At 68.5% G+C, this 56196-nt stretch carries 51 protein-coding genes, 2 tRNA genes and 2 pseudogenes (2 of these 55 only partly in view); 28 read left to right on the plus strand and 27 right to left on the minus strand.

All coding sequences use genetic code 11. The annotated features are described in order from the left end of the window. The 7 genes from ACFY1J_RS00765 to ACFY1J_RS00795 form a co-directional block, all read right to left on the minus strand. Window positions 1-452 carry the 5' portion of a DUF5753 domain-containing protein gene (locus ACFY1J_RS00765; RefSeq protein WP_390706979.1) on the minus strand. 160 nt of this gene lie to the left of the window's left edge, so only the first 452 of its 612 coding nucleotides appear in the window; the start codon lies at window positions 450-452; the stop codon falls past the left edge of the window. Between the two features lie 5 nt (window positions 453-457). Next, a complete protein-coding gene (locus ACFY1J_RS00770) occupies window positions 458-940 on the minus strand; it encodes a hypothetical protein (protein WP_390706824.1) in 483 nt (160 codons plus the stop codon). Between the two features lie 93 nt (window positions 941-1033). After that, a complete protein-coding gene (locus ACFY1J_RS00775) occupies window positions 1034-1258 on the minus strand; it encodes a DUF397 domain-containing protein (RefSeq protein ID WP_390706823.1) in 225 nt (74 codons plus the stop codon). A 560-nt stretch (window positions 1259-1818) separates the two neighbouring features. Beyond that, window positions 1819-2649 (minus strand): helix-turn-helix domain-containing protein, encoded by an 831-nt coding sequence (locus tag ACFY1J_RS00780; RefSeq protein ID WP_390730334.1) that lies wholly within the window; start codon window positions 2647-2649, stop codon window positions 1819-1821. Then, a complete protein-coding gene (locus ACFY1J_RS00785; protein ID WP_390730335.1) occupies window positions 2639-3157 on the minus strand; it encodes a DUF6879 family protein in 519 nt (172 codons plus the stop codon). The genes ACFY1J_RS00780 and ACFY1J_RS00785 overlap by 11 nt, the downstream gene beginning before the upstream one ends. Then, window positions 3141-3347 carry a hypothetical protein gene (locus tag ACFY1J_RS00790; RefSeq protein WP_390730336.1) on the minus strand — a complete coding sequence of 69 codons (207 nt, stop codon included), beginning with the start codon at window positions 3345-3347 and terminating at the stop codon, window positions 3141-3143. Before ACFY1J_RS00790 ends, ACFY1J_RS00785 begins: the two co-directional genes overlap by 17 nt. Window positions 3348-4096: 749 nt before the next feature. Further along, window positions 4097-7258, minus strand: a complete 3162-nt coding sequence (locus tag ACFY1J_RS00795) for a DUF3427 domain-containing protein (protein ID WP_390730337.1) — start codon at window positions 7256-7258, stop codon at window positions 4097-4099. Window positions 7259-7380: 122 nt separating this feature from the next. Here ACFY1J_RS00795 and ACFY1J_RS00800 point away from each other — a divergent pair, with 122 nt between their 5' ends. Next, complete coding sequence (locus ACFY1J_RS00800; protein WP_390730338.1) at window positions 7381-8226, plus strand: DUF6602 domain-containing protein; 846 nt, start codon at window positions 7381-7383, stop codon at window positions 8224-8226. On the opposite strand, the gene ACFY1J_RS00805 is transcribed toward ACFY1J_RS00800, so the two are convergent. The 4 genes from ACFY1J_RS00805 to ACFY1J_RS00820 form a co-directional block, all read right to left on the minus strand. Then, complete coding sequence (locus ACFY1J_RS00805) at window positions 8204-9352, minus strand: hypothetical protein (protein ID WP_390730339.1); 1149 nt, start codon at window positions 9350-9352, stop codon at window positions 8204-8206. The two genes, ACFY1J_RS00800 and ACFY1J_RS00805, sit on opposite strands and share 23 nt — an antisense overlap. Window positions 9353-9654: 302 nt before the next feature. Next, window positions 9655-10521, minus strand: coding sequence for a hypothetical protein (locus tag ACFY1J_RS00810; RefSeq protein ID WP_390730340.1), 867 nt, complete (start codon window positions 10519-10521; stop codon window positions 9655-9657). Between the two features lie 207 nt (window positions 10522-10728). Beyond that, window positions 10729-11745, minus strand: a complete 1017-nt coding sequence (locus tag ACFY1J_RS00815; protein ID WP_390730341.1) for an SEC-C domain-containing protein — start codon at window positions 11743-11745, stop codon at window positions 10729-10731. A 118-nt stretch (window positions 11746-11863) separates the two neighbouring features. Continuing rightward, window positions 11864-13339, minus strand: coding sequence for a beta-1,6-galactanase (locus ACFY1J_RS00820; RefSeq protein ID WP_390730342.1), 1476 nt, complete (start codon window positions 13337-13339; stop codon window positions 11864-11866). Between the two features lie 307 nt (window positions 13340-13646). On the opposite strand from ACFY1J_RS00820, the gene ACFY1J_RS00825 reads away from it, so the two are divergent. The 5 genes from ACFY1J_RS00825 (at window position 13647) to ACFY1J_RS00845 (ending at window position 21090) form a co-directional block, all read left to right on the plus strand. Then, complete coding sequence (locus tag ACFY1J_RS00825; RefSeq protein WP_390730343.1) at window positions 13647-14459, plus strand: class E sortase; 813 nt, start codon at window positions 13647-13649, stop codon at window positions 14457-14459. Window positions 14460-14586: 127 nt separating this feature from the next. Beyond that, on the plus strand, window positions 14587-14898 hold the full coding sequence (locus ACFY1J_RS00830) for a hypothetical protein (RefSeq protein ID WP_390730344.1): 312 nt from the start codon (window positions 14587-14589) through the stop codon (window positions 14896-14898). A gap of 13 nt (window positions 14899-14911) precedes the next feature. Next, window positions 14912-19450 carry a DUF6531 domain-containing protein gene (locus tag ACFY1J_RS00835; protein WP_390706805.1) on the plus strand — a complete coding sequence of 1513 codons (4539 nt, stop codon included), beginning with the start codon at window positions 14912-14914 and terminating at the stop codon, window positions 19448-19450. 15 nt (window positions 19451-19465) lie between these two features. Next, complete coding sequence (locus ACFY1J_RS00840) at window positions 19466-20470, plus strand: hypothetical protein (protein ID WP_390706804.1); 1005 nt, start codon at window positions 19466-19468, stop codon at window positions 20468-20470. A 125-nt stretch (window positions 20471-20595) separates the two neighbouring features. Continuing rightward, window positions 20596-21090, plus strand: a complete 495-nt coding sequence (locus tag ACFY1J_RS00845) for a hypothetical protein (protein ID WP_390706803.1) — start codon at window positions 20596-20598, stop codon at window positions 21088-21090. Window positions 21091-21141: 51 nt separating this feature from the next. Here the strand turns inward: ACFY1J_RS00845 and ACFY1J_RS00850 are convergent, their stop codons facing one another. After that, a complete protein-coding gene (locus ACFY1J_RS00850; RefSeq protein WP_390706802.1) occupies window positions 21142-22581 on the minus strand; it encodes an MFS transporter in 1440 nt (479 codons plus the stop codon). A gap of 68 nt (window positions 22582-22649) precedes the next feature. On the opposite strand from ACFY1J_RS00850, the gene ACFY1J_RS00855 reads away from it, so the two are divergent. The 4 genes from ACFY1J_RS00855 (at window position 22650) to ACFY1J_RS00870 (ending at window position 25354) form a co-directional block, all read left to right on the plus strand. After that, entirely contained in the window at window positions 22650-23177 is a 528-nt protein-coding gene (locus ACFY1J_RS00855) for a winged helix-turn-helix transcriptional regulator (protein ID WP_390706801.1), read from the plus strand. Between the two features lie 52 nt (window positions 23178-23229). Next, window positions 23230-23541: a DUF6412 domain-containing protein gene (locus tag ACFY1J_RS00860; RefSeq protein ID WP_363295370.1), complete on the plus strand. Its 312-nt coding sequence runs from the start codon at window positions 23230-23232 to the stop codon at window positions 23539-23541. A gap of 106 nt (window positions 23542-23647) precedes the next feature. Beyond that, window positions 23648-24370, plus strand: a complete 723-nt coding sequence (locus ACFY1J_RS00865) for a YidC/Oxa1 family membrane protein insertase (protein WP_390730345.1) — start codon at window positions 23648-23650, stop codon at window positions 24368-24370. A 126-nt stretch (window positions 24371-24496) separates the two neighbouring features. Then, window positions 24497-25354, plus strand: a complete 858-nt coding sequence (locus ACFY1J_RS00870; RefSeq protein ID WP_390706799.1) for a fumarylacetoacetate hydrolase family protein — start codon at window positions 24497-24499, stop codon at window positions 25352-25354. Between the two features lie 110 nt (window positions 25355-25464). Here ACFY1J_RS00870 and ACFY1J_RS00875 read toward each other — a convergent pair whose 3' ends face one another. The 3 genes from ACFY1J_RS00875 to ACFY1J_RS00885 form a co-directional block, all read right to left on the minus strand. Beyond that, window positions 25465-26331 (minus strand): LLM class F420-dependent oxidoreductase, encoded by an 867-nt coding sequence (locus ACFY1J_RS00875; protein WP_390706798.1) that lies wholly within the window; start codon window positions 26329-26331, stop codon window positions 25465-25467. A gap of 76 nt (window positions 26332-26407) precedes the next feature. Next, window positions 26408-26917 (minus strand): heme-degrading domain-containing protein, encoded by a 510-nt coding sequence (locus ACFY1J_RS00880; protein WP_390706797.1) that lies wholly within the window; start codon window positions 26915-26917, stop codon window positions 26408-26410. Next, window positions 26917-27987, minus strand: a complete 1071-nt coding sequence (locus ACFY1J_RS00885; RefSeq protein ID WP_390706796.1) for a Gfo/Idh/MocA family oxidoreductase — start codon at window positions 27985-27987, stop codon at window positions 26917-26919. The genes ACFY1J_RS00880 and ACFY1J_RS00885 overlap by 1 nt, the downstream gene beginning before the upstream one ends. A gap of 48 nt (window positions 27988-28035) precedes the next feature. On the opposite strand from ACFY1J_RS00885, the gene ACFY1J_RS00890 reads away from it, so the two are divergent. From ACFY1J_RS00890 to ACFY1J_RS00935, 10 genes and pseudogenes are all read left to right on the plus strand, one after another. Next, window positions 28036-29142: an ROK family protein gene (locus ACFY1J_RS00890; protein ID WP_390730346.1), complete on the plus strand. Its 1107-nt coding sequence runs from the start codon at window positions 28036-28038 to the stop codon at window positions 29140-29142. Between the two features lie 265 nt (window positions 29143-29407). Beyond that, window positions 29408-30406, plus strand: a complete 999-nt coding sequence (locus ACFY1J_RS00895) for a hypothetical protein (RefSeq protein ID WP_390706794.1) — start codon at window positions 29408-29410, stop codon at window positions 30404-30406. 61 nt (window positions 30407-30467) lie between these two features. After that, window positions 30468-31223 (plus strand): GntR family transcriptional regulator, encoded by a 756-nt coding sequence (locus ACFY1J_RS00900; protein ID WP_390706793.1) that lies wholly within the window; start codon window positions 30468-30470, stop codon window positions 31221-31223. A gap of 132 nt (window positions 31224-31355) precedes the next feature. Next, on the plus strand, window positions 31356-32480 hold the full coding sequence (locus ACFY1J_RS00905; protein ID WP_390730347.1) for a TIGR03364 family FAD-dependent oxidoreductase: 1125 nt from the start codon (window positions 31356-31358) through the stop codon (window positions 32478-32480). A gap of 5 nt (window positions 32481-32485) precedes the next feature. Beyond that, window positions 32486-33169: a phosphonatase-like hydrolase gene (locus ACFY1J_RS00910; RefSeq protein ID WP_390706791.1), complete on the plus strand. Its 684-nt coding sequence runs from the start codon at window positions 32486-32488 to the stop codon at window positions 33167-33169. Next, window positions 33166-33539 (plus strand): annotated as a pseudogene (locus ACFY1J_RS00915) (ABC transporter ATP-binding protein); the annotation flags it as partial. The gene ACFY1J_RS00910 and the pseudogene ACFY1J_RS00915, both read left to right, overlap by 4 nt. Before the next feature lie 100 nt (window positions 33540-33639). After that, window positions 33640-33996 (plus strand): hypothetical protein, encoded by a 357-nt coding sequence (locus ACFY1J_RS00920; RefSeq protein WP_390730568.1) that lies wholly within the window; start codon window positions 33640-33642, stop codon window positions 33994-33996. Between the two features lie 143 nt (window positions 33997-34139). Then, window positions 34140-34919 (plus strand): HAD-IIA family hydrolase, encoded by a 780-nt coding sequence (locus ACFY1J_RS00925; protein WP_363295359.1) that lies wholly within the window; start codon window positions 34140-34142, stop codon window positions 34917-34919. Window positions 34920-35026: 107 nt separating this feature from the next. Then, on the plus strand, window positions 35027-35575 hold the full coding sequence (locus tag ACFY1J_RS00930) for a hypothetical protein (protein ID WP_390706790.1): 549 nt from the start codon (window positions 35027-35029) through the stop codon (window positions 35573-35575). 14 nt (window positions 35576-35589) lie between these two features. Continuing rightward, on the plus strand, window positions 35590-36255 hold the full coding sequence (locus ACFY1J_RS00935; protein ID WP_390730348.1) for a class F sortase: 666 nt from the start codon (window positions 35590-35592) through the stop codon (window positions 36253-36255). A gap of 244 nt (window positions 36256-36499) precedes the next feature. Here the strand turns inward: ACFY1J_RS00935 and ACFY1J_RS00940 are convergent, their stop codons facing one another. Beyond that, window positions 36500-36739 carry a hypothetical protein gene (locus ACFY1J_RS00940; protein WP_390706788.1) on the minus strand — a complete coding sequence of 80 codons (240 nt, stop codon included), beginning with the start codon at window positions 36737-36739 and terminating at the stop codon, window positions 36500-36502. A gap of 71 nt (window positions 36740-36810) precedes the next feature. On the opposite strand from ACFY1J_RS00940, the gene ACFY1J_RS00945 reads away from it, so the two are divergent. Continuing rightward, window positions 36811-37809, plus strand: coding sequence for a glycoside hydrolase family 6 protein (locus ACFY1J_RS00945; protein ID WP_390706787.1), 999 nt, complete (start codon window positions 36811-36813; stop codon window positions 37807-37809). An 80-nt stretch (window positions 37810-37889) separates the two neighbouring features. On the opposite strand, the gene ACFY1J_RS00950 is transcribed toward ACFY1J_RS00945, so the two are convergent. From ACFY1J_RS00950 to ACFY1J_RS00965, 4 genes are all read right to left on the minus strand, one after another. Then, window positions 37890-39827, minus strand: a complete 1938-nt coding sequence (locus ACFY1J_RS00950; RefSeq protein WP_390730349.1) for a galactose oxidase-like domain-containing protein — start codon at window positions 39825-39827, stop codon at window positions 37890-37892. Next, window positions 39824-41788, minus strand: a complete 1965-nt coding sequence (locus ACFY1J_RS00955; protein WP_390706785.1) for a glycosyltransferase family 2 protein — start codon at window positions 41786-41788, stop codon at window positions 39824-39826. The genes ACFY1J_RS00950 and ACFY1J_RS00955 overlap by 4 nt, the downstream gene beginning before the upstream one ends. A gap of 304 nt (window positions 41789-42092) precedes the next feature. Continuing rightward, on the minus strand, window positions 42093-42815 hold the full coding sequence (locus tag ACFY1J_RS00960; protein WP_390706784.1) for a FadR/GntR family transcriptional regulator: 723 nt from the start codon (window positions 42813-42815) through the stop codon (window positions 42093-42095). 121 nt (window positions 42816-42936) lie between these two features. Beyond that, window positions 42937-43010, minus strand: a tRNA-Lys gene (locus tag ACFY1J_RS00965). Window positions 43011-43217: 207 nt separating this feature from the next. Between ACFY1J_RS00965 and ACFY1J_RS00970 the strand changes: the two genes are divergently transcribed. The 5 genes and pseudogenes from ACFY1J_RS00970 (at window position 43218) to ACFY1J_RS00990 (ending at window position 48938) form a co-directional block, all read left to right on the plus strand. Then, window positions 43218-44576 carry a peptidoglycan-binding protein gene (locus ACFY1J_RS00970; RefSeq protein WP_390706783.1) on the plus strand — a complete coding sequence of 453 codons (1359 nt, stop codon included), beginning with the start codon at window positions 43218-43220 and terminating at the stop codon, window positions 44574-44576. 200 nt (window positions 44577-44776) lie between these two features. Next, complete coding sequence (locus ACFY1J_RS00975) at window positions 44777-45898, plus strand: SPFH domain-containing protein (protein WP_390706782.1); 1122 nt, start codon at window positions 44777-44779, stop codon at window positions 45896-45898. Window positions 45899-45995: 97 nt separating this feature from the next. Continuing rightward, the gene (locus ACFY1J_RS00980) at window positions 45996-46601 is read left to right on the plus strand and encodes a lytic polysaccharide monooxygenase (RefSeq protein ID WP_363295350.1); all 606 of its coding nucleotides are present in this window, start codon (window positions 45996-45998) and stop codon (window positions 46599-46601) included. 172 nt (window positions 46602-46773) lie between these two features. Beyond that, complete coding sequence (locus ACFY1J_RS00985; protein WP_390706781.1) at window positions 46774-47238, plus strand: DUF3592 domain-containing protein; 465 nt, start codon at window positions 46774-46776, stop codon at window positions 47236-47238. Window positions 47239-47281: 43 nt separating this feature from the next. Then, a pseudogene (locus ACFY1J_RS00990) lies at window positions 47282-48938 on the plus strand (AMP-binding protein). On the opposite strand, the gene ACFY1J_RS00995 reads toward ACFY1J_RS00990, so the two are convergent. The 7 genes from ACFY1J_RS00995 to ACFY1J_RS01025 form a co-directional block, all read right to left on the minus strand. Beyond that, a tRNA-Lys gene (locus ACFY1J_RS00995) sits at window positions 48904-48977 on the minus strand. The pseudogene ACFY1J_RS00990 and the gene ACFY1J_RS00995 overlap by 35 nt on opposite strands. Window positions 48978-49064: 87 nt before the next feature. Continuing rightward, window positions 49065-49823 carry an IclR family transcriptional regulator gene (locus ACFY1J_RS01000; RefSeq protein ID WP_390706780.1) on the minus strand — a complete coding sequence of 253 codons (759 nt, stop codon included), beginning with the start codon at window positions 49821-49823 and terminating at the stop codon, window positions 49065-49067. 196 nt (window positions 49824-50019) lie between these two features. Next, on the minus strand, window positions 50020-50802 hold the full coding sequence (gene ehuA, locus ACFY1J_RS01005; protein ID WP_390706779.1) for an ectoine/hydroxyectoine ABC transporter ATP-binding protein EhuA: 783 nt from the start codon (window positions 50800-50802) through the stop codon (window positions 50020-50022). Continuing rightward, window positions 50792-51442: an ectoine/hydroxyectoine ABC transporter permease subunit EhuD gene (ehuD, locus tag ACFY1J_RS01010; RefSeq protein WP_390706778.1), complete on the minus strand. Its 651-nt coding sequence runs from the start codon at window positions 51440-51442 to the stop codon at window positions 50792-50794. Before ehuD ends, ehuA begins: the two co-directional genes overlap by 11 nt. After that, window positions 51439-52167: an ectoine/hydroxyectoine ABC transporter permease subunit EhuC gene (gene ehuC / locus ACFY1J_RS01015; RefSeq protein WP_390706777.1), complete on the minus strand. Its 729-nt coding sequence runs from the start codon at window positions 52165-52167 to the stop codon at window positions 51439-51441. Before ehuC ends, ehuD begins: the two co-directional genes overlap by 4 nt. Beyond that, window positions 52164-53087 carry an ectoine/hydroxyectoine ABC transporter substrate-binding protein EhuB gene (gene ehuB / locus ACFY1J_RS01020; RefSeq protein WP_390706776.1) on the minus strand — a complete coding sequence of 308 codons (924 nt, stop codon included), beginning with the start codon at window positions 53085-53087 and terminating at the stop codon, window positions 52164-52166. The genes ehuC and ehuB overlap by 4 nt, the downstream gene beginning before the upstream one ends. A gap of 84 nt (window positions 53088-53171) precedes the next feature. Then, entirely contained in the window at window positions 53172-54125 is a 954-nt protein-coding gene (locus ACFY1J_RS01025) for a D-2-hydroxyacid dehydrogenase (protein ID WP_390706775.1), read from the minus strand. Window positions 54126-54343: 218 nt separating this feature from the next. Between ACFY1J_RS01025 and ACFY1J_RS01030 the strand changes: the two genes are divergently transcribed. Both ACFY1J_RS01030 and ACFY1J_RS01035 read left to right on the plus strand, forming a co-directional pair. Then, the gene (locus ACFY1J_RS01030) at window positions 54344-55075 is read left to right on the plus strand and encodes a decarboxylase (protein WP_390706774.1); all 732 of its coding nucleotides are present in this window, start codon (window positions 54344-54346) and stop codon (window positions 55073-55075) included. A gap of 95 nt (window positions 55076-55170) precedes the next feature. Beyond that, on the plus strand, window positions 55171-56196 hold the 5' portion of the coding sequence (locus ACFY1J_RS01035; RefSeq protein WP_390730350.1) for an LLM class flavin-dependent oxidoreductase. 63 nt of this gene lie beyond the right edge of the window; 1026 of the gene's 1089 nt are visible here — the first part of the coding sequence; its start codon is at window positions 55171-55173; its stop codon lies off the right edge, out of view.

Below are 56196 nucleotides of genomic sequence, written 5' to 3' on the forward strand. Positions count from 1 at the left end.
AGTTCGTAGTGCACTCGGCCCTCGCCGTGCATGTTGAAGGCAGGCATGGGAACAACACCCACCTCCGCGGTAGCGGCGAGGATGCCGAGGGAGAGCGAGGGGAGATCTCGGTCCCGAAGGAGCCGCTCCATCTGCTCCCGCATGACCTTCGCCCCTCCGACGTTCGTGTACAGGGCTTGTTCGCCGAGGATCACCTCGTAGTGATGCTCCCCGTCGTACAACACCTTCTGCCGCTCCATCCGCTTGGCCACGCCCGCGGGAACATCGTCCGGAACCCCGAGAAAATCGACGACTTGGCGGAGGATGACTGTTGCGTAGGCCTCGGTCTGAAGCGTCCCCCAGATCATGGTGGGGATGTAAGCCCTGCCGTGCCGCGTCTGCTGGTACCAGGAGATCACTTCGTCCTGGATGTCTTCCGTGCCCGTGGACAGTCGCTGCTGCCAGGGAATCATGCTGGTCACGGTGTATCTCCTTGCTCGACGGGACATGCCAGCTCAGGCTTTGCACGGTTCGGGGAACACGTCACCACCGCGAGTGACAGATACGAGGGCCGTTCAAGGTAGAAGCCGAGTGACACGTCGACTCCGGAACTCAGCCTCTCAGCGGTGGAGTTGACCAGCAACGCCACCTCGGTGGTGTCGCGGTCCCGATCGGAGGCGAATCGAGGCGCGTACTCGGCCACGCGCTCCCCGAGCCACACGGCCGCCTCCTTGGACTCATCCCACGTGCCACGAACCACGGAACGCGGTTTGACGAGCCAGTACGCCGTTTCCAGTGGCGGCAGATCCACGATCGGGAACTCCGCCGCGACCTCGCGGTAGCGCTGGAGCAGCTCGGGTCTGCTTCCGGCTGGAGGCGGCTCCGGATACGGAGGTCGCCGTAGGGCTTCCTCATCGAAGTGCTCTTTCGTCCCGACCCAGAGATAGCCGTGGTGGTGCACTGGTCGTTCCCCGTTTGGTGTCTTGGGTGCCGAAGATCGAAGGGGAACCGGTCCCGGCTCCAAGCAGAAACCGGGACCGGCCGGGGGGAGCGCTCAGACCGAGAGCCCGAACCTCGCCGGATCGATGCCGGCGGCGTCGAGTTCCTCCGTGGTGAACCGCAGTGGCTCTGCGCCGGGCCGCTTGCTGTCACCCAGAGCCCAGGCGTCGTCGCCGATCCGCGCCAGGGTCACGCATCCCTCGGTACATGGACCTCCGCACGCCTTCACGAAGGAGGCCCCGCTGATGTCGAGCCCGTACAGTTTGGTTCCGTCCAGCATTGCTGCACCTTCCTGCTCAGCTGTCGCGGCCGTGACTGACCGCCGCCGCCCGGGGTGGGCGGGAGTTCATGGATTGGAGGCCGGTGCCTCAGAGGTCAGAGGAACTTCTGCGTCCCATGCAGCGCGGGCACCTGCACGGAGGCCATTCCGCCGTGACCAGTGGAGGGAGATCGTCGGAGTTGAACACGGTCCGCTCTGGCTCCCAGGTCTGCCCGGAGTCGTAAGAGACTCGTATCGTCATCAAGGGCTGGTCAAAAATGGCACTTTCGCTTGGTCCCTTGCTCATAACGAGTGCGCCTCATCTTGATGCCGATGGAGTTCCACGTTCACGTCAGAAACGGCGCTGTAGTTGCCGCTGGAACGAACATTATCCCGGCGTGCACAAATATCGAGACACGCTCTGCATCCCGGTACCGCTTTCGGTTCCGAACGAAGTTCCGTAAGCCCATATCCCTGGGGCGTCTGCGCACCCGCCATCAGTCCTCCCTGGTCTCATGCTCTATCCATGATCGACCGGTTGGCGGGCGAAGCTGAGCGTTATTCCCGATGTCTACTAAAGATCAACGGTAGAGGCTCGCCCATTCCTGAAGAAGGGCCCTGGCGGCATCTCCGAACTGTGCTTTGCGCTCGTATTGCTTGAAAACATTCAGATGTTCAGTAATATCGCGAGAGTCGCGGAACACTGTGCGCCCGGTAAACGTCTCAACAGTGGTTAGCCTGTCATCGTAGATCGTGAAGGTGTTCATGGGGCCACGGCTTATAGCTGTGCCCATGGATATGAGCCCTATTCGCACGTTGGGTAGATGGGACAGAGACGCCAGACGATCGATCTGCACAGCCATGGCGGGCGGGGGCACCACGGCCCACCTGATAGCCTGTTCCGTGAGCAGGAAGGTGAAGCTCTTTGTGGCGTCGTAGAGGACTGTCTGTCTCTCCAGCTTTCGGGCCACTGTCTTCGAGATATCTCCGGGTGAATATTCGAGGCTGGCCCGGATGTACTCGGGCGTGGCCAACAGGCCCGTGATCATCGCGGGTAGGAAGTAACGAAGCTCCCTGGCCTCGGCTTCCAGGCCAGCCAATTCTGCCTGACGCTTCTCCAGGCCGCGCCGCCAAGATGAGCGGATGGGCTGCCATTCGGTATTTGCCAGCCGAGCCAGAGCCGTGACTTCGGCCACCAATTGCTCGGAGGCTCCAGCTGCCCGCAAGATGAGTTCGACATCGACCAGGCTCGGTGTGATCTCACCGGTTTCGATCTTACTGATCTTGGATTGAGACACGTTGCAACGCTTCGCGAGCCGGACTTGGGACAGTCCGGCTCGCTTGCGCAGCGTTCTCAGTGTTTCGGCCAGGTCGGCCTTTGATTGTCCCAGCTGCTCAGCGTCAAGCGTCAAGGCCCTTCACGTACTCCTCGAAGGGCACCGATTCCGCGAGGGCGATGCGCTGGTACTCCCGATATGGCTCCGGGTCGCCTTCGTACACCTCTCGGCTGATCTGCGTCCCGTCCGGCTCGTAGTGCATGAGCACAATCCGGGAACGGTCGAACATCCAGAAGTCCTGAACCCCATCAAGGGGGTTGGGACGGTTGGTCACGTCAAGGATTCGGATGACCTCACCGGCCTCGACGTTGTGACGGTAGTACTCGAACTCGAAGCGGAGGTAGTCGGTGAGGGGCTGAGTCACGATGTGCACTCGCCCAACACTGCGGTCGCCGGCCGCGTACGCCTTGACTCGATCAAACCAAGGCTGTGTCGCTTCGCGCGTGACCGGCTCCCCAGCAAGGAACCGGCGAATCGCCTCTTCTTCTTGCGGCACGCGATAGACAGGCAGAGTCTCCAGACGCCACGCTTCCTGTCGCATGGCGTCGAAGGCCTTCCGCCAGTCCTCACCAGCCAAGAGCACGGACAGCCTCCCTCAAAACCGCCTCCGGGATCTCCACGAGCGCTTCCCCTTCCGGGGGGTCGAAGGCGCTTGACGCGCCTCCTTGGATGACGAACGACCCTGAGACTGTCCGGTAGACGTTGGGGCAGTCGTCGCCCCCGCACTCCCCGTTCCCGTTGCCAGTCAGCCGGGTCAGTTCCTCACGCGCCATTGTGCCCCCTGCACGTCGGGCAGGGCCGCTCCCTGCCTCCGGGACGACGCTAGGCGAGGTACGCGGGAGCCGTCTATGACGCCATGGAAATATTCCCGTACTGGGGTAGATGATCTTGTCACGGTGTCGACTCATCCGGCCGCAGGTGGGATGCTCACGTGATCTATTCATGGCCAGCAGCGGCTGGGAACGAGCCGAATCAGCAGATGAGGGCGAACTGACGCCGGTGAGGCAGGCAATGTGTGTGAGGCTTCCCCGGAACTGCCGCCGTCAGCCAGTCGGGCAGTCATAGCCACGTAGCTGCCGAGGGCAAGCCTTCGGCTGTAGTGCCACTCGCCCGTTATGGTCGCGAGCACCGATTGCTCGGGCTGCGAGGGGGCATCCCGGCCTCATCGCACTCCCAGTTCCCCCCGCCCCAACGCGCACGTAAAGGCTCGCCATGCCTGAGCCTGGATAGCTATCACGGGCGAGCTCGCCACCGGGTTGTCCTCCGCGACGGGGCATTGCGGCGGTGCGCGCGTGACCCCAGTCGAGGCTCTTCTCGGTCTCTACACGGCGACGCGGCATCGGCAGGCGACAGCTCCGAGCGTGCTGAGCATGGCCGTGGCGGAGGAAGCCGCCATTGGATGTCATTACCGATCTCCTCCACTGGCTCCGGGCGCACGGTTGCGATGCGAATGAGGCTATGGATCGCGCTCAGATGTACTTCGAGGCCGAGTTCGATGTGGTGAGTGAATCGCCATGACACGTCACGCAGTTGCAATCGCCGAGTACGTCCAGACGTCCGCCGGGATCTCGTACTTCAGCTTCCATGTGATCGCCATCGGCTTGCTTCCAGCGTGCTCCATGTACTCAGCCGGCCCCAGGAGCATCCACGGCTGTGCACCGCCGATGTCCGTGTTCTTGTAACGGCGGACAAAGAGCAGTACGTGGCTGCCCTCCGCAGCGTGGTGCTGATAGCGCAGGCCGGTGGGGGAGGTGTCCGACGTCTGGTTCTGGGACTCCCAGTGGAAGAGGGTCTCGCTCAGTGCGTAGTCGTGGTAGCGGGTCTGTGAGGAGAAGTCCTTTTCGTCTTTGTCCAGGGTGATCAGCAGTGCGTCGGTCTTGATCGATTCGCACCACTTCACCCCCTCGCGGAAGTCTCCTGGCATGAAGCCGCCGATGGCGGACTGGCCGAGAGCGGGCAGGATTTCCTCGCGGGTGTAAGAAGCGTGCACGGTCAGCGGGATGCCGGCGTGGCCGCCCATTCCCAGGAGCGGGATCGGAACGTGCTCGGTGTGGGCGAGGTTGTACTGCAGCACCTGACGCAGCTCATTCCGCACTGCATGCTGCTTGCGCAGCGTCGCGAACCCGGCGTCGTAGTGTGCAAATCCCTTCCGCGTCACGCCGCCCAGCGGCCAGAGCTGGAAGAAGAGCATGCGGGCGTACGCCTGCCCCTGCTCGTCGAGCTCGCTATAGGTGGGAGCGTCATCTTCCAACATCCGGGTGTACGCGGCCACGCGCAAAGGGTCGTCCACGTGGAGGAAGGAAGCGACGCGCTTGAGGAGTGCCGCTTCACCTTCGGACGCGTCACCTTTGAGGAGTCCGGAACGGCGGAGGAGTCCAGTCCAGGAGTTGCCGTTGCCGCGGTAGAGCTCCCTAAGCTCGCGGCCGCTCTCGTCCAGATAACGACTGAGCGTGGGCTCGGCGTAGTCAGCGACCTCGCGGGCCAGGGCAGTGACGTTGACGCCGATCTGCTCCTTGATGTTGGCGATGATGGTTTTCTTCGCCTTCTCTTCAAGGATGATCTGGCAGCCGGACGGTAGCTGCGGGAAGTCATGCTCGATGTTGTCCAGCAGGCGCTTGCGGGTCAGGTTGGTGAGCGCCCGGAACTGGTTCTCGAAGCGGAACTCCTTGCGGTGCTGCCCGATGAAATCGAGCACGGTGAGTACCGCCTTATCCTCCGTGCGTCGCAGGCCCCGGCCGAGTTGTTGGAGGAACACGGTCGCGCTAGAGGTTGGGCGGAGCAGGAGCAGCGTGTCTACGTCAGGGATGTCGAGCCCCTCGTTGAGGAGGTCGACCGAGAAGATCACCTGCAGGGCCCCCGACCGCAGGTCGGCCAGTGCCTGCATGCGCTGCTCGGTGGGATTCTCGCCGGACAAGGCGATGGCACTGAGGCCGGCCGTACGGAAGGACTCCGCCATGAAGTGCGCGTGTGGCACGGAAACGCAGAATCCCAACGCTCGCATGGAACTCGGCTCAGCGATCTTCTCCCGGACAGCCTTCACGACCAGCGCTGCACGCCGCCCGTCACCCGACAGCGTGTCGCTCAAGGCGCTGGGGTCATACGCCCCGCGCTTCCACTCGATGGCGCTGAGATCGGTGTTGTCACTGATGCCGAAGTAGTGGAAGGGGCTGAGGAGGTCATTCTCCAGCGCCTCCCACAACCGCATCTCAGCAGCGATCCGCCCACCGAAGAATTCGTCCTGGACGTTCTTGCCGTCCATGCGCTCAGGCGTCGCAGTGAGCCCCAGCAGCTCCAGCGGCTCGAAGTGATCGAGGATCTTCCGGTACGTCGGTGAAGTCCCGTGGTGGAACTCGTCGATCACGATCACATCGAAGTGATCAGGGGCGAGCCGGTCGAGGGTGCGCGTATTCAAGGACTGCACGCTGGCGAACACATGCGTCCATCGCTCCGGGATCTCACCGCTGTGGAGGGACTCGCCGAAGTTCGGGTCCACCAGGACATCTTGGTAGGTCCGGAGGGACTGCTGCAAGATCTCCCTGCGATGAGCGACGAACAGTAGACGCAGGTCACGGCCGTGCTCCTTCCGCAGCTGCTTGTAGTCGAGCGCCGCCATCACTGTCTTGCCGGTGCCGGTAGCGGCGACGAGTAGATTCTGGTGCCTCTCGTGCACATCCCGCTCGACGTCCAGCCGCTCCAGCATGTCGCGCTGGTGCGGATACGGCCGAACTTCTAGACCGGACAGGGTGATCCCGCGGTCGGCGGTGGCCGTCGATGACGTACCGCCCGCGATCGCCAATGCCTCTTGGAGGCGACCGCCGTCGGCGTCGGGGTCGTACGTCTCGAAGGACGGATCATTCCAATAGGCCTCGAAGGTGGCCTCGAACTTGCGCATTACATCGGGTGTGGCGACGGAGGACAGTCGTACGTTCCACTCCAAGCCGTCCAGTAGCGCAGCCTTGGACAGGTTGGAGCTGCCGACATAGGCAGTGTCGTAGCTGCTTCTGCGACGGAACAGCCAGGCCTTGGCATGGAGTCGCGTGGACCGGGTCTCGTAGTTGACCTTGACCTGGGCGTTGAACTCTTCTACCAACCGGTCCAACGCGCGCCGTTCTGTTGCCCCGATGTAGGTCGTTGTGATGACCCGTATCGGCACACCCCTCTCATGGGCGGCCCTCAGCGACGGCTCGATGATCCGCAAGCCGTGCCATTTCACGAACGCGCAGAGCAGATCGACGCGGTCTGCCGTGGCGAGTTCGGCACGCAGTTCGAAGCCGAGGCTCGGGTCTTCCGGGGAGTTCGTCAGGAGAGCCGTCTCGGAGAGCGGGGTGGCGGGCCGGACGGCGAAGACACCTTGAGCCTCCTGCCGTGTGAGCGCTAGCAGTTGGCGAGGGCCATCCGACACAAGATCTACCCACTCCCTGGCCCCCTCAAGTGTGCTGATGGACTCCAAGATGTGGTTGGCCGCATGGACCCGCTCCTCGGCCGGCAGACCTTGGAGCACGCGTCGCACTGTTCCGGCGACATGTGCTGCCAGGACGTGAGGAACTGATTCAGCACCTACGGAGTCGATCACTGGGCGCCAGCCGAGGTCGCTGAGCTCCTTGAGTCGCTGCTCGACCCGCAGGGTGATCAACTCCTCGTACACACCTGCGGCAGGGTGCAACAGCTCTTCCGGCTCAGGCACGCTAGTTCCTTCGATCGCTCGGCTGCTGTGCCATGTGTAACAGAGAGTACTGACACCGAGCCACGAACATCGAGAAATCCGACTCTGCCCCGACGCAAGGCCGAATGATCTACGATCTCTGTATGACTCAGGAGAAGCTTGGAAAAATCCTTAGCTCAGTCGCAAAGAGAATGCGAGCCGATTTTGAGCAATCCAAGAACTTCAACCATAATGGCGAGGCCGGCACCTCACGCGAGCTCCTTATTCATGACTTCCTTGCCGGCTACCTTCCGTCGCATGTTGAAGCCGTGCACAATGCGGAGATTGTGACTGCGACTGGAGAAACGTCTCCTCAGTGTGACATTGTGCTCACTGACCGCGGAACGCCTCCTTTTACGACCTTGAATGGGTACCGGATCATCCCCAATGAGTGTGTGTACGGGGTAATCGAGGTGAAGACCAAGTTAGACGGCGACCAGGTAGCAGATGCGTGCAATAAGATCAGTAAGCTGCGTCGCTTGCCTAAGAAATCATATCGCCCTACACCGGGGCTAGTTCCGAGAACTACGTCGGCATACGGTAAGGTCCATGATTTCTTCCCGACGTCCGGCATGATCATTGCTTTTGATAGCCTGAAGTTGGAGACCATAGGCGAGCATCTCGTCAAATGGTGCAACACGCGAGACATTGCGGAGTGGCCAGACAGCGTCTGGGTGCTCGGCAAGGGGCAACTGCAATGGCAGAACCCGGCGACTGGATTTATCGACAGGACTCCGGTGCCTGGGGCATCGCTTGTGGAGATAGACGCGATACCCGACCAAGACATCCTGCTGGCCCTTGCGCTGCATCTCAATATTCACCTATCGGATGCCTGGATGAATCCCCTGGATCTCGTGCCATATTCTGGGGCCACACCCTTGGGCGCGATGACTCGCCGATGGTCAACCGTTGGTGCAAGGCGTTATTCTAAGGCGCTAGAGAAGCCTTAGGGGTGACCGCGGGCGCGGTGTCGAGGGAAAATGTCCCGTCATTCGCTCGGTACATTATGTCGACCTCGTATATTCTGCATAGGTCGTACATATCAGCATCCGGTTGGGTGGGGAGAAGGATGGTGCGCTTAGGGGTGCTGGGGTTCGCCTTTGTGCTTACGTAGCGGCTATAGTCCAGGAGTTGACCAAGGGCCATCCTCACGTCCTCCCGTGCGCTGGCGCCCTTCACTTCGTAAAGTGTGTGATCTGTGGCGTCATACAAGTCGGTTCGAAGCGTCGAACTCAAGCCCTTAACTCTTATCTGGAACGCCCCGACCCTATGTCCCAAGGATTCAAGGTGTTCCTTGTATTCTTGAGTTAGCTCCGCTTCGCGACGTACCGCTATGAAAGAGGCGGAGGCGGAACGCAAGCTCATTCTCGTGTTGAATGCTTCTGGGACCACAAAGGTGCCGCTAGTTGCCGCGTGGATGAGCTTTCGCTGTGTACTTGGATTTTTCCGGCGCTGCTTCGGCATTGACAGTGCGCCGCTAGTTGCTGGATCGGTTTGAAGCATCGCTGCCGTAACTAAGGTGAAGTTCACGAGTTCTGCAGTGGTTTTCTCGGCGACAGGGACCAGATTTTTCGCGGAACGCCGTACCGTGCCTTCTGGCTCGGGCCTCAGTCGAAAGACGATGACATCGCGATCGATGAGATCCTCGCCGTGCACTCGGCGCCAGACGTAGGGTTGCAGTTGATCCAGTACGAATTCGCCGAGAAATTCATGCGTCTTTGTGTCGCTGTGAGGCACTTTGCCAACTTGTGTGAACACTCTCAGGGTTCGACCCTGCTCGGCATGCCGCAGGATCGCCCTATTGCCAATACCGGCGGCCCCCTCAAAGGTCTGGGGTCCGGACTTTCCGGCCCCGGTGTACTCGAAGACCGGACCTAGGTCGTCGTCCTCCGCGAGCCAGCCATCGTAGTAACCAAGCTTCTCGCCCACGCTCGGGTCGGAAAACAGGTTGACGGACCGCTTTTCTGTGGCAGGGCAGATTCCGCCCTGTGTGCTCCCTCCGAAGACCTTAATGATCTGTTCCCTGGTGAGGACGTCGCCGGGGGCTATCGCTATCTCGTCCAGTCTGCTTGTCATGCTTAGATCATGCCATCGCGCCCTTTCACACTTCCCTGACGGGTGGGGCATATCAAGCAGCGAGGGCGATGTGAGAGTCAGTGCCCTCGGGTTGTCTTTCCGGCCACCAAGACGCCATACGCCCCGCTGCTCAGAGGGCGTGCCCGACGACTCGGATGCCGTACGCCGGCCGCCCGGCTGCGGATACCAAAGCGAACGTCAGCCAAGGCTGGGACAAGCCTGCTCCTCCCGTCGGTGGCCTTGAAGTCAGGCGGCGTTCCTCGTCTGCTTGGTGGCCGTCTTTGGGATCGCCTGGGCTGGCTCTACTGCGTCGGGACGGGCACGGGCGCAGGAACGGGGGCGTTGGAGGCCAATCGCGTCTCCACGCTCGCGAGATCCTCTATGGCGTGTTGGAGATCCTCTTCCAGCACGGTGAAGATCCTCGGCGTCACCGGTGCCGTCTCCCGGAATAGCTCGCACCGGCGCAGTGCTGCGCGCAGATAGCCGAGGATCGTTCGGACGTACTCGCCTGGTGGAAACGTGACGTATTGGCTGAGCAGCGACTCCAGGGTGAGCGAGGCCTTCTGGACGTCGGCCGTCATGACCGCGAACACGTCCCAGGACTCCCTGTCCTCGGGGGACAGTTGCGGCAGGAGCCACTCGTACGCCTGGTCCCTCCGGACGAGCCCCTCGTGGAGGCACCGCCGCACGGCAATCAGGCTGAGTCGGATCTCGGGGGCGATGGGATACATCTGACCTGGGCTGATCCCGAGCGTCATGCGCAGGTCGGCGATGTTGGTGACGGATTTGTCGAGATCGTCGAGGGCCACCCGTAGCAAGCCCGCGTTCCGGTAGAACTCCGGGTCCCTGCACTGCAGATCGTGATAGCTGGCGAGACGCTCGGTCGCCGCCCTGACGTTGCGTTCGATCAGCGCGATCTGCTCGAACGCTCCCGTGTCCCGCAGGATCTCCAGTGCCTTCTCACTGCGGTCCCGCGTCAGCGCCTTGGCGAAGCAGAAGCCGGTTAGCGAGAACAGCGAGCCGATGACGAAGTCCTTCTCGTCGTTGAAGATGTGCTGCAGATTTGGATACGCGATTACGGAGATCAGGACGAGCAGGATCAGCCCCCCAAGTCCCCACTTGTACTGTTTATGTGACGGACTGTCGGCAAGAAGCCCCCGTCGCAGCATCGCTTCCCCCTCGCAGATGTCGCGGTGAAGTGCCAGGGTCTTGAGGGTCGATCGACGGTGTCAAGGGTGATGGAGAGTTGTGCGGTAGCACAGCCGGGACAGCGATGCCGAAAGCGCCACCAAGCTCATACTGCTCGGCCCGGCAGAGGGCCGAGCAGGATCACCGTGGACTGTGCTTCCGCCCCTGGCCCGGTTGCCGTGGCCTGGCTAGGCCCCCGCCCCATGACACTCCCCATAACTCAACCCCGCCCCACACCAACACCCCGCCCCCCGCTGAGGCGGCCAAGCCACAGCCCGCCCCCGGGCCGCCAGCGTCGTCGCATACTGCGGCAGCAACGTCACATCCCCCGGCGACGACCCCTCCGACGCAGCGAACGCCTCATAAGAAGGCACCGTGCCCGTCACGATCCCCAGGTTCGGTGTCCCCGAAGACGCCAGCTCCCGCAGCGAGGCCTCTATCGTCGCGAGGTGTTCCTCGCGGGACGGGTACTCCGTCGCCAGGGAGGGGTACGCCTCCACCAGCTCCGCCAGCTCACCCTGTGCCCAGTGCAGGACGGCCACCGGGAAGGGGCGGGACAGTGCCTCGCGGTATGCGCCGAGTTCCGCTCGGAGGCGGGAGATCTCCGCTTCCAGTTCCGCCGGGTTGTCCGAGCCCAGGGACCACACCCGCTTGGGGTCGTGCAGCTCGTCCAGGGACACCGGGGAGGAGTGCAGGGTGTCGGCCAGGGCGTCCCAGTCGTCGTGGGGCAGGCCCAGCATGCGGCGCACCCGGTGGCGGCCGAACAGGAGAGGGCGGGTCGAGTACGGGGGTTCCGTCACGTCCGTCAGGAGCAGGGTCGTCCCCTCCGTGAACGTGGCCTGCGCCGCCTCCAGCTCGTCGTGGGACTCCAGGGCCTCGGCGACGATCACCCAGGGGGCCGCGTCCCGCGGGGCCGACGCGCGGACTCCGTCGATGATCGCGCGGGCCTCGGCCTCATGGCCGTACTCCCAGAGGTTCGAGGCCTTCAGGGCCCGTACCAGGTGGGGGTTCTCCAGCGTGTCCGGGGTGGACAGCAGACGGTCGTAGAGCGTGGTCGCGGCGGGGCGGTCGCCGGCCAGTTCCAGGTGGGCCGCGGACTGCAGCAGCAGGGCCTCGGCGTCCGCGGGGTACAGGCCGGCGGTCCGCTCCAGGCGTGCCGCTTCGGCGGTGTGGTCGACGTTCTCGGCAGGCGTGTCGGGGCGCATGGGGGACACCGTACTGCCGACCAACGACACAGGGAGAGGATGCGCTGGTCGGCAGAGCTACGGAGGCGTCAGGATTTCCGGATTCCTGCGGGGGCGGGACCAGGGCCGGGGCGGCGGCTCATATCGTGATGCCGTCCACTTGCAACGTCTGCACCGACTTCGCCGCGAAGGGTACGGCCACCGTCTTCCCGGAGAGGTGCGTGTCCGAGTGAGCGGTGTAGAGGTCGCCGCCCCCGGCCGTCACCGTGTTCCAGCGCGGGACCAGGCCGTTCGTGCCGCCCGTCACCGTCGTGAAGCGGGAGAGGTCGAAGGTCAGGGTCTGGGCCGAGGAGGAGGTGTTCGCGGCGACGATCACCAGGCGTTTCGCTGACTTGTCCAGTGCGGCGGCCGCGTAGCTCACTCCTGTGTCGAGGATCGTCATACCGGGGCGGATGTGGCGGCTGAACTGCGCCATTACGTAGTACTTCGTCTGGACGGCGCCGGGCTGGAGTGTGCTCGCGTCGTACGCGATCACCGCCCAGCCAGAGCTGGGGTCCATCACCTGCCAGTAGACCCAGGCGGTGGGGTGCAGCCAGCGGAAGTCGTAGAGCAGGTTGCTCGCCATGGTCATGCCGGTGCCGTCGATGTCGCCCGTCTCCGAGTTCCACAGGGCCTTGCCGGCCATCGTCACCACGTCCGTGTAGAGCAGGTCGCGGCGGCCGCCCGAGCCCTGGTAGCCGTGGACGTTGACCCGGTTGACGTACCCCTTGGTGGTCGAGCTGAAGGAGTTCCACGTCGTGCGCGCCAGGTCGTAGCTCGTCTCGTCCGATGCCGAGATCTTCGTGCTCGTCAGGCCGCGCTTGTCCAACTCGCTTCGCATGTACGGCAGTACGGCCGCCTGGACGGAGGCGTCCATGTGGCAGCCCTCCTGCGTACCCGTCGCCGTCCACCAGCTGGAGGAGGGCTCGTTGAAGGGCTCGACCGTCGCGAAGTTCACGCCCCAGTTCTGCTTCGCGTAGAGGGCTACCGCCGCCAGGTGCGAGGCGTGCTGGCGGTAGTTCCAGGACTGGAGGTTGTTGCCGCCGCCGGAGGCGCCGGAGGGGTTGTGGTTGAGGCACATCCACCACATGGGGGAGTTGGCGAAGAGCTCGGTCGTCGCACCGCGTGCCGTCGCCTTCAGCAGCATCGCCCGCTGGGTCGCGTCCGCCGTCCACTTCCAGGCCGAGGAGGTGGGGTCCTCGTTGTTCCAGTCCTGCCAGTAGCCCTCGATCTGCTTGAAGGCGGGGATGTTGGGCGAGGCCACCATGCTCTCGCCGTTGACGCTGTTCCAGCTGCATGCGCCGAGGTTGTAGCGGGCGATGTTCAGGCCGAGGCCGGGGAGTGAAGTGCCGTTGTACGTCGTCGACTTGGTGGTGAAGAAGATGTCGGCGAAGTCGTCCCGGGCGCCGAAGGCGTTGGCCCACCAGGCCAGGGAGGTGCCCCAGCCCTCCCAAGTGCCATACGTCGTCGACGGGTTGACGGCGATGGTCGCGTCGGCGCGGGCGGTGCCCGTGGCCAGGGCGCTGCCGAGCAGGCCGCCTCCCGCGGCTGCCAGCAGTGTTCTGCGTCGGATCATGGCTTCTTCTCTGCCTCTCCGTGCGTGCGGCTCAAGCGCCGGTCTCCCATGGACCGGCGTTGGCTCGTCCCCCCGCATGCCAACAGGAAGCATCAGGTGTGGTGTGTGAGGTTGTCGAGGGTTGTGACAGCCCTTTCTAAAACCCGTGTACAAAGCAGCTGTACGGCCCGCGTGCGAGGCAGCTGTACGGCCCGTGTCCGGCCGGTGTCCGGTCAGCGTCCGTCAGTAAGGCTTACGGCTCTGGTGAGTTGACGGCGTGCGCTTTATCGTGCGGGCGGCGTCCCGGGCCGGTGAGGGAGGTGTTCGTATGCGGGCTTCCGTCGTTCGCGTGGTGCAGCACAGCAGCCGGCGGAGGCGTGCCCGGCGCCGGCGGGCGGTGTGGGCCGGGGGTGAGGTCCTCGTCACCATCGGGGTCGTACTCCTGCTGCTGGTCGTGCATCAGTTGTGGTGGACCAATCGGGAGGCCCGGCGGGGGGCCGAGCGGAAGGTGGAGGCGTTGGAGCGGGAGTGGGGGGCGGGGGGTGGTTCCTCCGGTTCCTCCAGTTCCTCTGAGGTGACTGCCGTCGAGTCCGCTGCTCCCTCGTCGGGTGCGGGAACGGGTGCGGGTACGGGAGCGGCCGGGCGGCAGCCGTCGTACGTCACCGTCGGCTCGTCGCTTCCGCGAAGCTCCCAGGCGTACGCCATCCTGACCATCCCCCGACTCCATCTGCGCGTGCCGGTCGCCGAGGGCGTGAGCAAGCGGGACGTCCTCAACAAGGGGTACGTCGGTCACTATCCCGGCACCCAACAGCCGGGCCAGGCAGGCAACTTCGCGGTCGCGGGGCATCGGAACACCCATGGCGAGCCTTTTCGGTATCTGCCGCGGCTGCGGCCCAAGGACGTGGTCGAGGTCGAGACCAGGTCGGCGACGTACACATACAGCGTCGACAAGGTCCTTCCGCAGACCTCGCCCCGGGACTCGGGCGTGATACGGCCCGTACCGCGCTCCGTTGTGCGACCCGCGTACGGCTACGACGATCCCGGCTACTACATCACCCTGACCACCTGCACCCCGGAATTCACCTCCAAGTACCGGATGGTGGTGTGGGGGAAGCTGACTTCGATGCGGCCCCGGTCGTAGTCAGTCTTTGCTTTTCTTTGGGGCGGCCCATACCTTCCGCATAATCCCTCTCCCTAGTGTCGATGGGGTTGGCATGTGCACAGAGTGAAGTGCGTGCGCATACGGGGAAGTTACGGGGGCGGGTCTCATGTCCGACTTGGCGAAGGAAGCCGCGTCGATGCACAAGGCGGCGTCGGGGCTGCGGACGGTGGGGCATCACACGACGAAGCCGTTGGCGGAGTTCAAGGAGCAGCAGCACGACCTGAAGGCGTTGGGGGCGCTGGGTTCGTTGCTGGGTGCGAAGGACGAGATAGAGAAGGGCATGACCACTCTGTCCAAGCTGACGAAGCAGTTGGAGGAGGAGTGGGAGGCGGAGGCGAAGCTGATCGGTGAGGTGTCCGACACCTTCGATCTGCTGGATCTTCTGCTGGCGGCCGCGGCCCGGGCGAAGAAGGGCTGAGCGGCGCACAGTCATGGTGGATCTCAACCCTCTGCACTACATCAACAGAGCCAACCACTGGTTCGGTGACAAGCTCGCCAGTCGCCTGGAGTTCCTGGGCATCACGGATCCGGCGGTGGATCCGGACGGGGTACGGGAGATCGCCAAGAAGTGGCGGCACCTGGCGAAGGGGCTGGAGGACGCGTCGGCGGCCGCCGAGCGGGCGCTGTCGGGAGTGGAGTGGGAGGGCAAGGCGGCCAAGGCCTTCCACAAGCGGTCCAAGTCGGCCCGTAAGAGCGCGAACGAGATGGCGCATTCGCTGCGGGAGGGCGCGAAGGCGCTGGACGACTTCGCGGACAAGGCGCACGAGTTGCTCTCCGAGATCGGCGTGATGCTCGCGGAGATCGCGGAGTTCGAGATCGCGGGGCTCGCGCTGTCGATTCTCACCGCCGGTGCCTCGGAGGTGGCCTCGAATCTGATGGCCGGCGAGCGGGCGCTGAAGGTGGTGGCGCTGGTCGGGCGGATCGAGGAGGAGGGTACGGCGCTCGGGTCCGTGGTGCGCGGGGTGATGGAGGTCATCCGGGGCGTGGAGCGGGCGCTGCAGGCGTTGAAGGAGATCCGCGGTGTTGCCCAAGTGGGCAAGATGGCGGCCGAGGGGGCGAAGTTCTCTGCCTTCCAGACCTTGCTGGAGGATCCTGGCGCGTTCAAAGACCCTGACAAGCTGGCCGGGATCCTGACCGAGGGTGCGCTGATGGGCGTCGGGTTCGGGGTGCTGGGCAAGGCCCTCGGCAAGGGATTGAAGTCGCTCAAACCCAGTGAACTGGCAAGGTTGGCCAAAGCCCTGAAGTTCGGCGGAAACGATTTGTCCCGGCTCAAGCTGCGACCGGGTGAGGCCGAGGAACTCGAAGCCGCGATCCAAGCTGCGGAGAAGGAGTGCAAGCTCGACCCGATCGATGTGGCCACCGGAACAGTGCTGCTCCCGCAGACCGATCTCGAGCTGCCGGGTGCACTGCCTCTGCTCCTTGAACGCACTCACCTTTCGTCCTACCGCTGGGGTGGATGGTTCGGCCCCTCTTGGGCGTCCACGCTCGACCAGCGGCTCCAGGCAGCCGACGACGGCATCACCTACGCGGCACCCGATGGATCCAGACTGGTATACCCTCGCCTCCCTCCCGATGCGAGCGAACCGGTCTACCCGGAAACCGGCCCTCGAATACCTCTGGCCTGGGACACCGACACCGACGGCGCGATGAGGATCACGAATGCCTCAACCGGTCTGACGTACATCTTCCACAGCCCGCAACCCACCGGTGACGGGGATGCGGTCGATTTGCCCCTGCAGGTGATCGAAAACCCCCACGGTCACCGGATTACTGTCCACTACAGTGAGGCTGGCATACCCGTCGAGGTGTCTCACTCCGGTGGCTACCGCGTGGCGCTCGACCACCACGCCGAACTCGCACGTATCACCGCTCTGCGCGCCCTCGACCCAGAGCGCCCGGGTGCCGGCGGAACGGTTCTGGTGTCCTACGGCTACGACGACGAAGGCCGTCTCTCCGAGGTCCGCAATGCCTCAGGTCAGCCCCTGTGCTTCACCTACGACGAAGCAGGGAGGATCACCTCCTGGACCGACCGTAACGCCAACTCGTACTCCTACACCTATGACGAACACGGCCGCGTCGTACGCACCGAAGGAAGCGGTGGCTTCCTCACCGGCACGCTCACCTATGACGACGCGACCCGCACCACAACTGTCACCAACGCCCTGGGGTACAGCACCCGTTACCAGCACAACGAGGCGCTCCGGCTCATCGCCGAGACCGACCCTCTCGGCAACACGAGGCACCAGGAGTGGGACGCCGAAGGCCGGTTGATCGCCCTTACGGACGCCCTCGGCCACACCACTCGCCATCGCTACAACGAACAGGACCTACTCACCTCCGTCGTCCATCCGGACGATCAGGTCGTCTTCGCCGAGTACGACGATCGGGGCCTACCGGTCGCCATTACCGGACCCGACGGCAGTGTGTGGCGTCAGGTCTACGACGGTCACGGCAACCGCACCTCTGTCACCAACCCGATCGGTGCCACGACCCACTTCGCCTACGGGACCGATGGTCTGCTCGAAGCCGTCACCGACCCACTCGGCCGCGCCACGCGCTTCCGCTACAACAGGGCCGGCCTGCCTGCCGGGGTGACCAGCCCGCAGGGTGCCACCACCTCGTACACATATGACTTCCTGGGGCGGCAGACCACCGTCACGGATCCGTCGGGGAACGTCACCCGGCTGGAGTGGACCACAGACGGGCATATGGCCCGACGCACCGCGCCCGACGGCAGCAGCGAATCGTGGACGTACGACGCCGAAGGCAATTGCACGTCGCACATCGACGCATCGGGCGGTACAACCCGCTTCGAATACGGCGACTTCGACATGCTGACCGCCCGGACCGGCCCGGACGATGCCCGTTACACGTTCACCTACGACACAGAACTGCGCCTCACCGGCGTCACCAACCCGCAAGGGCTGAAGTGGGACTACGAATACGATGCCGCTGGGCGCCTGCTCTGCGAAACCGACTTCGACGGTCGCACGCTGACGTACACCTACGACGCGGCCGGCCGCTTCGTCTCACGGACGAACCCGGTCGGCCAGACCATCACGCACCGGCTGGACCCGGTTGGCCGCATCCTGGCCAAGGATGCGGACGGCAGCCAAACCACGTACGCGTACGACACGGCAGGCCACCTCATCGAGGCCAGGACCGAGACATCAACACTCGTACTGGAACGCGATGCGCTGGGCCGGGTCTTGGCCGAAACCGTGGACGGCCGCACGACCCACTACACCCACGACACCCTGGGCCGGCGCACCACCCGTACGACCCCACTCGGTGCCGTGAGTCACCTGTCATGGGATGACGGCGACATGGTCACAGGTGTGTCCTTGGCCGGACACGAGCTCGCTCGATCGCACGACGTCCTCGGTCGCGAGACGACTCGCGTCTTCGGACCGCGTTCCGCTCCCGTCACACTCCATCACGCCTGGGATCAGCTCAACCGCCGCAGCAGCCAGCGCCTCACGACCACGGACCGCACTCTGCGCTCCCGTGCGTACGAGTACCGGGCCGACAGCAGCCTGATCGGTATCGAGGACCGCCTTGCGAACGAGCACCGCAGCGTCTCCCTCGACTCCGTGGGACGTCCGCTCGCCATCACAGCCGACCGCTGGACCGAGACGTACACCTACGACCCGGCGGGCAACCAGACCAGCGCCCGGTGGCCGGACAGCGCGTCGCATCCCGAGGCACGCGGCGAACGCACCTACACCGGAACTCGCATACGGTCCGCGGGGCACATCCGCTACGAGTACGACGCCGCCGGCCGCACCACTCTCCGCCAAAAGACCTACCTGTCCCGGAAACCCGACACTTGGCGCTACGAGTACGACACCGAGGACCGCCTCGTTTCCTGTACGACACCCGATGGCACCAAGTGGACCTACACCTTCGACCCCTTGGGCCGTCGCACGGCGAAGCACCGCACATCTGCCGACGGTAAAACCTGCCAACAGACCATCCATTTCACCTGGGACGGGACGGAGCTGGCCGAGCAGACGGACCTCACCACAGGTGTCATCACCACATGGGAGTACGACGGAGAGCACCCCATCGCCCAGTTTGAACGGAAGATCACCGCCTCGGACGTCTCCCTGGCAGCAGCCACCCACGAAGATGTGGACTCTCGGTTCTTCGCCATCATCACCGACCTGGTCGGCACTCCCACCGAACTGGTGGACGAACACGGCGACATCGCCTGGTACACCCGAGCCACCCTGTGGGGAATCACCAGTTGGAACCGGGATGCCAGCGCGTATACACCGCTCCGCTTCCCCGGCCAGTACGCAGACCCCGAAACCGGCCTCCACTACAACTTCTTCCGCCAGTACGACCCGGAAACGGCTCGCTACACAACACCCGACCCGTTCGGTCTGACACCGGCGCCCAACCCCGTGGCCTACGTCTCCAATCCCGAGACATGGAGCGACCCCCTCGGGCTGGTGCCGAAAGCCTGCAAGATGGACGGCTACTCATGGGACGGAAGTGTCCGGTTCGGCAAGCTGGATAGTCTGGACCGCCCAACTGGCATCTGGGCTTCCTTGCGGAAAGAGATGCTTGACCAACCACCGGGTTCGGAGGCAGGGAGGATCACCCCGCCGGGCTGGCGAGGGAACGGCGACGCATTCAACGAAGCACGCGGGCACCTACTGGCCCGCATACTCGGCGGGCCGGGAAAGGGGAGGCTGGGGCGCCAGAACCTGGTTACCCTCACACAGAACCCATCGAACAGCCCGGTGATGAGTAAATATGAGGCGATGGTCTATGCAGCGGTCAACGACGGCGAGATCGTCCAATATTCAGTGAAACCTGTCTATGCCGGAACAAACCCGATACCCCTCAGGCTCGAACTGCGCGCATACGGAAACCGGGGATTCCGGCTCGAGAAGGACGTCGACAACCCCGCTTCGGGTGTGCGCACCGCAATTCCAGGTTGGCAACCAAACCGTCCATGAAGAAACGAGGAGGAAATGACTCGCACCACCCCGGCCCGGCCATTGGACATCGAGGCGCGGTTCCCCGAACTGGCCGACCATCGGAAGAGCTGCACGCGGCTGCATCCGCGTCCCGGAACGCCCGACCCCTTCCACAGCTCCATCGGTGGACCGTTCCTGTGGCCGGCTGACGAGCCGTGGCCGACCTGCCGAGAAGCGCATCCTCGTGACACCGGTCGTCGCATCGAGGACATTCACGAGGAGCGGCGGGTGCTGGATGAGGCATGGCGTCGCAGCCCAGAAACAGGTCCGACGGAGCAGGAGCTGGAGAGGTTGCGAGAGCTCCGCCGGGAGCATCACGTTGCCGCTTTCCAGGAGACCTCGCCCGTCCCCCTCGTCCCGCTCGCCCAGCTACGCGTCCAGGACGTGCCGGACCTCGTCGTTCCGGAGGGGCACGACCTCCTCCAGGTCCTGTGGTGTCCGTTCAGTGCGCACGGGCGGCAAGCGACCCCCGGCATTCAGCTTTGCTGGCGCCGGGCGGCCGACTGCGCGCCGCTCCTGCATCCGCCCCTGCCGGACGTGGTGGGCGACGCGGGCTATGTGCCCGAGCCTTGTGTCCTCCATCCGGAACAGGTCGTGGAGCACGAGTACATCGAGCTCCTGAGTGAAAGCCTGCGGGAGCGTGTCGAGGAATGGGAAGAGGAGAACGAGGAGGCCGACGGTGGCGAGGACTTCCTCACCTATGAAGAGGATTTCTCGATCGCGCCGGGCTGGAAGGTCGGCGGCTACGCAACTTGGGGCGTGACGGGCCCTTATGCGATCAGTTGCGCTTCGTGCGGGGCGTCCATGGAGCTCCTTTTGGCCATCAACTCCCTGGAGCTGGGTGGAAGCACCAGCTGGGTTCCGTTGGAGGACCGCGACCTCATCGGCACGCATGGAATGAACACCCCCACGCAGGTGAGGGTGGGCAGGGGCGGCTCGCTGAACGTTTTCCGGTGCTCCATGGACCTCCGGCACGACTACAAGGTCATCCTCCAGTGAGTCGCCCGCGGCTTCACATGCGAGAGTTCCCTGGTCGCCCCTCCCGACCTTTCGGGCGCGCTACGAGGAGACCGCGGCGAGTGAACGTCCACGCGGCGCCGGGTCCATCCTGCTGGGAGTGAGTGATGATTCACGAGGTCGATGACATCGAGCGGGAGTTGCAGCGGGTGGTGGGGCGGCCCGCGGTGCAGGACGTGCCGCCCGTGCTGTCCGCCTTCGACGTGCGTACGGGGATTCCGGTCGCGGAGTTCGACGCCCGGGTGCGTGCCGTACTCGGCGCCGCTCTTCGGCTCGCGCTCGCTCAGCCCTTCGGCGGGGCCGAGCTCCCCGTCGACCTCGTCCCTGAATGGTTCGTCGCGGCGAGTACGGGGCGGGGTGAGTCGTGGAAGGTGCAGGGCTGGCTCTGGCAGTTCGAGCCCGGGGACGAGTCTCGTGGCTGGGCCTGGTGGGATCTCAGGGAGTCGGGTGAGCGCACGGCTCGTGTGTGGGTGGACTCCTGGGGTGAGTACTTCTTCGGCTGCGACGACTTCCGGTGGCTCGCCCGTGCCGCCGGTGCCGAGGAGGTCAGTGGGCCCGTCCTCGTGCGTGCCGGCGACTGGGCGGCGGGCGTTCCTTTCTGAGGTGTTCCTGACGCGTCCGAGGTGTTCCCGGCGCGTTCCGGCGGCCGTCGTTCAGCTCCGCTCCCGCAGCGCCAAGACACTCCCCGCCCCCACCACGGCCAGCGCCGCCGACACCACGATCGCCACGTTCGTGCCCTGGCCGAAGCCGCCGGAGGAGGACGTCACCAAGGCGATCGTCAGGGCCACGCCCGCGCAGGAGCCGATGTAGCGGAACGTCTGCTGGGCGCCCGAGCCCATTGCCGCTCGCGCGACCGGTACCGACTCCACCGCCAGCAGAGGCAGCGCGGCGTTCAGCAGGCCGCTGCCCATGCCGCCGAGGACCAGGCCGGGGATCAGGCGGGGCCAGGAATCCGCTGCTATCGCGCCCAGCATCGTCAGCGCGCCGGCTGCGTGCAGCAGGAAGCCGATGGCCAGTTGCAGGCGCGGGGCCACGCGGCCCGCCAGGCGCTTGGCCTGCAGGGCCACCGTGAAGGACAGGCCGGACCACAGGAGGAACAGCCAGGCCGTGTTCATCGCCGTCATGTGCAGCGCCTGCTGCAGTACCGCGGGGAGGAAGCTGAACAGGCCGATCACCGTCAGGCCCGTGAACAGGCCGGCCGCCGACGACGCCAGGAAGCGGCGGTGGCGCAGCAGGCCCAGGTCGATCATGGGGGTGCTCACCCGTCGCTCCACCAGTGCGAACAGCGCGAGCAGCAGGACGGCCGCCGCGAACAGCAGCTCCACCGGTGCCCGCAGCCAGCCGTCCCGGCCCAGGGTCAGTGCCGCCACCAGTGCCACCAGCGCCGGGCCGAAGGTCAGTGCGCCCAGCAGGTCCGGACGGCCGCCCCTGGGTGAGCGGGACTCGGTCAGGGGGCGGACGGCCAGCGCGGCCACGATCAGCGTCGCCGCGCCCAGGACGCCGTACGCCACCCGCCAGTCGGGCAGTGACCCGGCGACCAGCGGGCCGACCGCGATGCCGCCGCTCACGAAGGCTCCCCACACGCCCGTCGCGTGCAGCCTGCCCCGCGGGCTCGGGAAGGCGGCCACCAGCAGGCCGAGGCTGCTCGCCAGGATCGCCGCGCTGGCCGCGCCCTGGGCTATGCGGGTCAGGGTGAACATCCACGTCGTCGTGGACAGACTGCTGAGTGCTGTCGTCACGCCCAGGGCCAGCGTGCCTAGCAGGAAGATCCGGCGGCGTCCGTAGTCGTCGGCCAGGCTGCCCGCCACCAGGAGCAGGGCGGCGAGGCCCAGTGGGGTGCCGTTCAGGAGCCAGGCCTGGGCCGAGACGGGGGTGTGCAGGGCGGCCACCGTGCCGGGGAGCGTGACCACCGGGGCCGTGTACGTCATCAGGGCCACCGCCGTCGCGGCGCTGGTCAGGGCGAGCGTGGCCCGGGGGTGCGGAGGCGCTTCCGCCTTCGGTCCAGTGTTCGGCGCCGTGTGTGGCGCGCTCTGCTTGGCGGTGGGCTCCGCTGCTTCCGCACGCTGGAGAGTTCTTTCATTGAACCTTGTCATGGGTGTACCGTAGCACCGTCGGTTCGGTCATTGAACCAACACTTCGGAAAGTGGCTAAGGTGGACGCCATGGCACTGGGCAAGGACTACGCGACGCAGGAATGCTCGATCGCCCGCGCGCTGGAGATCGTCGGCGAGCGGTGGACGCTCCTGGTCGTCCGCGACGCGCTCTACGGCGTCCGGCGCTACAACGACTTCCTCGTCCACCTCGGCATCCCGCGCGCCGTCCTCTCGGCCCGCCTGAAGACGCTCACCGAGGAGGGGATCCTCGAAAAGCGCCGGTACCAGGAGTCGCCGCCACGGGACGAGTACGTCGTGACCGACCGCGCCGTCGCCCTGTGGCCGGCGCTGCGTGCGCTCGCGGTCTGGGGGCGGGAGCACTTCAGCGAGACCCAGCTGCGTTACTTCCGGCACGTGGACTGCGGTACGGAACTCGGGCCGTACGGCGAATGCCCCGCCTGTGGAACCTTCGTACCCCCCGCGGACGTCCTCATTACGCCGGGACCGGGACTCGATCCCGACCCGGCCGATCCGGTCAGCCGGGCGCTGCTCAAGCCCAAGCGCTTGTTGGAGCCCCTGGAGACCGGACACGCATAAGCAGCGCGAGGACGACGCGCGTGCAACAGGTGGTCGAAAGGAGCAGCAGGCAATGGTTCGCCGCTGGGCATCCCCGCGTCCCGCCGCCGTCCTGCTGCTCCTGCTGCTCGACATCGCGCTCCTCGACACCGGCACCCTCTCCGCCACCGTCGCGCTCGCCGCGACCGCCGCGGCCGGGTCCGCGCTCGCCCTCTGCTCCCTGATCGCCGCGCGCTGCGCGCCCGCCGTGCCGCCCACCCGGGTGCGTACGGCCATCCGCGACCGCGACCGCCGTACGGCCTTCCTGCCGCAACGCGATCCCGACGCCTCGGGGCGGCCACGTCCCCGAGCGCCCGGACGCGCCCTCCCGGCGACCACCGCGTAGGGCGATCACCCCCCGAAACACCGAAACACACAGGTGACCCCGCGCGGGTCGTCATGCCGCCATCCCGCATCACTCCGGCACGACGAGACCCACGGAGGACTCACCCATGTCCGTTTTCGCCAACCTGGTCGAGCAGCTCGCCGATCTGCTCCAGCCGCTCTTCCACGCGTCCGCGGCCGCCGCCGCGATCGTTGTGTTCACCGCGCTCGTACGACTCCTCGTGCATCCGCTGTCCCGGGCCGCCGCCCGCGGTCAGCGCGCCCGGGCCGCGCTCCAGCCGAAGGTCGCCGAGCTGCGGAAGAAGCACGCGAAGAATCCGGAGAAACTCCAGACGGCGGTGCTGGAGCTGCATGCCGAGGAGAAGGTCTCGCCGCTGTCCGGCTGTCTGCCCAGCCTCCTCCAGTTGCCCGCCTTCTTCCTCCTCTACCACCTGTTCTCGAACTCGACGATCGGCGGGGAGGGCAACGGGCTGCTGACCCACCAGCTGTTCGCGGCGCCGCTGGGCGGGCGATGGGCCGACGCCCTCGGCGACGGCGGGGTCTTCGGGGGCGCCGGGCTCGTCTACCTCGCCCTTTTCGCCGTTGTCGCCACCGTCGCCACCTTCAACTACGTCCGTACGAAGCGGATGGCGACCGCCGGCGGTGCGCTGCCGGTGGGGGACGGGGACGGCGGCGAGCAGGTGCCGGGGCTCGCCGCGGTCGGCAGGATCATGCCCCTCATGTCGTACCTGACGATCGTCACCGTCGCCGTGGTGCCGCTGGCCGCCGCGCTGTATGTCGTGACCAGTACGACCTGGAGTGCCGTGGAGCGCGCGGTGCTCTATCGCTGAGGGCCCGGTTACGGTCCAGTACGTGAACCGGGTATTGCGGACTGGACCTCGACCTTGGAGGATCGACCAGTCCTCCGATGGCTGCACACATCGGCGGGGCGTTCGCGATCGAGGGAGATTGTGACCATGAAGCTGTTGCGAGTCGGTACGGCGGGGGCGGAGCGGCCCGCGCTGCTCGACGCCGAGGGGACCCTGCGGGACCTGTCGGGGATCGTGGACGACATCGACGGGGCGCTGCTCGCCGACGACGCCGCGCTCGGCCGGGTCCGGGCCGCTGCCGAGGCCGGGGAACTGCCCGCGCTCGACGCGACCGGGCTGCGGGTCGGGGCGCCGCTGGGCCGGATCGGGAAGATCGTGTGCATCGGGCTGAACTACCACGACCACGCCCGGGAGACGGGGGCCGAGCCGCCCGCCGAGCCGGTCATCTTCTTCAAGGCCGCGGACACCGTCGTCGGGCCGAACGACACCGTGCTCGTGCCGCGCGGCTCCGAGAAGACCGACTGGGAGGTGGAGCTGGCGGTCGTCATCGGGCGTACGGCCCGCTACGTCGAGTCGGCCGAGGAGGCGCTCGCGCATGTCGCGGGGTACGCGGTCGCGCACGACGTGTCCGAGCGGGAGTTCCAGATCGAGCGGGGCGGCACCTGGGACAAGGGGAAGAACTGCGAGACGTTCAATCCGCTGGGGCCTTGGCTGGTGACGGCGGACGACGTTCCGGATCCGCAGAGTCTGTCGCTGAAGCTGTGGGTCAACGGTGAGCTGAAGCAGGACGGGACCACGGCCGAGCAGATCTTTCCGGTCGCGGAAGTCGTGCGGTACGTCAGTCGGTTCATGACGCTGTACCCCGGTGATGTCATCAACACCGGTACGCCGGCGGGGGTTGCGCTCGGGCAGCCCGAGCCGAAGCCGTATCTGAGGGCGGGGGATGTTGTCGAGCTGGAGATCGAGGGGCTCGGGCGGCAGCGGCAGGAGTTCAAAGACGCCTGATGGGGTGGGGGCTGCGCGAATTCGGCGGGTGAAGGCCGTAAGTGGGTGATCGCGCCCACGCGGCGGAGCCGCATATCGATTCAGCCCCGCGCCCCTTGGGGCGTTTCCACTCACGCCAGCAGTGATGCCAGCCTGCGCCATGCCTCCCTCGGAAGGGCGTCCCTCGTGCCGCCGTTGACCACCTGGAGTGCCACGTGGTCCGCGCCCGCCTCGTGGAAGGCGGTCACGCGGTCCCTGATCCGGTCCTCGTCGCCCCATGCGTACAGCGCGTCGATCAGGCGGTCGCTGCCGCCGGAGGCCAGGTCGTCCTCGGTGAAGCCCAGGCGCAGGAAGCTGTTGGTGTAGTTGGGCAGGGTGAGGTACATGGCGAGGCTGTCGCGGGCGAGTGCGCGGGCGCGGGCCGGGTCCGTCTCCAGGACGACCTTGAACTCCGGTGCCAGCAAGGGTTCTTCGCCGAGGATCTCGCGGGCCTGGGCGGTGTGCTCGGGAGTGACCAGGTACGGGACCGCGCCCGCCGCCCGGTCCCGGCTCAGCTCCAGGGTCTTCGGGCCGAGGGCGGCGAGGACCCGGCGGCTTGCGGGGACCCCGGCCGCGTCCAGGGCGTCCAGGTAGGTGACCAGGGCCGAGTACGGGCGCCGGTACTGGTCCGCGAACTTGGCGTGGCTCACCCCGAGGCCGAGCACGAAGCGGCCGGGGTGGGCCGTCTCCACCTCGGCGAAGGCAGCGGCGCTCGCGTCGGCCTCGTACTGCCAGATGCTCTGGATGCTGGTGCCGACGGCGAGCCGGGAGGTGGCCGCCAGTAGTGGTACGGCGTGCTGGGCCGCGCTGCTGCCGCCCAGCCAGGCCGCGCCGTAGCCGAGTTCCTCCAGTTCGGCGGCCGCCTCGGCGATCTCGGCGCGGCGGGCCGGGTCCTCCGCGCGGAGCCCGACGCTCCAGATGCCGTACCGGCCGACCGTTTCCTTCAGGGTGCCGCTCATCGGTTCCGTTCCCTCCGGCTGTCAGACGTATGGACAGTGCCAACCGGAGGGAGCCTCGGGTTAATCCCGCCGGTGATTACTGGGGCGGCCGGCCCAGGAACTGCTCCAGCGCCTCCACCACGAAGCGGTGGTCCTGAAGTTGGGGCAGACCGGAGACGGTGACCGCACCGATGATGCCCACGTTCTCCACGTTGACCGGGAACGACCCGCCGTGTGCCGCGTACCTGTCGGGGTCGAGGCGGGAGGCCTCCTCGAACGTCGTGCCCTTGGCCCGGAAGCGGGCGCCGACCAGGTAGGAGGAGGCGCCGTAGCGCTCCACCACCCGGCGCTTGCGGGCGATCCAGGCGTCGTTGTCGGGGGTGGAGCCGGGCAGCGCCGCGTGGAAGAGCTGCTGGCCGGAGCGGTGGATGTCGATGGCCACGGGGGCCTGGCGCTCGCGGGCCAGTTCGACGAGGAGGGAGCCGAGGGCCCAGGCGTCGTCGTGGGTGAACCGCGGGAAGACCAGGTGCCGTTCCTGGGTCTCCAGCTCCTCCACGGACGGGGTGAGCTCGGGGGTGTACTTCGGGGTGATCTTCGGGTGGTGCATCAGAGGGTCACCGCCACACCGTCACGGGCGGAGCGCCGGGCCGCCTCCAGCACGTCGAGGGCGGCGGCCGCCTCCAGCGCGGTCACCGGGTTGGGGCCGGCGCCGGTGAGGGCCGCCGCCACGGCCGAGTAGTAGGCGGGGTAGTCGCCGGGCAGGGTCGGTACGGGATCGCCGCCGCCGGTCAGCGGGGACTGGCCGGAGCCGAGACGGCCCCACAGCGACTCGGGCTCCGCGCCCCACTGCGGGCCGGGCCGCAGCCCCTCCCGCAGCGCCGCCTCCTGCGGGTCCAGGCCGTACTTCACATAGCCCGCGCGCGAGCCGAGGACCCGGAAGCGGGGGCCGAGTTGGGCGGTCGTCGCGGAGACGTAGAGGTGGGAGCGGACACCGCTCGCGTGGGTGACGGCGATGAAGGTGTCGTCGTCGGTCTCCGCGCCCGGGCGGCGGATGTCGGTCTCGGCGTACACCTGCGTGGCGGGGCCGAAGAGGACCAGGGCCTGGTCGACGACATGGCTGCCGAGGTCGTAGAGCAGACCTCCGATCTCTGCGGGGTCGCCGGACTCGCGCCAGCCGCCCTTGGGCTGCGGCCGCCACCGCTCGAAGCGGGACTCGAACCGCCATACGTCACCCAGCTCGCCGTGGCTGATCAGCCTGCGGACGGTCAGGAAGTCGTTGTCCCAGCGGCGGTTCTGGAAGGCCGACAGCAGCAGTCCGCGCTCCTCGGCGAGCGCGGCGAGACCGCGGGCCTCGGCCGCCGTGCCCGCGACCGGCTTGTCCACCACGACCGGGAGGCCCGCCTTCAGGGCGGCGGTGGCGAGCGGGACGTGCGTCTTGTTCGGGGACGCGATGACGATCAGGTCCAGCTCGTCGGCACGGTCGAACAGCTCGTCCGGGGCGGTGGCGAGCCGGATGTCCGGGAACTCGGCGCGGGCCTGCTCCTGCCGCTCGGGGTTCGAGGTGACCACCGTGTCGAGGGCGAGGCCCTCGGTGGCGGCGATCAGTGGGGCGTGGAAGACGGAACCCGCGAGGCCGTAGCCGACCAGGCCGACGCGGAGGGGTGTACCAGCAGTCATGCGTCCCACTTTCGCAACGCTGTTGCCAAAGTGCAAGTGGTGGGGAGAATGGGTGGCGTGAACAGGACGAAGAGCGGCAGCGGCCCCACGGGAGCGAATCTGCTCGCCGTACGCAGTCACAACACCGCGCTGGTGCTGGACCTGCTGCGTACGGCCGGTGCGGAGGGCATCAGCCGGCTCGAACTCGCCGAGCGGACCGGGCTCACCCCGCAGGCCGTCAGCAAGATCACCGCACGGCTGCGGGAGCAGGGATTCGCGGCGGAGGCGGGGCGGCGGGCGTCCACCGGAGGCAAGCCGCGGACCGTACTGCGGCTGGTGCCGGAGGCGGGGCACGCGGTGGGGGTGCATCTGGACCGCGACGAACTGCGGGCGGTGCTCTGCGATCTCACCGGGGCGGTCGTCGGCGAGGTCCGGGCCGGCCTGGACTTCGGAGCCGGGGCCGAGTCGGTGGTCGAGGCCGCCGCACGGGAGGTGGAGGGGCTGGTGTCCGGGGCGCGGGCGTCCCTCCTGGGGATGGGCGTCGCCTCTCCCGGCCCTCTCGACCACACCAACGGGGTTCTGCACCGCGTCACCGGGTTCCCGGAGTGGGACGGCTTCGCGTTGCGGGACGCGCTGGCCGGGCGCCTCGGGATTCCCGTCGTGGTCGACAAGGACACCAACGCGGCGGCGCTCGGGCTGGCCGTCGCGGGCGAGGGCGGGTCGTTCGCGTATCTGCATCTCGGTACGGGGCTCGGTGCCGGTCTGGTGATCGGCGGGAACGTGCACCGGGGGGCGCGGACCGGGGCGGGGGAGTTCGGCCACCAGGTCATCCAGCTCGACGGGCCGGTGTGCGGGTGCGGGGGGCGCGGGTGCATCGAGGCGCTGTGCCTGGCGGCGGTGCGGCGGGGGGACTTGACGGAGGCGGCCCGGGTGCTGGGGGTCGGGGCGGCGAATCTCGTCGGGCTGCTCGACATCGATCAGGTGCTCCTCGGCGGTCGTACGGTCGCCGCGGCGCCGGAGGTCTTTGTGCGGGGCGTCGCCGGGGTGCTGGCGCAGCGGGCTCGGCGGGAGGGCGCGCTCGGCGGGGCGGTCCCCGTGCGGGTCGCCTCCGGCGGGGTGGCGGAGGGGGCGGCGCAGCTGATGCTGGCACCGGTGTTCGGGCGGGCGGACGGCTGACGTCTGCCTGGGGTGGGGGTGCGGGGTGCGTGCGGGGCATACGGGGCTGTGCCGTTGGGGTGTAGGTGTCTGGGCTCCTAGGACGGTGTACGTGTCTGTGCCGTTGGGGCGTAGGCGTCTGGGCTCCTAGGACGGCGTACGTGTCTGTGCCGGCGGGGCGTACGCGTCTGGGTTCCTAGGACGGCGAACGCGTCTGCGCCCCCAGGGGGTACGCCTCTGCGCCGATCGGGCGGATTCGCGCCGCCGTTCGAGGTGCCCGAGCGGAATGGCGCCGTCCGTCGGCCACCCCGCCCGGGATGGTTATGTGTTCATGCGACTGTGCACGCCCCTGTCCCTCTGCCTCGCCGCAGCCGCCGTTCTCGCCCCCCTGTCGTCGGCGGTCGCGCGGGCGGACTCCGCTGCGTCCTGCGCGGGCGCCGACGACCAGCGCTTTCCGCTCACCAGCCGGATCCATGGCGGTCCCACCTCCTACGAGGCCGGCGGCGGGTACGGCACCTGGTACATCGGCCTGACCAACACCACCCGCCAGACCTGCGCCGCCGTACACCCCGTCCTCGTGCTCGTCGACGACAAACGTGCCCTCAAGGCCTCGCAGCCCAAGCTGGAGTTCTACGACGGGGCGACGGCCCACGACGTCCGCTTCGAGACCACCGACGCGCACGAGCTCATCGGCGTGTTCGACGCGGACGGCTTCCCCGGGTTCACCGTGGGTCCCGGCAAGACCGTCAGCGTCAAGGTCCGGCTCTCCCTCACCTCCGACGCCGTGACGAACGCGGTCACCGCCAACGCGGCCCTCGTACAGCGCCACAACCAGGACGGCGACTGGATCGGGCAGTCCAACGACTACCGGTTCGGGATCGGCGTCGAACCCGGGCCCATCCCCACCGCGACTCCCCGGTCCGCCGCACCCAGCGGCTCGGGCACCCCGCTCCCCACGGCCGAGGAATCCATGCCGACGAAGGAGCCGGAACAGACCCCGGTGGCCGAGGAGAGCGCAGGCGACGGCGGAGACGGTGGAGACGGCGGGGATGAAGGAGGCGGCGGAGACGAAGGCGGGGGAGGAGGTAGAGGGGACCGGGACGACATTTGGGCCGGTGAAGGTGCCGGTCACGGTGCCGGTCGAGGCGCCGGCGAAGGAGCCGGTTCGCGGGCCTGGGAGCTTGCGCGGACCGGGCTCGGGGCCGGGCACGGTGCTCTCGCCGGTGCCACCGTCCTGCTGTTCGCCGGAGGGGGCGCGTATCTGATGGCGCGCAGGCGGCGCTGAGCCGCGAGGGCGCGGGGGTCCGCGATCACCACCGGTCGCCCCGTCTGCGACGATCCCTCCCGTGGACTACCCGAACGACCAGGCCCCCGGCGCCCCCGTCCGCGCCGGCATCCCCGAGCACGGGCGCATCCCCAAGTACTACGCCGTGAAGGCGCGGATCGCCGCCCTCCTGGAGGAACTGGGGGAGGGCAGCCTCATCCCCACCGAGCGCGACCTCTCCGAGCGGTACGACGTCGCCCGCGAGACCGTGCGCCAGGCCGTGCGCGAACTGGTGCTGGAGGGGCGGCTCAGACGGCAGGGGCGGGGGACCGTGGTCGCCGGGCCCAAGCTGGAGCAGCCGCTGTCCCTCGCCAGTTACACGGAAGGCGTACGGCGGCAGGGGCGCAGGCCCGGTCGTCACCTCGTCGGCCTCGACCGCTTCCCCTGCCCGGAGGCGCTCGCCGCCGAGATCGGCCTCACCCGCGGCGAACCCGTCTGGCACCTGGAGCGTGTGCTGCTCGCCGACGACGGGCGGGTCGGCCTGGAGAGCACCTACGTCGCCGTCTCCCGCGTCCCGCGCCTCGACACCGACTTCGAGCCCGACTCGTCCTTCTACCTCTACCTCCAGGAGCAGGGCATCGGCTTCGGCGACGCCGACGAGCGCGTCGAGACCGTGCTCGCCACCCCGCGCGAGGCCCTCCTGATCGGCACCCCGCCCGCCCTGCCGATGCTGCTGATCCACCGGGTCTCCAGGGACACCGAGGGACGCCCGCTGGAGCGGGTGCGGGGCCTGTACCGAGGGGACCGGTTCTCCTTCACGGCTCACCTCACTGGCTGAGAGCGACCCGCACGGCACTCCCTCCGAGTATCACGAAATGATAACGGGTCTAGCCCAAACGTGATGGCTCGTTCACGCTCTCGTTGTCAGCCGGACCGTTCCGGTTCCCCGATCGCGAGGAGCGTTGCCGCCGTGAGAGTGACAGTCGTCGGAGCAGGCGTGGTGGGCACCATGCACGCCTGGCAAGCAGTGGAACGCGGCCATCAGGTCGTGCAGATCGAGCGGGAAGCGGAGGCGCGCGGCGCCTCGCTGCGCAACTTCGGGCAGATCTGGGTCAGTGGACGCGCGGGCGGGGAAGAGCTCGAAACCGCGCTCCGGGCCCGGGAGTTGTGGGAGCGGATCGGCGGGTGCGTGCCCGGCCTCGGGTTCCGGGCCATCGGATCCCTCACCCCCGTGCGCGGCCCCCTCGAACTCGCCGTCGCCGAGGCCGCCGTGGCACGTGCGGACGCCGCCGCCCGTGGTTACAAGCTGCTGACCCCCGGCGAGGCGCGCGCCCTCAACCCCGCGCTGCGCGGCGACTTCACCGCCGCCCTGTACTGCGAGCGCGACGCCGCCGTCGAGCCGCGCACCGCTCAGCGCGCCCTGCGCGCCGAGCTGTCGAAGTCCCCGAACTACACCTTCCTGCCGGGACGCGAGGTGCGCGAGGTGGTCGGCGCGGGTGCCGTCCGCGACGACCACGGCGATGTGCACCACGCCGACGTGGTCGTGCTGTGCACCGGCGCCTGGCTGGGCGGACTCGTCCGCGAGCTGACGGGACCCGACCTGCCGGTCCGCCGCGTGCGGCTCCAGATGATGCAGACCGACCCGCTGGGCGAACCGCTCACCACCTCGGTCGCCGACGCGGACAGCTTCCGCTACTACCCCGCCTACGCCTCCCCGGCCCTGGACGAGCTCAACGCCCGGCAGCCGCAGCCGCGCACCGCCGCCGAGCACGGGATGCAACTGCTCATGGTGCAGCGCGCCGACGGCGGTCTGACCATCGGCGACACCCATGAGTACGAGCACCCCTTCGCCTTCGACACCCTTGAGGACCCCTACGACCACCTCACCGAGGTCATCGAATCCCTCCTCGGCCGGCCGCTCCCGAAGATCCGGCGCCGCTGGGCCGGCGTGTACGCGCAGTGCACCGACACCGGCAGGGTGGTGCACCGGCAGCAGGTGAGCGACGGGGTGTGGCTGGTCACCGGGCCCGGCGGGCGCGGCATGACCTGCTCGCCCGCGATAGCCGAGACCACCGCGAACGAACTGGGCTGGTGAGGAAGTTGACCACGCAGAACACCGACAACAACGACATCCGGCTCGTCGTCCTGGACATGGCCGGCACCACCGTCGCCGACGGCGGGCTTGTCGAGGAGGCCTTCGCGGCGGCCGCGCGGCACCTCGGCGCGGATCCCGACTCGATGGTGGACTACGTCCGCGCCACCATGGGCGAGTCCAAGATCTCCGTCTTCCGGCATCTGTTCGGGGAAGAGACGCGGGCACAGGAGGCCAACAAGGCCTTCGAGGCGGCGTATGCGGAACTCGTCGACGCGGGCCGGGTCGCGGCCCTGCCCGGTGCGCGAGAGACCATCGAGGAGCTCAGGTCGCAGGGTCGTACGGTCGTGCTGACCACCGGCTTCGCGCGCACCACGCAGGACGCGATCCTGGCCGCGCTCGGCTGGCAGGACCTGGTGCCGCTCACGCTGTGCCCCGCCGACGCCGGGGGCCGGGGCCGTCCGTATCCCGACATGGTCCTCGCCGCGTTCCTCCGTACGGCGGCCGCCGACGATGTGCGGCAGATCGCCGTCGTGGGCGACACCTCGTACGACATGCTCAGCGGTGTACGCGCGGGCGCGGGCGTGGTCGCCGGTGTCCTGACCGGGGCGCACGGCGCGGACGCGCTGCGCACGGCCGGAGCGACCCATGTGCTGGACTCCGTGGGCGGGTTGCCCGGAGTGCTCACATGAGCAGCGGCATCCGCTTCGACTCCGTCACGGTCGCCTACGACGGCAACGTCGTCCTCGACTCCCTCGACCTCACCGTCGAGCCCGGCGAGGTGATGGCCCTGCTCGGGCCGTCCGGCTCCGGCAAGACCACCGCTCTGCGGGCGGTCGCCGGGTTCGTACGGCCCGCCTCGGGGCGGGTCCTCCTCGGGGACCGGGACGTGACGGACCTGCCGCCCCACCGGCGCGGCATCGGCATGGTCGTCCAGCAGTACGCGCTGTTCCCGCACATGCGGGTCGAGGACAACGTGGCCTTCGGGCTCAAGGCCGCAAGGTCGCCACGGCCGGGATCCGGACGCGGGTCACCGAGGCGCTGGAGATGACCGGCCTCGCCTATCTGAAGAAGCTCCAGGCCAACAACGTCGGCCCGTCCGCCTCCACCGGCAAGCTCGCCCGACAAGGGCGAACTGCTGGTCGCCAACGGCGACGTGCAGATGAACTACGCCCAGTCCAAGGACATGCCCGACCTCGGCATCTGGTTCCCGGCGAAGCAGGGCGGCAGGCCCACCACGTTCGCGCTGCCCTACGCGGCCGGCCTGGTCACCAAGGCCCCGCACAGCGAGAACGGCAGGAAGCTCCTCGACTACATGCTCAGCCGGAAGGCCCAGCAGCAGGTCAGCGAGATCGGCGGCGGCTTCAGCGCCCGCTCGGACGTCAAGGCCGCCGACGCCAACGCCGTCGCGCTCGCCCGGCTGATGGACGGCGTGGACATCTTCACCCCGGACTGGAACGACATCGACGAGAACCTCACGTCGTACGTCGAGGACTGGAAGTCGGCCACCGGCAGCTGACCGGCTCTGCCGCGGCTGTCTCGCCGGTACCGCGTGATCGACGGGGTCCGTATCTGGCAGGGCTGATTAGGCTGGGGGCGTCGGTACGCCGTGGTTCCGGCGCCCCCAGCTCATGACCGTACGTACGCCAGGAGACGCAAGACATGGCAGACCGCAAGCCCATTGAGTCGTGGCTCACCGACATGGACGGGGTGCTCATCCACGAGGGTGTCCCCATTCCCGGCGCCGACTCCTTCCTGAAGAAGCTGCGTGAGTCCGGCAGGCCGTTCCTCGTGCTCACCAACAACTCCATCTACACCCCGCGCGACCTGCACGCCCGGCTGCGCCGCATGGGGCTGGACGTGCCGGAGGGGAACATCTGGACGTCCGCGCTGGCCACCGCCCAGTTCCTCGCCGACCAGCGGCCCGGCGGCAGCGCGTACGTCATTGGTGAGGCGGGTCTGACCACCGCCCTGCACGACGTCGGCTACATCCTGACCGACCACGAGCCGGACTTCGTGATCCTCGGCGAGACCCGGACGTACTCCTTCGAGGCCATGACGAAGGCCGTGCGGCTCATCAACGACGGCGCCCGGTTCATCGCCACCAACCCCGACAACGTCGGCCCCTCCGTCGAGGGCGCCCTGCCCGCCACCGGCTCGGTCGCGGCCCTGATCACCGCGGCGACCGGCAAGAAGCCGTACTTCGTCGGCAAGCCCAACCCGCTGATGATGCGGGCCGGGCTGAACGCGATCGGCGCCCACTCGGAGACCTCCGCCATGATCGGCGACCGTATGGACACCGATGTCCTCGCGGGCCTGGAGGCCGGGATGCGGACCTTCCTGGTGCTGACCGGTGTCACCCAGCCGGCGGAGGTCGACCGCTTCCCGTTCCGGCCGTCCGAGATCGTGGACTCGATCGCGGAGCTGGTCGACCGGGTCTGAGACGTGGGTTCGAAACCTGGACCAACCCGTTCGGAGTAGTAGAAGGCCCCTGGAAGATGCGTCGGTGGGCCCGTGGGGGGAGTCTCCAGATATCTGGAGGTTTCACGATGGGCTCACTACGCCTCACTCTCTGTACAGGACTCCTGGCCGCCGCCGCTCTCGTTCCGACGGCCCACGCGGCGGAGGGCGGAGTCTCCGTGACCCCGTCGACCCCGGCCCCCGGCGCCGCAGTGGCGCTGCGGGTGAGCGGCTGCGGCGGGACGTCCGGCACCGCCGCCTCGCCGGCGTTCGTGTCCGACGCACGGCTGGTCGGCGTCGGCGGCGCGCTGGCCGGCGAGACACAGGTCCGCTCGGCGGCCCGGCCCGGCTCGTACGACGTGAAGGTCACCTGCGCCGGTTCGGTGGTCAACGGCAGGCTCACCGTCGCCGGGTCGTCGTCGCAGGACGCGTCGCAGCCGGACCCGCTCTCCTCCCTCGCCGCCTCACCCGTCGCCCCTGTCGACGCGGGCGGCGGCGGCACCGCGCACTTCGCCTCCGTGGACGCCCACGCGGACGGTCCTGGCACCGCCCACGCGGTCGTCGGCCTCGTCCTCGCCGGACTCGCCGCGGTCGCCGTCGGGCTGCGCAGTGCCCGCCGGAGCCGCGAGGCGGGCTGAGGGCGCAGGTCACCATGTCCGACGGTGCGGGATCCACCGGGACCGGGCGGCTCGTGACCTGTGCGGCCTGGGCCGTGCTGCTGTTCGGCCTGTGGCTGTGGGGCCGCGAGCTGACCGGCATACCGCAGGGGACCTCCGGTGCCGCGACCGGCGACATCGCCGCGGTGGGCCGGCCGGCCGGGGCGGAACTCCCGCCCGCGGCCGAGCCGTTGGGGGATGCGCTGCCGCAGCGCATCGACATCCCCGAACTGGGTGTGCAGGCGCCGGTCGTCGGCCGAGGCCTGGACCGGCAGGGGGCGATCGAACCGCCGCCCTTCGACCAGCCGGGAGTGGTGGGCTGGTACGCGGCCGGGGTGAAACCCGGGGCGGCCGGCACCGCGCTGATGGTGGGGCACGTGGACACCACGACCCGGCGCGCCGTCTTCTACAAGATCAGCACGATGCAGCCCGGCGAGACGGTCCGGGTGGTCCGCGCCGACGGCAAGGTCGCCGACTTCACCGTGGACGACGTACAGGTCCTGCCCCGCGACGACTTCGACGCCCGCCAGGCCTACGGACCACGGCAGGCGGGCCGCGCCGAGCTGCGACTGATCACCTGCGGCGGCAGCTTCGACCGGGCGACCAACCACTACACGGCCAACGTGGTGGTGTCGGCGTACCTCACCGGCACGGGACCGTAGGCGCCCCGACCCGGGCACCTGGCCCGGCCGGCGGCTCGCTCCCCCCGAAGCCGCCGACCGGGCAGGTCCTCGACCGCGCTCGCGCGGGCTGCGGGAGTAACCCGGCGACCGGCGCGGGAGGTCCGGAAACCCCGGTGGGTGCACATCCGGCCGGTGGCCGGGACCGGATGGAACGACTCTAGAACGGATGACACCCCTGGGCCTAGAGGAAGTTGACGGGAAGTCCCAACCTGGTGGCTCTCCGTCATCCCCGCAGGTGACACTGCGCCAGGCCGCTGGACAGCGCCGCCCGGACCGACACCGGCGGGACCGGTCTGCCGGAACCGTAGTTGTCGAAGCAAGGCCCGCCGCCGTGCTGCGCCGCAGGCAGGTCGAGCGCGATGTCCTCCCGGCTGCCGGCGTCCGCCGAGCCCCGTACGCCGAACCGGCCCAGGCGCGCCCACCCAGGCACCCCGGGCTGTAACAGGTCTCCGACAAGGCCCATGCGATCTCGTGACCGGAGCGGCGGGTATGTCACGATTGACCCTTGGAACGGTGCACCCAAGGGGGAGTTGGATGTACGGCAGCAGGGCGGCCGCAGTGGTGCTCGGGGCGGGACTGCTGATCGCGGGATGCTCCTCCGGGGACGGAGGGGACGACGGCGGTCAGGGTGCGAAGATCACCCAACAGCCCAAGGGCGTGGACCCGTTCTGGGTGAACCCGGACGGCAACGCGGCCCGGCAGGTCGCCGCCTACGAGAAGGACGGCAAGAAGGACGACGCCGAGCAGATCAGAAAGATCGCCGAGCAGCCGACGGGGGAGTGGATCGGCCCGGAGAACCCCGAGCAGGAGGCCCAGGGCTTCACCGAGGCCGCCGAGAAGTCCGACCGTACGGCGCTGCTCGTCCTCTACAACATCCCGCACCGCGACTGCGGCCAGTACTCGCAGGGCGGCGCGGCCGACGGCAACGCCTACCGCGCCTGGATCGACGGCGTGGCCAAGGGCATCGGCGACCGCTCCGCGATGGTCGTCCTGGAGCCGGACGCCATATTGCACCTGGTGAACGGCTGCACCCCGGACGAGTTCCACGAGGAGCGCTACGACCTCCTCAAGGGTGCGATCGCCAAGCTGAAGTCCCTGAAGAACACCAAGGTGTACCTGGACGCCGGGAACGCGGGCTGGGGCCACCCCGACCAGATCTTCCAGCCCCTCCAGTGGGCGGGCATCGACCAGGCCGACGGCTTCGCCCTCAACGTCTCCAACTTCTACTCCACCCAGGACTCCATCGCCTACGGCAAGCAGCTCTCGGCGAAGGTCGGCAACAAGCACTTCGTCATCGACACCAGCCGCAACGGCAACGGCCCCTACACGGCTGGTGACCCGGACGAGCGCTGGTGCAACCCGCCGGGCCGGGCGCTGGGGGAGGCGCCGACGACGAAGACGGCGGACTCGCTGGTGGATGCGTATCTGTGGGTCAAGCGGCCGGGGGAGTCCGACGGCCAGTGCAAGGGAGGCCCCAAGGCGGGAGCCTGGTGGCCGACGTACGCACTCAAGCTTGCGAACGCCGGCAAGTAGCCGGCGAACAGCCGGTAATTACCGGCACGTAGCCCAAGGGGCGCCCTCCCCGTCGGAGGGCGCCCCCAAGTGTGCTGCTTCTACGGAACCTTGACCCACTGTGCCTTGGACGGCGTGCCCTGGTCGTCATCGACGAACAGCATGTACCAACCGGACTGCACCAGATTCCGGCTCTTCGGCACCGTCACAGTGATCTTGTTTCCGGACGTCTTGAAGTCCAGCGCGATGGAGCGCTGATCCACGTCCGTCACATGCGTGGACGCGCTCGGGCGGATCAGTCGGACCTTCTTGATCGTCGACGCGTGCTGCGAGGTGAACGTCCCCGACGCGCCGCGCGCGATCGTCTGTGGTCCGCCCGACAGGGACGGCCGTGAGTCCCGGTACAGATACGGCGGCGTGTAGATCTCGATGCGCTGCTCGAACTTGCCCGGCTTGGTGTTGGCCTTGTCCTCGTACAGCGAGTCGGACCCGAAGAACATGATCCGCCCGTCGGGCAGCAGGATCGACCCGGAGTGGTAGTTCCGGCCCACCAGGGGGTCGGCCACCCTGGTGAAGCTGTTGCTGTCCGGGTGGTAGAGCCGCGCCTGGAGGATGTTGGAGTCGCCGCGGCCCCGGTAGTCCTCCGAGCCGCCCGACACCAGCACGCTGTCGTCGGGCAGGACCGAGGACTGCGGGTAGCGCGTGCCCTTCTCCAGCGTCGGCCCGTCCACGAACCTGGGGTTCGCGGACTTCAGGTCGATCAGCCGGGTCCTGTTGCTGGACAGCTTGGACTCGCCGACGCCACCGCCGCCGATGACCATGTACTTCTCGTTCTGCGCCGGAGGCAGCAGCACGGTCCCGGAGGTCTCCATCTCGCCCGCGTCGCTCAGCCCCGGCAGCTTGCTGAACTTGTTGGTGGTCACGTCCCAGATGCCCGGGTCGCGGCCCACGTTGTCGGGGCCGTAGCCCGCGTTGGAACCGGAGTAGAAGATCTTCCCGTTCTGCATCAGGAACAGCGCCGGGTAGGTCGGGAACTGCCGGATCTTCGGCGTGTACGTCCACTTCCTGGTCTTCGGGTCGAAGATCTCGTTCTTGCCCGGGACCAGCTGGCCGATGTCGTCGAGGCCGGAGACGCTGAGGATCTTGCCGTCGCTCAGGGTGGTGAGCGTCGGGTACCAGCGGGCCTCGTTCATCGGGTCGACCTTGATGTACTTCTCGGCGACCGGGTCGAACTCGTAGGCGTCCCGGATCCCCTGGAAGTCCTTCTTGTCGAGGGCGAGCTTCTGCGCGATGCCGTACGTGTTGCGCGCGTCGGCGCCGGTCAGGCCCTGCACCCGGTAGTTGTCCTGGGTGCCGGTCTCGTACTTGGAGCCGCTCTGCCTCGCCTCGACGTAGATACGGCCGAGACCCGGGTCGTTGCGCAGGAACGCGCCGGTGTCCGGGTCGAAGACCTTCTTCGCGCGCGGCACGAGGACCGGGTCCTTCGACACGAAGGTCTTGCCGTTCTCCTTGCCGGTGAACTTGGTCCCCGCGGGCAGCGTGATCGGCTTGTCCGGGTTCTCGTTGTGCACCACCATCAGGCCGCCGGCCTTGGTGACATCGCCCTTGAGCTTCTCGTACCGCCTGGTGCCGCCGGCGATCAGCAGATTGCCGTTGGACAGCTGGGTGTGGCCGGTGCAGAACAGGTCGGCGGGCGTCGGCACCTTCTTGATGGTGCCCTTGACCGGGTCCCAGATGCGGGTGTCGAACTTCTTCGCGTCGAAGTTGTCCTGGTTGTTGCCCGACCCCGCGATCAACAGCACCTTTCCCGTGTGCAGGAGCGCCGCGTGGATGGTGTCCTGGCGGTACTCCTTGGGGAACTCGATGATGTCCCAGTGGCCGTTCTCGGCCTTGTACTCGGGTCTGTTGATCTTGTACTGGTGGTATTGCTCGGTTCCGAAGCGGTACAGCCAAGGACCGTTCATCCCGGCCAGCGCGAGTACCACCGCCGTGCCTATCGCAAGTCTGCGGGCGCGGCGGCGACCGGCACTGTCGTTCATTCCTTACGTCCCCCAAGTCCACCGAGCGCGATCTGCATGTTCTGGTCGTTGCCCCCGTTCGAGGCGGCCCAGCTCGGCCGTTGCTGCGGCGCGTGCGGAGCGTGCGGCGGCGGGGCCGCCGGGGCCGGGGGCGGAACCGCGTCCTGCGGCTCGGTGACCACAGGATCGGCGGGCTTCTTCTTGTCCTGGCGCAGCGCGTGGCGCCAGGCGAAGATCGGAGAGGCGGTGATCAGCATGGCGAAGACAGCCCAGGTGATCATCGCGGGGTGGGAGTGCCCGTACACGAAGCCGGCGGCGAGCGAACCACCGAAGACCAGGATGAAGAACCAGTGGATCCGGAAGGTCCCGAACAGCGTGTCGGGGCTGGCCGAGTCGCCCTTGGGCGTCACCACGAACTTGCTCTTGCGGCGCAGTACGGCGTCCATCAGCGACCGGGCGTAGATCGGCGCCGACAGCGCCGACATCACCATGCCCGCGACACCGCCGGAGCCCTCCGGCTCGTGCGGCGAGACGTTGTGGCGCCGGTTCCAGATGTACAGGCCGATCTGCAGCGCGGACGCGTTGCCGTAGAGCATCAGCCACACGGTCGGGTCGATGTTCACACCCGAGGCGCCCAGGCCCAGGAACAGCGCGCAACTCAGCGCGGCCAGAATCCAGTTGAGGGCGGACATCGGGTAGAAGATGATCATCATCGTGTAGTTGAAGAGCTTGCCGGGCGGCAGCGAGAAGAAGCCCTTCCAGTACTGCTTGAGGATCGTCTCGTACGTCCCGCGCGACCAGCGCATCTGCTGGGTGAAGAAGTCCGTCCAGGCGTTCGGGCCCTCGCCGACGGCCAGCACGTCCGGCGTGTACACGGAGCGCCACTTTCTGCCCGTCGCGGGGTTCTTGGCGCGGTGCATCTCGAAGCCGGTGGCCATGTCCTCGGTGATCGAGTCGTACAGGCCGCCGATCTGCTTGATGGCCTTGATGCGCACGGCGTTGGAGGTGCCGACGAACATCGGGGCGCCGTAGCGGTTGCCGGCCCGCTGGATCAGCGCGTGGAAGAGGAACTGCTGCGACTCGGCGGCCTTGGTGACGAACGTGTCGTAATTGCCGTACACCTGCGGGCCGATGACGAAGCCGACGTCCGGGTCGCGGAAGTAACCGAGCATCCGCTCCAGGTAGTTGGGCAGCGGCACATGGTCGGTGTCGACGGAGGCGAAGAAGTCGTACTCGTCGCCGTGCGCCTCCAGCCAGGCGTTGTAGTTGCCGTGCTTGGTCTTGGCGCGGTGCGGGCCCTTGGGCTGGTTCCAGTGCGCGACGCCCTTGCGGGTGAAGTGGTGCACGCCGAGGCGGGCGCAGACCTCCTTGACGGCCGGGTCGTCGCCCTCGTCGAGCAACCAGACGTGCAGCAGGCCCCGGTGACGCAGCTTCACGGCCGCTTCCAGGGTCTTCGTCACCATCTCCAGCGGCTCCTTGCCGGGCACGAAGGAGGTGAGGAAGGCGACGCGGGTGCCGGTCTCGGGCACGACCGGGACCGGGTCGCGGGCGACCAGGGTGGCGTGCGCGTTCGACAGCACGTTCATGCAGCGGAAGAACTCGATCAGACCGATCGAGACGAGCATGACGACGTCGAGGGCCGGCAGGAAGTCGTAGGCCGGGTAGTCGCGTTCGGTCCAGTGCTCCGGCTGGAGCAGCCAGGCGAGCAGGACCAGTGAGAGCAGCGGGGCCGCGCCCAGCATCAGCGCGGCTCGTACCCGGTGCGGCTCCTGTGAGAGCAGGGAGCGGTACTGCACCTTGTACGGCTTGTTGGGGTCCGGTTGGGTGAGGGGGCCCGCCAGCCGGCTGTAATGCTCGTAGTCGTATCTCGGCAGGGTCTTCTTTATCCGGCGGAATTGCCCGGTCCGGTGCGAAGGCATCCTCAGCTGGGTGGTCTGTGACGGGTCGAATTCCCGTCGGGCGCCGGACGGCGTCGACGTCATGAGTCATCCCCCCACACGCAGGTCACCGCGTGTCTGTCGGTTCCATTCGGCTGTCAGGTCCCCCTCGACCCGCACAGTCGCGTCAAATGGGCCACAGGCTCTCCACACCTTATAGACATGGACTGCGACCCTCCGGTTGCATGATGCCCCCCTCGGCATCCGTTCATGAACGGGGCCCCTTCTCCCCGCAGACCTGGCAACCGCTTACCTACCCCCCAAGTGCCGCGAAATCGCCGCAGCTTGAACAACCAGGGTTCTACGGTGTTCAGCATGATCGCAAGATGCGAAACGCGGTGTTTACCGGTCATACGCGTTCATTGTGGCGTGTGTGGGGATCTTGTGGATCAGTCGTGTCGGTCGTTGACAAGCGGGCACGGATGTTGCCGAAGTGGTCTCTTATGGCCTCCTCCGCACGTATGGAATCGCCGGACCGGACCGCGTCCAGGATCTCCCGGTGCTGGCGGCAGGTGACCTTCGGGTCCTGCGGTACGTCCAGCAGATCCCGCTGAACGCGGTGGAAGGCGTCCCAGAACGCCTCCAGCACCTCGCTCAGCAACACGTTGTCCAGCCCTCGGTAGAGGGTGGCGTGAAACGCTCGGTCGGTCTCGGCGAGGCCGGCTCCCTGTGCGGCCTCCTGTTCCATACGGACGACAAGACCCTCTAGTTCAATCAGGTCGGTTTCCGGCAGTCGTCCGGCCAGCCGGGCAACCAGTCCGCTCTCCACCGCCTCGCGCAGTTCGAGCAGCTGGAGCAGGGAGTCCTCGCCCCGGTAGTGCCCGGCGACCGTGCGGAAGGCCAGGCCCTCGATCATGGGTGCGAGGGTCATCGGGCCGACATAGGTGCCGAAGCCGTGCCGGATCTCGACGATGCCCATCGCCTGGAGCGCCTTCAGCGCCTCCCGCACCGAGTTCCGGCTCGCGCCGAGGAACACCATCAGCTCGGGCTCGGTCGGCAGCGGGGCCCCGGAGGGCAGCCGCCGCTCGACGATGAGCTTCTTGATCCGCTCCTGCAGGTCTCGGGCTGCCATGGCCAGAGGGTATCCGGCCAATCGGGAGGAGGCCCCGGTTCCGGCCATACGAAAGAACCCGGCCATGGAACCCGGCCATGCGGAAGGCCCCCTCGCGATGGCGAGGGGGCCTTCCGGTCGGTGCGCCGCCAGGGACTCGAACCCCGGACCCGCTGATTAAGAGTCAGCTGCTCTAACCAACTGAGCTAGCGGCGCCTGCTGACAACGAGAACTCTACCCGACCTCCAGGGGTGCTCCCGACCAACAGGGGAGGTCCCAGCTCCGGCCCTCCGCGCCGCCGAGGGGGCGCTCGGGCGGCCGTACATCATTCGGACCGTCAACATGCGCGTCGGGAAGACAGTTGGGAAACTGTGCAATGTGCACATTTGCGGACATTTGAATCAGGAATGTGAGGGGAATCGCATGGTGGCTCCGGTATTCGAGGAATTCGATCCCGTGAGCGACTGCGAATGCCCCGGATGCGTCCACTGGCGGCGGGTGGGCCCGCATCCTCTCGCCGGCCGCTTCGGCGGTCACCCGGCCGCCCGGCGCGCCCTGGTCGTGGCCGCCGCCGCGTCCGCCGCCGTCGGCGCGGGCCAGCCGGCCATGGCCCTCACCGCCTCCCATGCCCCCCACCGGCCCGGCGTCCCCGCGGACGGCGGCGCCGACACCCCGCAGGGCGGGGACTCCGACACCCCCCAGGGCGGCAGAGCGCCGCTGCACGGCCCCCGCGGGAAACCGGCGGGGCCCGTCTCCCCGGCCGACGCCCCGGCGACCACCCGTACGGACATCATCAACCGAGCCAAGACCTGGATCGCCGCGAAGGTGCCGTACAGCATGGAGGACTACTGGTCCGACGGTTACCGGCAGGACTGCTCGGGCTATGTCTCCATGGCCTGGGGACTGCCGGGGAACGAATGGACCGGCAGCCTCGGCGAGTACGGGGTGAAGATCGCCAAGGAGGAACTCCAGCCCGGCGACATCCTGCTGTTCCACAATCCCGACAACCCCGAGAAGGGCTCGCACGTCGTGATTTTCGGCGGCTGGACGGACTACACGCACACCTACTACACCGCCTACGAACAGACACCCCCGCACGCGCGCCGCCAGTCGACCCCCTACGCCTACTGGAGCAACTCCGACCGGTACGTCCCCTACCGGTACAAGGGAGTGACCAAGACCGCGGCAGGTGCGGAACCGGCCAGTACCACCAAGGCGGTGCCGTACCCGGGAGCGGAGTTCTTCGGCCCCGGGGCGAACAACGACTACGTCACCCAGCTCGGCCGGATGCTGATCGCCCGCGGCGCCGGCGCCTACTACACCAAGGGCCCGAGCCCCGTCTGGTCGGATGCGGACCGACGGGCGACCCAGGCGTTCCAGCAGGCCCAGGGCTGGACGGGGGCGGCCGCCGACGGCCTGCCCGGACCGGTCACCTGGGACCTGCTGACGACCGGGAAGGGCAAGAACATCCCGGCCGCGGCGGGCGGCACGGCCAAGACACCCGCGGCGGCCGGCACCGCCGGACGGCCCGCCTCGCACGGCGTCCCCGGCTATCCCGGCCGGAACCTGTTCCGTCCGGGGGAGGAGAACGAGTACGTCACCCAGCTGGGGCAGCGGCTGGTCGAGAAGGGGTTCGGCTCCTTCTACGCCACCGGGCCGGGACCGCGCTGGGGCGAGGCGGACCGGCGGGCGGTCGAGGCCTTCCAGCGCTCCCAGGGGTGGCGGGGCGGCGCGGCGGACGGCTATCCGGGCCCGGAGACCTGGCGGCGGCTCTTCTCATGACCCGGAACGACCACGGCGGGCCGTACGTCCCCATGCCCCCGACCGCCTGTCCCCGTGACCCCGACCCGCCTGTCCCCGTGACCCCGACCCGCCTGTCCCCGTGACCCCGACATGTCCGTCCCTGTGACCCGTCTGCACCACCCGACGACCCGTCTGTACCACCTGTTGTGACGCATCTGGCGCGGAGGCTGGAGGCACGCATGAGTACGACCACATCCCACTCGCCCGAGCCGGAGGGACCTCCCGAGGGACCGTCCCGTCCCGCCCGGCTGATCCAGAACGAGGCGACCACCGAGATCCCCGTCCATCTGCTGTTCCGTGACGACCCCGACCCGTCACCGGTGCCGCTGCGGACCGCGGTGGTGGCCCGCAGGCAGGGCACCGGCGAACAGCCGCGGCTCAGACGCCCGGTCCCCGCCAAGGCCCGGCCGGTCCCGGAGCTCGACCCCGACCTGTCCGAACGTCCGGCGCGGGTGCTGCCCGGGGCGGCCGGGGTGTTCGCCGGCGTCAGCGGGGTGGCCGGGTGTCTGGCCGCCTCCTGGTGGGCCGGCGTGCTGCCGTCGCTCGCCGTGGAGGCGCTGCGGCTGCCGGCCTACGCGGGTGCCGGTGTCGGCCCGGCCCAGTGGGCGGCGTACGCCGGGGCCGGGGCGCTCGGTCTCTTCGGCTTCGGCGGCCTGGCCCGGGGCACCACCGGGCGGGCCTGGGTGCTCGGACTGTTCGGCCGCTACCGGGGGACGGTCCGGCGCACCGGCCTGCTCTGGGTCAATCCGCTGGTGCTGCGCCGCCGGGTCGACGTACGGCTGCGGCACTGGCGCAGCGAGCCGATGCCCGCGGCCGACGGCAACGGGGTCGCGCTGCGCGTGGTGGTGCTGGTGGTGTGGCGGGTGCGGGACACCGCGCGGGCCGCACTCGGGGTCGAGGACCACGAGTCGTATCTGCGCGAGTGCGTCGAGGCCGCGCTGGCCCGGGTGCCGGTGGAGATGCCGGGTGCGTCGAAGGGTGCCGTGGAGGTGGCCACGGACGCGCTGACCCGGATGGTCGTGGCGGACGCGGCGCCCGTCGGGCTGGAGGTGTTCTCCGTGCAGCCCGTCCGGGCGGAGTACGCCCCGGAGGTGGCCGCCGCCATGCACCGCCGCCGGATCGCCGCGCTGGACGCGCAGCAGCGGGCCACCATGCTCAGCTCGGTCGTGGACTCGGTGGAGGACACGGTGACCCGGCTGACGATGCGCGGACTCGTCGAACTCGACGACTACGAGCGCAAGGTGCTGGTGCGTGACCTGACCGTGGCGTTCTGTTCGGGGCGCGGGGAGGCCGCGCCGTGATTGGTATGGACATGTTCAACTAACGGCAATAATCTGGGACTTGGTCTAGACCTGCACAGCTCACTGAACTTCCCCCACGTTCTCCAGGAGCGGCAGCATGCGCACAAAGACCAAGTTGTCCGCAGCCGTGCTGGGCGTGGCAACCGCCGGAGCCTTCGTGCTCTCCACCGGCGGTGCCAGCGGGCACGGCTACACCGACCTCCCCATCAGCAGGCAGAAGCTCTGTCAGAACGGCACCGTGACCAACTGCGGCGACATCCAGTGGGAGCCGCAGAGCGTCGAGGGCCCCAAGGGCTTCCCGGCGGGCGGCCCCGCCGACGGACAGCTCTGCAACGGCGGGCTGAGCCGGTTCGCCCAGCTCAGCTCGCCCAGGACGCCGTCCGGCGCGGCCTGGCCGACGACCAGGGTGACGGGCGGTCAGAGCTACACCTTCCGCTGGCAGTTCACCGCCATGCACGCCACGACCGACTTCAAGTACTACGTCACCAAGCCGGGCTGGAACCAGAACCACGCCCTGTCCCGCTCGGACCTCAACACCACACCGTTCCTCACGGTCCCCTACAACGGGCAGCGCCCGCCCTCCACGCTCAGCCACAGCGGCACACTGCCGTCCGGCCTGAGCGGTCATCACGTCATCCTCGCGGTCTGGACGATCGCCGACACGGGCAACGCGTTCTACGCCTGCTCGGACGTCACGTTCTGACCCCGCCTCGGGAGGGTTCCGCGTGTGCCGGCGCCACCGGTTCCGGCCCGGCCGCCGGCGCACGTGGGCCCTGCCGGGGTTCTGAGCTTCCCTTGAGACACTTCCGCAGGTGGCGGGGGTAGGTTCCCGCCACGCCGATCGTCCGGTCGGCGTACCGACCTCGGGGGACCTCATGGAAGTTCTGTTCTACGTCATACCCGTCATCATGATCGCCGGCGTGTCCGTCCTGGCCGTCAGGACGATCGCCCGCTCCCGGCAGATCAGCGGCGCCTGGAACCACGGCCTCACGGCCGAGGCGCGCTGTCTGCGGTCGTACACGACGACCAGCGGTGGCGCCGGCGACACCTCCGTGAGCACCACCCTGCACCATGTCTACGAGTTCACCACGCGCGAGGGGCGCACCGTCCGGTTCGACGAGCTGAACGGCCCCTCGACCGTGATCGAGGGCGACATCGTCACCGTGCACTATCTGCCGGACCACCCGGAGCGGGCCACGGCCCACCCCCCGGCCCGGGGGAAGCTCGCGGTGGGCACGGGCTGCATGCTGGTCTTCTTCGGCGTGTTCGTCGCCTTCTGCCTCGCCTTCATGGCCATGGCCCATGTGATCTTCGCCGAGTCGGACGGTCTGCTGCCGTAGCGGGACTCCACATCTGACGGTACGTCAACTACCGTGCCCGTCCATGGAGGACCGGAGGGGCACGGTTGCGGAGCTGGTGGCGGCGCGGTGGGGCGACCACCGGCCGGGGCTGTGGTTCGAGGACCAGGCGCTGACCCACCACGAGGCGGCCGCCGGTGCGGCCGCCCGGGCGGCGCTCCTGGCGGACCTGCTGCCGCGCGCCGCCGAACCGCACGTCGGGGTGCTGCTCGACAACACCCCCGAGTTCCCGCTGTGGCTGAGCGCGGCCGCGCTGGCCGGCGCGGCGGTCGCCGGGATCAACCCCACGCGCCGGGGCCCGGAACTGGCCCGCGACATCCTGCACTCCGAGTGCCCGGTCCTCGTCACCGAGAAGGCCCGGCTGCCCCTCCTCGACGGCCTCGACCTGCCCGGGGTACGGCTCCTGGTGACCGACACCCATGCGTACGACGACCTCCTCGCCGGGTACGACGGCGCCGTACCCGACCCGGCCCGCGCCGGGCCCGCCGACCGCTTCCTGCTCTATTTCACCTCCGGCTCCACCGGCGCGCCCAAGGCCGCGATCTGTTCCCAGGGCCGGCTGGCCGCGGCCGGACGCTCGCTCGTCGAGCAGTTCGGCGTCCGCGCGGACGACGTGCACTACATCTGCATGCCGATGTTCCACGGCAACGCGGTGATCGCGGACTGGGCGCCCGCGCTGGCGGCCGGGGCGGGGGTGGCGCTGCGGCGGCGGTTCTCGGCGTCCGGGTTCCTGGCGGACGTACGGCGGTACCGGGCGACGTACTTCACCTATGTCGGCCGGGCGGTCCAGTACCTCCTGGCCACCGAGCCGCGTCCGGACGACCGGGACAACCCCCTGCGCATGGGCTTCGGTACCGAGGCCGGGGCGGTGGACGCGGCGGCGTTCGAGCGGCGGTTCGGGGTCCGGCTGGTGGAGGGATACGGGTCGTCGGAGGGCGGGGCGGCCATCCAGTGGGCGCCGGGGACTCCGGCGGGGGCGGTGGGTCCGGCCGGGCCCGGCCTGATGGTGTGCGATCCGGGTACGGGGCGGGAGTGCCCGGTGGCCGCCTTCGATGCCGCCGGACAGCTCCTCAACGGTGAGGAGGCCATCGGGGAGCTGGTGAATCAGGGGCCCAGCCCCTTCGAGGGGTACTGGCGCAATCCGGCCGCGGAGGCCGAGCGGCGGCGGGGCGGGGCCTACTGGACCGGGGACCTCTTCTACCGGGATGCCGAGGGATATCTGTACTTCGCCGGCCGCAGCGACGACCGCATCCGGGTCGACGGGGAGAACCTGGCCGCCGCGATGATCGAGAACATCGTCGCCCGGTACGAGGGGGCGGTGGCCGTCGCCGTGTACGGGGTGCCGGATCCGGTGACCGGGGACCAGGTGATGGCGACCGTGGCCGGGCGGTTCGACCCGGGGTCCTTCGCGGAGTTCCTGCGGGCCCAGCCCGACCTCGGGACGAAGATGGCGCCCCGGTTCGTCCGGGTGGTGGAGCGGATGCCGGTGACGGCCACCAACAAGATCGAGCGGGCGCGGCTGCGGCGCGAGGGGTTCCGGTGCGCCGACCCCGTGTGGTGGCGACCGCCCGGGGAGGCCCAGTACCGGAGGCTGACCAGGGAAGACGTCGAGGGGCCCCTCGCTGCTGCGAAGGGCCCCTTCAGATGTGCGCCGCCAGGGACTCGAACCCCGGACCCGCTGATTAAGAGTCAGCTGCTCTAACCAACTGAGCTAGCGGCGCATGACTCCCGCCATCCGCTCTGCGCGGCTGGCGACGAATAAAATACTACCTGGTCCGCAGGGGTGCTCGTGACCGGTCCGTCCCGGGCTAGATCGCGAGCGACAGGAGCACCGGCGCCGCGTTGCGGTTGAGGGCGTCCGCCGCACGCTTCAGCCGGTGTGCCTGCTCCAGCGGCAGGGACAGTGCCAGGCAGCCCACCGAGGAACCCGCCGTGATCGGCACCGCCGCGCACACCGTGCCGACCGCGTACTCCTGGAGGTCCAGGACGGGCACCGTCGCCGGCTGGGACTCCAAACGGGAGAGCAGAAGCTTGTCGCTGGTGATGGTGTGCGAGGTGAGGCGGGCCATTCTGTGACGGGAGAGGTGGTCGCGGCGGGCGTTGTGGTCGAGCTGGGTGAGCAGGCTCTTGCCGATCGCGGTGGCGTGGGCGGAGGAGCGGAAGTCCACCCACTCGTTGACCGCGGGCGTGTCCGGGCTGTCGGCGTACTGGCCGATCCGCACCTCGCCGTCCACGTACCGGCTCAGATACACGGCGGCGCCGACCGAGTCGCGCAGCCGGTCCAGAATCTGCTGGAGCTTCTCGGTGAGCGCCTGCTCGCGGCCGTGGGCGGAGCCGAGGCGCCTGAGGGTCTCCCCGGTGACGTACGCGCCGTCGGTGATCTGCTCCACGTACCCCTCGCGGCGCAGCATGCGCAGCAGCGCGGTCAGGCGCTCGGGGTCCAGTCCGGTGCTGTGGGTCAGCTCCGTGTCGGTGATGCCGGTCGAGTGTTGTGCCACGGTCTCCAGGACGCGCAGGGCGTCCTGGGCGGAGTGGTACGGGGCGGTCGGCTCGTGCATCAGCGCCACGGTGGTCCCCCCTGCGCTCGCTCTTTGGCCGTAGTCCGGACGGCGAATCTTCTCCACGATAACCGGCAAGAGCCGTATGTGGAGAGTGCGTTGGTCAGAATCTGACGCTCTCAGCTGCGACGCAGGCACGCTGGCATATGCCTTCGTCATGACCCGGCGTCGAGACCTCGGGTGTTCGTGCGTTCACTTCCCGTAATCACAGCACGGCGCTGAGGAATTCCCGGGTCCGCTCCTGCTCCGGATCGCTGAAGATCCGCTCCGGCGGACCCGTCTCGACGATACGCCCCGCGTCGAACATCAGTACCTGGTCGGAGATGTCCCGGGCGAAATTCATCTCGTGGGTCACACAGAGCATGGTGATGTCGGTGGAGCGGGCGATGTCCCGGAGCAGATCGAGGACACCCGCGACCAGCTCGGGGTCGAGCGCGGAGGTCACCTCGTCCAGGAGCAGCACCTTGGGCCGCATCGCCAGGGCCCGTGCGATCGCCACCCGCTGCTGCTGGCCGCCGGACAGCTGGGTCGGGCGGGCGTCGCACTTGTCGGCGAGCCCCACCATGTCCAGCAGCTCGCGGGCGCGGGCCTCCGCCTCGTCCTTCGACAGGCCGAGGACGGTGACCGGGGCCTCGGTGATGTTCCGCAGCACGCTCATGTTCGGGAACAGATTGAACTGCTGGAACACCATCCCGATCTTCTTGCGGACCTCCCGGACCTGCTTCTCGGGCGCCGGGAAGAGTGGCTGTCCGTCGACGGTGATCGTGCCCTCGTCCGGCTCGGTGAGGGTCATCAGCAGCCGCAGGATCGTGGTCTTGCCGGAGCCGGAGGGGCCGATCAGGGTGACGTGCCGGCCCGCCTGAACGGACAGGTCCAGCCGGTCCAGGACGATGTTGTCCCCGAACCGCTTGGTCACCCCCGCCAGCCGGATCAGCTCGGACGGACGGGTGTCGGTGGCGACTGGCTGCTTACTGGTCTCAACGGACAAGGCGACGCTCCAGGGTGCGCAGAAGGAGGGAGGCGAGAGAGGAGACGACGATGAAGGCCACGCCGATCACCGTCACCGGCTCGGTGAACTGGAAGTGCTGCTGGGAGAAGAGCCGCGCCCGGCCCAGCATCTCCAGCACGGTGATCGACATCAGGATCGGTGTGTCCTTGAGCATCGCGATGACGTAGTTGCCGAGCGGGGGTACAACCCGGCGCAGGGCCTGCGGCAGGATCACCACCGCCCAGGTCCGCCGCACCGGCAGACTCAGCGCCGTCGCCGCCTCCCACTGCCCGGCGGGCACGGCCTCGATGCCGGCCCGGTAGACCTGCATCGTGTACGTCGAGTAGTGCAGCCCGATCGCGAAGACACCGGTGGTCAGCGCGGAGAAGGTCAGGCCCCACTCGGGCAGCACGTAGAAGAGGAAGAACAGCTGCACCAGCAGCGGGGTGTTGCGGACGAACTCCGTCACTGCGCCCACCGGCCAGCGCACGAAGCGGGTCGGCGTCCGCATCAGCAGTGTCCAGACCAGCCCCAGGGTGAACGAGATCAGCGAGCCGAGGACCAGCGCCTGCAGGGTGACCAGCAGGCCGTCCCAGAAGTGCGGCATGAACTCGCGTACGGCACTCCAGTCCCACTTCACGCGACACCACCGCCCGCCGCCCCGACCCCGGTCGTCCGCGCGCGCTTCAGCTCACGCGCCGAGGATTCCGTCCCGGGATCCTTGCCGATCCCGGCCTTCAGTCGTTTCTCCAGACCGCGCATCAGCCGGGTGATCACGAACGCGATCGCGAAGTAGATCAGCAGCAGATAGGTGTAGATGTGCGCGCTCTCCTGCAGCGCCAGCCGCACCAGGTTGCCGCTGAACGCCAGGTCGCCCATGCCGGTGATCGACACCAGGGCGGTGCCCTTGAGCAGCTCGACCAGCAGGTTGCAGAAGGACGGGATCATCTCCGGCACCGCCTGCGGCAGCAGGATCAGCCGCAGCCGCTGCCAGGGCGTGAAGCTCAGCGCGACGCCGCCCTCCCGCTGCGCCGGGTCGACCGCGGTCAGCGCGCCGCGCACGATCTCCGCGCCGTACGCCCCGTAGGTCAGCCCGAGCGCCAGCGTGCCCGCCCACAGCGGCACCAGCTGCCAGCCGAAGGCGACCGGCAGCACGAAGAACACCCAGAAGATCATCACCAGGGCCGAGGTGCCGCGGAACACCTCGGTGTAGAAGCCGGCGAGAAAGCGGACGGTCCGCAGCCGGTGGGTGCGGGCGACGCCCACGGCGAAGGAGACCGCCGTGGCCAGCAGGGCGCTGAGCACCAGCAGCTGGAGGGTGGTCCAGACTCCTTCGAGTACGAGTTTCCACAGGCCCGTGGTCATCCGCCGCACAGCTCCTTCGCGGTGAGGTCGGTCATCTCGGCCTCGGTGAAGCCGAACGGCCGCAGGATCCGGAAGAGTTCGCCGCTCTTCTTCAGCCGGCGCAGCTCCACGTTGAAGGCGTCCCGCAGCCGTGTCTCGGCCGACCGGAACGCGAACGCGCCCCCGTCCACATGGGGTTGGCCCTCGACGAGCGGGGCGAAGGCCTTGGTGGCCTCGGCCTTGGCGGACTTCTTCACGACCTCGCGGGCGGTGAGCGCCGTACCGGCGAACACGTCGGCGCGCCCGGCCTCCACGGCGTTCAGCCCGGCGACCTGGTCGGGGACGATCAGGATGTCGCTCTCCTTGTACCCCGCCTCGACGGCGTACTGGATCTCGGCGTATCCCGTCCCGGTCGCGAACTTCGCCTTCTTCGCCACGACGTCCTTGTAGTCGTGCAGGTCCATCGGATTGCCCTTGCGCACGATGAAGGAGTCGAGCATCTGGTAGTCGGGATCGGCGAAGATCACCTGCTCGCAGCGATCGGGATTGACGTACATCCCCGCGGCCACGACGTCGAACTGCTGGGAGTTCAGTCCGGGGATGAGCGAGCCGAACTCGGTCGGCACCGGCTGCACCCGGTCGACTCCGAGCCGCTTGAAGACGGCCTTCGCCAACTCCGGTGCCTCGCCCGTGAGATGGCCGTCCTTGTCGATGTACCCGAAGGGAACCTCGCCGGCGATCCCGAGCCGTACGACACCCTGGGCCCGGAGCCGGTCGAGCAGGTCGCCGCCGTTCGTGCCGGCCGCGGTGGCCACGCGCGCGCAGCCCGCGGCTCCCAGCGCGCCGAGGCCGCCGAGCGCGGCGAGCACCGACCGCCGTGAGTGTCCGGACCCGGGCGGGGGCCCGGCTGTGCGCTGCCGTCTGCCAAGTCGTGGAGCCATGGCGGCGCGGCTACCCGGGACCAGGCCCCTTATGCATCGCAAACCTTGTGCATCGCAAACGGGGGGAGGCCCCGGGGGCCCCGCTCAGTGGCCCGGCACGTATCCGCGCCGCTTGTCGACCACGTTGACCAGGGGTCTTCCCGCGGCCCAACGCTCGAACAGCTCCACGAACTGCACGCCGAGTTCGTCGTGCCGGCCGACCGCGTCGCCGCTCATGTGCGGGGACACGATCAGACCGGGGACCCGCCACAACGGGCTTTCAGGGGTGAGGGGTTCGTCGGCGAACACGTCCAGGGCCGCGCCCGCGATCCACCGCCTGGACAGGGCCTCGGCGAGCGCGTCCTCGAGGACGAGACCGCCGCGGCCGACGTTGATGAAGTGCGCCGAGGGCTGCATCACGCCGAAGCGGCGGAGGTCGAACATGCCCCGGGTCCGCTCGGTCAGCGGCGCCGCCGCGATCACCCAGTCCGCGCGGGACATCAGCCGGTCCAGGTCGTCGGGGCCGTGGATGCCGGTGCGCGGGACCCGTCCGACGAGGGCGGCGGTGACGTCGAGGGCCTTCAGCGTCCGGGCGATCGTACGGCCGACGGGCCCGGAGCCGACCACGCACGCGCGCGTGCCCGCCAGCCGCCGGGTCTCGCGGTGCCACCAGGTCCGCTCCCGCTGGAGGTCCAGGGTCCGGGGCAGGTCCTTGGTGATCGCCAGGACCAGGGCGGCGACGTATTCGGCGACGGGCTGGTCGAAGATCCCGCGCGCGTTGGTCACCACGGTGTCGGAGGCGGCGAGCTCCGGGCACATCAGATGGTCGACGCCCGCGCTCGCCGTGTGCACCCAGCGTGGGCGGGGGCCCTCGCCCGGCCAGGCCGCGCGCACCGCGTGCGAGGCGAAGTCCCAGACCAGCAGGACATCGGCCGCCGGGAGGCGCTCGGCGAGGGCGGCCGCGTCCGTGTGTACGACGCGCGCGCGGCCGGTGAGGCGGCCGAGGCGCGGGAGGGGGTCGGCGTCGAGCACGAGGAGGGTCGGCACGGGCGTCGGCAAGCGGTTCCTCCGAGCGGGAGAGAGTTGTCTGACATGCGCGGATTGACCACGCTCGCACCCGGGCCCACCCTCGTCAACACAAGCGTGCCCACGAGCCGTTGTCCTTCGGCGGTGTCCGCCAACCAGGTCACGCCGCGGGGCGGCGGCGCGGTGACTGGGTACCCGAGCCGTGGGGCCGTATCAGGCGTCGCCGGACGAATGCAGCTGGAGGGCTGGACATGACCGCACTCGGATTTCTCTACCCGGGCCGTTTCGCCGAGGACGACTATCCGCGCATCGAGCAGCTCCTGAGCGGCGGCATCCGGGTGGACGTGGTCCGTATCGACGTCGGCGAGGGCGCGTACCGGGTGGACGCGCTGCGGCGCACGGGCGAGCCGGAGCGGCTGGCCGCGGCGGTGGAGGAGCTGCGGCTGGCGGGGACGGAGACGGTGGTGTGGGCGTCCACCGCCGGCGGCTTCGTGTACGGCTGGGAAGGCGCCCGGGACCAGGTGCGCGCGCTGGCCCGGACAGCGGGCATGCCGGCCTCCTCGACGTCCTTCGCCTTCGTGCACGCGGCGCGGGAGATCGGGGTGCGGCGGGTGGCGGTCGGAGCGACGTACCCGGAGGACCTGACCTCCCTGTTCACGGACTTCCTGCGGGCCGGGGGCGTGGAGGTGACCGGGGTACGGTCGGCCGGGGCCGCGTCGGCGACGGAGGTCGGCACCTGGCGGCAGGAGGACGTCCTGACGCTGGCACGGGCGGCGGACCACCCGGAAGCGGAGGCGATCCTGCTCCCGGACACCGCACTGCGCACGGCCGGGTACGTCCCCCTCCTGGAGAAGTCCCTCTCCAAACCCGTCCTCACGGCGAACCAGGTCACGGCATGGGAGGCCCTGCGCCTCACGGACCGCCGGGTGAACGCCCCCGGACTGGGCACGCTGTTCACCCGAGAACCGGTCGTACAGGTGTGACGGCGTGTGGCCCGGGGGGCGGGAATAAAGCGGAGAGTGCCTCCTGTTAGGTCCCGGAGAACAGCGTACGGCCGAGACCGCAGGAGGCACACACCGTGTCGGCAGATGAGATCCGGGGGGCGAAGTACGGGACCGCGCCCGTTCCCCTCTCCGTACTGGACCTGGTGACCGTCGGCGTGGGGCGTACCGCCGGTGATGCGCTGCGTACCAGCGTCGCGCTGTCCCGGTTCGCGGAGGCGCGGGGGTTCCACCGGTACTGGGTCGCCGAGCACCACTCCATGCCCGGTGTGGCCTCCTCCTCGCCCGCGGTGATCCTGGCGCATCTGGCCGCCCACACCGAGCGCATCCGGCTCGGGTCGGGCGGGGTCATGCTGCCCAATCACGCGCCCCTGGTCATCGCGGAGCAGTTCGGCACCCTGGAGGCGATGGCACCGGGCCGGATCGACCTCGGCCTGGGCCGCGCCCCGGGCACCGACGGGGCCACCGCCGCCGCCCTGCGCCGTACGGACACGCTCGACGAAGGCGCCGACGACTTCCCGCAGCAGCTCGCCGAACTCACCCGCTTCCTGGACGACGACTTCCCCGACGGCCACCCCTACGCGCGGATCCACGCGATCCCCGGGCCGGTGCAGGGCACCGCTTCCGGCGGGGTCCAGTCGCCGCACCGCCCGCCGATCTGGCTGCTCGGCTCCTCCGGCTTCAGCGCCCGGCTGGCCGGTCTGCTGGGCCTGCCGTTCGCCTTCGCCCATCACTTCTCCGCGCAGAACACCGTCCCGGCCCTCGACCTGTACCGGGAGTCCTTCCGCCCGTCCGACGTCCTCGACGCGCCCTACGTCCTCATCGGCGTCTCCGCCCTCGCCACCGATGACGAGGAGGAGGCGCGCCGGCAGGTGCGGGCCACCGCGCTGAACATGATCCGGCTGCGCAGCGGCCGCCCGGGGCTCTTTCCCGACCCGGACGAGGCCGCCAAGCACGAATTCACCCCGTACGAGGAGGAGTTCGTCCACTCCTGGGCCGGCAACATCGTGCACGGCACCGCCGACGAGGTCCGGTCGGGGCTGGACGCCCTCCAGAAGCGCACGGGCGCCGATGAGTTGATGCTCACCTCGCACGCCCACCGC

The organism is Streptomyces sp. NPDC001406 (assembly GCF_042895285.1).
Classification (GTDB): Bacteria; Actinomycetota; Actinomycetes; order Streptomycetales; family Streptomycetaceae; genus Streptomyces.

What these genes read in the sequence shown, in the direction of transcription:
- ACFY1J_RS00855 (WP_390706801.1), top strand. Translation starts at nt 22,650, where the DNA reads ATGGCACTGGGCAAGGACTACGCGACGCAGGAATGCTCGATCGCCCGC.
- ACFY1J_RS00940 (WP_390706788.1), bottom strand. Translation starts at nt 36,739, where the DNA reads ATGGGCCTTGTCGGAGACCTGTTACAGCCCGGGGTGCCTGGGTGGGCG.
- ACFY1J_RS00790 (WP_390730336.1), bottom strand. Translation starts at nt 3,347, where the DNA reads ATGGCGCGTGAGGAACTGACCCGGCTGACTGGCAACGGGAACGGGGAG.
- ACFY1J_RS00775 (WP_390706823.1), bottom strand. Translation starts at nt 1,258, where the DNA reads ATGCTGGACGGAACCAAACTGTACGGGCTCGACATCAGCGGGGCCTCC.
- ACFY1J_RS00835 (WP_390706805.1), top strand. Translation starts at nt 14,912, where the DNA reads ATGGTGGATCTCAACCCTCTGCACTACATCAACAGAGCCAACCACTGG.
- ACFY1J_RS00930 (WP_390706790.1), top strand. Translation starts at nt 35,027, where the DNA reads ATGGGCTCACTACGCCTCACTCTCTGTACAGGACTCCTGGCCGCCGCC.
- ACFY1J_RS00820 (WP_390730342.1), bottom strand. Translation starts at nt 13,339, where the DNA reads ATGATCCGACGCAGAACACTGCTGGCAGCCGCGGGAGGCGGCCTGCTC.
- ACFY1J_RS00985 (WP_390706781.1), top strand. Translation starts at nt 46,774, where the DNA reads ATGGAAGTTCTGTTCTACGTCATACCCGTCATCATGATCGCCGGCGTG.
- ACFY1J_RS00925 (WP_363295359.1), top strand. Translation starts at nt 34,140, where the DNA reads ATGGCAGACCGCAAGCCCATTGAGTCGTGGCTCACCGACATGGACGGG.
- ACFY1J_RS00810 (WP_390730340.1), bottom strand. Translation starts at nt 10,521, where the DNA reads ATGCTGCGACGGGGGCTTCTTGCCGACAGTCCGTCACATAAACAGTAC.
- ACFY1J_RS00920 (WP_390730568.1), top strand. Translation starts at nt 33,640, where the DNA reads ATGAACTACGCCCAGTCCAAGGACATGCCCGACCTCGGCATCTGGTTC.
- ACFY1J_RS00880 (WP_390706797.1), bottom strand. Translation starts at nt 26,917, where the DNA reads ATGCACCACCCGAAGATCACCCCGAAGTACACCCCCGAGCTCACCCCG.
- ACFY1J_RS00945 (WP_390706787.1), top strand. Translation starts at nt 36,811, where the DNA reads ATGTACGGCAGCAGGGCGGCCGCAGTGGTGCTCGGGGCGGGACTGCTG.
- ACFY1J_RS00895 (WP_390706794.1), top strand. Translation starts at nt 29,408, where the DNA reads ATGGCGCCGTCCGTCGGCCACCCCGCCCGGGATGGTTATGTGTTCATG.
- ehuB (WP_390706776.1), bottom strand. Translation starts at nt 53,087, where the DNA reads ATGGCTCCACGACTTGGCAGACGGCAGCGCACAGCCGGGCCCCCGCCC.
- ACFY1J_RS00975 (WP_390706782.1), top strand. Translation starts at nt 44,777, where the DNA reads ATGAGTACGACCACATCCCACTCGCCCGAGCCGGAGGGACCTCCCGAG.
- ACFY1J_RS00935 (WP_390730348.1), top strand. Translation starts at nt 35,590, where the DNA reads ATGTCCGACGGTGCGGGATCCACCGGGACCGGGCGGCTCGTGACCTGT.
- ACFY1J_RS00970 (WP_390706783.1), top strand. Translation starts at nt 43,218, where the DNA reads ATGGTGGCTCCGGTATTCGAGGAATTCGATCCCGTGAGCGACTGCGAA.
- ACFY1J_RS00885 (WP_390706796.1), bottom strand. Translation starts at nt 27,987, where the DNA reads ATGACTGCTGGTACACCCCTCCGCGTCGGCCTGGTCGGCTACGGCCTC.
- ACFY1J_RS00955 (WP_390706785.1), bottom strand. Translation starts at nt 41,788, where the DNA reads ATGACGTCGACGCCGTCCGGCGCCCGACGGGAATTCGACCCGTCACAG.
- ACFY1J_RS00865 (WP_390730345.1), top strand. Translation starts at nt 23,648, where the DNA reads ATGTCCGTTTTCGCCAACCTGGTCGAGCAGCTCGCCGATCTGCTCCAG.
- ACFY1J_RS00870 (WP_390706799.1), top strand. Translation starts at nt 24,497, where the DNA reads ATGAAGCTGTTGCGAGTCGGTACGGCGGGGGCGGAGCGGCCCGCGCTG.
- ACFY1J_RS00890 (WP_390730346.1), top strand. Translation starts at nt 28,036, where the DNA reads ATGGGTGGCGTGAACAGGACGAAGAGCGGCAGCGGCCCCACGGGAGCG.
- ACFY1J_RS00875 (WP_390706798.1), bottom strand. Translation starts at nt 26,331, where the DNA reads ATGAGCGGCACCCTGAAGGAAACGGTCGGCCGGTACGGCATCTGGAGC.
- ACFY1J_RS00815 (WP_390730341.1), bottom strand. Translation starts at nt 11,745, where the DNA reads ATGCGCCCCGACACGCCTGCCGAGAACGTCGACCACACCGCCGAAGCG.
- ACFY1J_RS00980 (WP_363295350.1), top strand. Translation starts at nt 45,996, where the DNA reads ATGCGCACAAAGACCAAGTTGTCCGCAGCCGTGCTGGGCGTGGCAACC.
- ACFY1J_RS00800 (WP_390730338.1), top strand. Translation starts at nt 7,381, where the DNA reads ATGACTCAGGAGAAGCTTGGAAAAATCCTTAGCTCAGTCGCAAAGAGA.
- ACFY1J_RS00860 (WP_363295370.1), top strand. Translation starts at nt 23,230, where the DNA reads ATGGTTCGCCGCTGGGCATCCCCGCGTCCCGCCGCCGTCCTGCTGCTC.
- ACFY1J_RS01030 (WP_390706774.1), top strand. Translation starts at nt 54,344, where the DNA reads ATGACCGCACTCGGATTTCTCTACCCGGGCCGTTTCGCCGAGGACGAC.
- ACFY1J_RS00825 (WP_390730343.1), top strand. Translation starts at nt 13,647, where the DNA reads ATGCGGGCTTCCGTCGTTCGCGTGGTGCAGCACAGCAGCCGGCGGAGG.
- ACFY1J_RS00960 (WP_390706784.1), bottom strand. Translation starts at nt 42,815, where the DNA reads ATGGCAGCCCGAGACCTGCAGGAGCGGATCAAGAAGCTCATCGTCGAG.
- ACFY1J_RS00805 (WP_390730339.1), bottom strand. Translation starts at nt 9,352, where the DNA reads ATGACAAGCAGACTGGACGAGATAGCGATAGCCCCCGGCGACGTCCTC.
- ACFY1J_RS00845 (WP_390706803.1), top strand. Translation starts at nt 20,596, where the DNA reads ATGATTCACGAGGTCGATGACATCGAGCGGGAGTTGCAGCGGGTGGTG.
- ACFY1J_RS00840 (WP_390706804.1), top strand. Translation starts at nt 19,466, where the DNA reads ATGACTCGCACCACCCCGGCCCGGCCATTGGACATCGAGGCGCGGTTC.
- ACFY1J_RS00830 (WP_390730344.1), top strand. Translation starts at nt 14,587, where the DNA reads ATGTCCGACTTGGCGAAGGAAGCCGCGTCGATGCACAAGGCGGCGTCG.
- ACFY1J_RS00850 (WP_390706802.1), bottom strand. Translation starts at nt 22,581, where the DNA reads ATGACAAGGTTCAATGAAAGAACTCTCCAGCGTGCGGAAGCAGCGGAG.
- ehuC (WP_390706777.1), bottom strand. Translation starts at nt 52,167, where the DNA reads ATGACCACGGGCCTGTGGAAACTCGTACTCGAAGGAGTCTGGACCACC.
- ACFY1J_RS00950 (WP_390730349.1), bottom strand. Translation starts at nt 39,827, where the DNA reads ATGAACGACAGTGCCGGTCGCCGCCGCGCCCGCAGACTTGCGATAGGC.